Here is a 51,188-nt window from a genome sequence, read left to right as displayed (position 1 = left end):
CCGTTCCCATGCCGAACACGGAAGTTAAGCACTTGAACGCCGAAAGTAGTTGGGGGCTTCCCCCTGTGAGGATAGGACGTTGCCAGGCAAACGGTGGTTCTGGAGCATACGCTCAAGGGCCGCCGCTTTTTTGTGTCTTTTTGTAGAAAGACATGTATCCATTTTAATGAAGGGACTGAACAGGGATATGGCGAAAAAAACGAAACTACGCGTAGCCGTCGAAGAGAACGAGACGATTGGTGCCTGTTTGGATCGTATCGATGCCATGGGATACCGCCCGACGGTCCGACGAGAAGAACCGATCTTTGGATTAGACGCTAATGGCGAACCGTATCCAATTCGTCAGCAAATCGTCTTCGATTGCAAAGTGAAAGAGAACGAATAACTGCCTAGAGCATCCTCCGAATCATGTGGAGGGTGCTTTTTTTAGCGCTTGATTCCATGTGATGCCTTTCAAGAAAATAAACTCCGAATGGACACTAGATGAAATCAGAAAAACTACTTTTAAAACCGAACGATAAATTTTCAGACAATTAAATTGTTCGCCTTTGGTTGACGCCTTGGGATGGACTTGTTAAGATGAAGTCGTGACAGGATGATTGAATATAAACACCTCGTATAATAGCAGGGATATGGCTTGCAAGTTTCTACCCAACGACCCTAAATCGTTGGACTATGGGGTATATGGATGTTCGTCGATATTTCTTTGGCGTACCTTTTTATACCCTAAGCCACCCTTTTAGCCGTGGTTTGGGCTTTTTTTATGCACAAAGGAGGAAACAGCGATGGGAAATGCAGAAGTCGGCGTCATCATGGGAAGTCAATCGGATTGGGAAACGATGAAACATACATGTGATGTGTTGGAGCAACTTGAGATTCCTTACGAAAAGAAAGTCGTTTCCGCACACCGGACACCGGATCTAATGTTTCGTTATGCTGAATCAGCACGTGAACGAGGACTGAAGGTCATCATTGCCGGTGCAGGCGGTGCTGCTCATCTACCGGGCATGGTAGCCGCTAAAACGACATTACCCGTCGTCGGTGTTCCTGTGAAAAGTAGAGCGCTCCAAGGAATTGATTCCTTGCTCTCGATCGTTCAAATGCCAGGTGGTGTACCGGTCGCAACGGTTGCCATCGGAGAAGCAGGCGCAAAAAACGCCGGATTGCTAGCTGTTCAAATTCTTTCGATTCAAGATGAACGACTTGCCCGCAAGCTCGATCATATGCGAGTCGAACTAGAAGGAGACGTCATTGCATCTGGAGGAAACCTGTTATGAAACGAATCGGGATACTAGGTGGCGGTCAACTTGGTCGGATGATGGCACTGTCCGCCCGTGAGATGGGCTTTGAGATTCTGACACTCGATCCAACGGACAACGCACCATGTGCGCAAGTGGCGGATCAACATATTAAAGCTCCCTTTACGGATGTCGAGGCAGCGAAACAGCTCGCAGCTGAATCAGATGTCGTCACCTACGAATTCGAGAACATCTCGACGGAAGTCGCTGAAGCGATCGGGACGAAACTGATTCACGGAACGGATCTCCTCTTTCAAACGCAGCATCGGGTTCGGGAAAAAGAGATGATTGAACGCATTGGGCACTCTGTCGCTCCGTACCATCCGGTGACACATCCTTCTGACTTAGAGGAAGCAAAACAGCGACTCGGACTACCGTTCGTCTTGAAGACAGCACGATTCGGCTATGACGGAAAAGGACAGACCGTCATCCGGACGGAAGAACAGTTCCAAGCGGCAATCGAACGATTCGAACCGACTGAGTATGTCGCAGAACAATGGTTACCGTTTGATCAGGAAATTTCCGTCATCGTCACTCGAAGCGCAACAGAGACTCGTGTTTTCCCGGTCAGTGAGAACATTCATCAAGAGAACATTTTGCATCTATCGATCGTACCGGCACGCATTTCCGAATCACTCGAACAAGAAGCAATTGCGCTCGCTGAATCGATCGCGGATGCCGTCGGGCTGATCGGTACACTAGCCATCGAGTTGTTCGTCGTTGGTTCTCGACTAATCGTCAATGAACTAGCACCCCGACCACACAATTCGGGTCACTATTCGATTGATGCTTGCGAAACATCCCAATTCGAGCAACATATCCGTGCCATCAGTGGTCTCCCACTCGGTGATACCCGTCTGACAACACCGGTCGTCATGGCGAACATCCTGGGTCAGCATGTCACAGCATTATACGAGGAACTACCGAGACTAAACGCTCGGACGAAAGTTCACTTATATGGAAAAGCAGAAGCCAAGACAGGACGCAAGATGGGCCATTTGAACATTCTTGCGGATACCGTCGACGATGCTTTGGCAGAAGTCGAACGCCTGTCGATATGGAAGGAGACAGTTCAATGATCGAACGGTATACACGTCCTGAGATGAAAGCGATCTGGACCGAACAAAACAAATTCGAGGCTTGGTTAAAAGTCGAGATTCTTGCATGTGAAGCATGGAGTGAACTAGGTGTCATCCCGAAAGAGGACGTCCAGTTGCTTTGGGACAATGCCTCATTTGATGTCAACCGCATCCTTGAGATCGAACAAGAGACACGTCATGATGTCATCGCCTTTACGCGTGCCGTCTCTGAAACACTCGGAGAAGAACGCAAGTGGGTGCATTACGGACTCACGTCAACGGACGTCGTCGATACAGCACTCTCGTATCTGTTGAAGCAAGCAAACGACATTCTTGCTGCGGATCTTGATCGGTTCATCGAAATCTTAAAAGTCAAAGCGAACGAACATAAATATACGGTCATGATGGGACGCACACATGGCGTACATGCAGAACCGACGACGTTCGGTCTGAAACTAGCGCTTTGGTATGAAGAGATGAAGCGGAATAAAGTTCGTTTCGAAGCAGCGCGTGAGACGGTCGAATACGGCAAGATGTCGGGTGCCGTCGGAACATTCGCGAACATCGACCCATTCATTGAAAAGTATGTCTGCGAAAAGTTAGGAACAAAACCAGCTCCGGTCTCAACGCAAACGTTACAACGTGATCGTCATGCACACTACATGTCGACGCTTGCTCTAATCGCGACATCGATCGAAAAGATGGCAACGGAAATCCGGGGTCTGCAAAAAACGGAAACACGTGAAGTCGAAGAATTCTTCGCTAAAGGTCAAAAAGGATCATCGGCGATGCCGCACAAGCGAAATCCGATCGGATCAGAGAACATGACAGGTCTTGCCCGAGTCATTCGTGGACACATGGTGACGGCATACGAGAACGTCTCACTCTGGCACGAACGGGATATCTCGCATTCTTCGGCCGAACGCATCATTCTTCCGGATGCGACAGGACTACTCAACTATATGTTGAACCGTTTCGGAAACATCGTGAAGAACTTGACGGTCTTCCCGGACAACATGAAGCGGAACATGGACCGGACGTTCGGCGTCATCTTCTCTGGACATGTCTTACTCGCTTTAATCGAAAAAGGCTGGTCGCGTGAAGCCGCCTATGATTTCGTTCAACCGCGTGCGATGCAGGCGTGGGAAGAACAAATCATGTTCCGTGACTTATTGTGGCAAGAACAGGACATTCAACAGCTTTTCACAGAAGAAGAGCTCGATGCGTGTTTCGATCCGACGTATCATACGAGTCGTGTCGATGAAATCTTTGAACGGTGTGGCTTGAACTAATCAACCTGAGACGGGGCACTTGCCCCGTCTACATCTTAGGATCATGGGGGACGAAAGCGATGCAACCACTTTATGAAGGAAAAGCAAAACGATTGTACACGACGCAGGAGCAGGATGTGCTCCGGATCGTCTATAAAGACGAGGCCACGGCATTCAACGGCGAGAAAAAAGAAGTCTTTGCTGGAAAAGGCGAATTGAACAACCGGTTGACGAGTCATTTCTTTGAAATCCTCGAACAAGCGGGCATTCCGACACATTTCATTGAACGTGTCTCGGAGCGCGAACAGCTCGTACGTCGTGTCACCATCATTCCACTCGAAGTCGTCGTCAGAAACGTCGTCGCGGGAAGCTTGAGTAAACGGCTCGGTATCGAAGAAGGTACGGTGCTCGAAACACCAATCGTTGAGTTCTACTATAAAGATGATACGTTAGGCGATCCACTCGTCACCTCATCACACATCAATTTACTGAAGATTGCGACTTCTGAAGAGTTGAAACAGTTGTCGGACAAGGCACTTCGCGTAAACGAAGTCTTGCAACCTTACTTCCGTCAAAACGGAATCACGTTGATTGATTTTAAACTGGAATACGGAAAGATGGCAGACGGAACGATTCTACTAGCTGATGAGATTTCACCAGATACATGCCGTTTGTGGGATCAAGCAACTGGAGAACATCTCGATAAAGATGTCTTCCGCCGCAACATCGGTTCACTGACAGAGACCTACCAAACACTATTCAATCGCCTAGGAGGAAACACACAATGAAAAAAGTCATCGTATCGATCGCATTACGGGAAAGCATTTTAGATCCACAAGGGGTTGCTGTAAAAGGCGGATTGCAACAGCTTGGTTTTACGGGTGTCGAAAGTGTCCGAATCGGAAAACAGATTGAACTGCTCGTTGAAACGGAAACGACAGAAGCGATGATTCATGAGATGTGTCAAAAACTACTCGTCAACACGGTGATGGAAGATTACCAGATTACGATCGAAGAGGTGACGCCAGCATGAAGTTCGCGGTCATCGTCTTTCCGGGATCGAACTGTGATTTAGATATGTACCATGCGGTCAAGGATGCTCTCGGAGAAGAAGCGGAATACGTCTTCCATACCGAAACATCACTTGAAGGCTACGACGGCGTCCTACTACCGGGCGGATTCTCCTACGGTGATTACCTTCGTTGCGGCGCGATCGCGCGCTTCTCACCGATCATGGAAGAAGTCAAACGTTTTGCGGCAGAAGGGAAAACGGTCCTCGGGGTATGTAACGGATTCCAGATCCTTGTCGAAGCGGGACTCTTACCAGGTGTCTTGCACCGAAACAACGGCTTGAAGTTCATGTGCCGGACGGTTGAACTGAAGGTTGAAAACACGAAGACACGTTTTACATCGGATTACCTGCCAGGCGAGACGATTTCGATTCCGATCGCGCATGGTGAAGGAAACTACTACTGCGACGATGCGACTTACGCGATGCTCCAAACGAACGGACAAATCGCCTTCACATATGTCGACAATCCGAACGGCTCGCGCGGCGATATCGCCGGAATCACGAACAAAGCCGGCAACGTTCTTGGGATGATGCCACACCCGGAACGAGCGGTCGAACTCTTGACCGGCGGAACAGATGGACTAAAACTCTTTACTTCACTCGTCAAACAGGGGGCACACCATGCTAAAACAACAGTCTGAACCAACACCAGAATTGATTCAAGAGCAACGCGTCTATGCCACGATGGGCTTGAGTGATACAGAATACCAGATGGTTGTCGATTTACTCGGACGCCAACCGAATTATACGGAAACAGGATTGTTCTCAGTCATGTGGTCCGAGCATTGTTCATACAAGACATCTAAACCCGTCCTCCGTCAATTCCCGACGACTGGACCACGTGTCTTACAAGGACCAGGGGAAGGGGCAGGTGTCGTTGATATCGGCGATGAGCAGGCAGTCGTCTTTAAGATCGAAAGCCACAACCATCCATCCGCTGTTGAACCGTATCAAGGGGCTGCGACAGGCGTCGGCGGAATCATTCGTGACATCTTCTCGATGGGCGCACGACCGGTCGCACTCATGAACTCGCTCCGTTTCGGTCATCTCGGTACACCACGTGTCAATCAACTGTTCGAACAAGTCGTCGCTGGGATCGCGGGTTATGGCAACTGTGTCGGTATCCCAACGATCGGTGGCGAAATCGGATTTGATCGCTCGTATGAAGGCAATCCACTCGTCAACGCGATGTGTATCGGTTTAATCAACCATGCGGATATTCAAAAAGGTCAGGCAAAAGGTGTCGGCAACTCAGTCATGTACGTCGGTGCAGCTACTGGACGCGACGGAATTCATGGTGCGACGTTTGCCTCGGAGGATCTCGGAGAGGATACGGAAGCAAAACGTCCGGCTGTTCAAGTCGGTGATCCATTCATGGAGAAGTTATTGATTGAAGCTTGTCTTGAAATCGTCGGGCATCCGGCACTCGTCGGGATGCAGGACATGGGTGCTGCTGGACTGACATCGTCTTCAGCAGAGATGGCTTCAAAAGCCGGTATGGGCATCGAGATGCACCTCGATGACGTCCCGCAACGAGAAACAGGGATGACTGCCTACGAAATGATGCTCTCGGAATCACAGGAGCGGATGTTACTCGTCGTCAAGCGTGGTCGCGAAGCAGAGATCGAAGCAATCGTCAGCAAATGGGGACTCCATGCCGTTCACGTTGGAGAAGTTATTGAAGAGAAAGTCTTACGTTTGATCCATCACGGGGATATCGTCGCAGAAGTTCCGGTCGACGCGTTAGCGGAAGAAGCACCAGTCTATGAAAAACCATCTCGCGTCCCTGCGTATTATGAAGAATTCCAAGCGATGGAAGAGACGCTTCCAGTCGTTGAAGACGTCGTTGAGACATGGCGGGCGCTACTTCGTCAGCCGACGATTGCTTCAAAACGTTGGGTCTACGATCAGTACGATCATATGGTCCAGACATCGACCGTCGTCGCACCAGGATCAGATGCAGCCGTCATCCGTGTCCGCGGCACGAACAAAGCGCTCGCGATGACGACCGACTGTAACAGCCGCTTCGTCTACTTGGATCCATATGTCGGTGGACAGATCGCGGTTGCGGAAGCAGCCCGTAATATCGTCGCGAGTGGGGCGACACCACTCGCCATCACGGATTGCCTGAACTTCGGAAATCCGGATAAACCAGAAGGCTTCTGGCAGTTGCAGCAAGCAACAGCCGGTATGGCAGAAGCATGTCGTGTCCTTGAGACACCTGTCATCGGTGGAAACGTCTCACTCTACAACGAGTCAGCCGGTCAAGCGGTTCACCCGACACCGGTCGTCGGAATGGTTGGATTACACGAGCAAACCGAATGGATCACGACACAACACGTCAAACAAGCTGGTGACCAGATTTATCTATTAGGAGAAACAACAGCCGAGTTTGGTGGTAGTGAGCTTCAATATATGCAATTCGGTAAATCATTCGGTCGCGCACCACAGATTGATTTAGCCGTCGAACACGCACGCTTACAATTGTTACAGCAGGCAGTACAAGCAGGTGAAGTCAATGCGATGCATGATGTATCAGAAGGTGGTCTTGCCATCGCTCTCGCTGAGATGACGTTTGGGACGAACCTCGGGTTGACGGTTCAGTTCGACGGACCAACGTTACACCTGTTCAGCGAATCGCAATCACGCTTCATCGTCACTGTGCCACAAGCGCACGTCACAGCATTCGAACAACGGACTGGTGCTCAAGCGATCGGTGTCGTCACGAACGATGAGCTTCTCGTCATCGAAACGGTAGAGACACGGATCGAAGCAGACCGTTCGACCTTACAGGAAGACTGGGAAGGAGCAATCGCGTGTTATATGACATCAAAGGACTAAATGAGGAGTGTGGCGTCTTCGGGATCTTCGGACAACCGAATGCAGCGCAACTCGCCTATTACGGCTTGCATAGCTTGCAACACCGGGGACAGGAAGGGGCAGGCATCGTCACGAGTGACGGTGACGACCTCTTCCCGCACCGCGGGCAAGGACTCGTAACGGAAGTCTTTTCGGAAGAGACACTGACGAATCTGAAAGGACATCACGCGATCGGACATGTCCGGTATTCGACAGCAGGTGGAAACACGCTTGAGAATACTCAACCGCTTCATTTCAAATCGCGGACGGGAGATCTCGCCCTCGCACATAACGGAAACCTCGTCAACGCCGATTCACTGAAGCACCTGTTAGAAGCAGAAGGTGCCATCTTTCAGACGACGAGTGATACGGAAGTCGTCGCCCATCTCGTCAAACGCAGTAAGCTCGACACACTCGAAGACCGGATTGCTGACAGTCTCGCGCGTCTCGTCGGGGCGTTCGCCTTCCTTTTCTTAACGGAAGATACGTTATTCGTAGCGGTTGATCCACACGGACTGCGTCCACTGTCACTCGGGAAGACACCAGACGGCGGCATCGTATTCGCGTCAGAGACATGTGCCTTTGATATCGTCGGCGCGGAGTTCATTCGTGATATCGAGCCAGGGGAGCTCGTAACGATCACAGAACACGGCATGTCGTCTCGTCAATACATGGAACCACGGGAACGGGCAATGTGTTCGATGGAATACATTTACTTCTCACGTCCGGATTCAATCATTGATGGTGTCAACGTCCATACAGCTCGCAAAGCACTCGGGAAAAAGATGTATGAAGAAGCACCGGTCGAAGCAGATGTCGTTACCGGAGTGCCGGATTCAAGTATTTCGGCAGCGATCGGTTACGCGGAAGCGAGTGGGATTCCATATGAAATGGGATTGATCAAGAACCGGTATGTCGGACGGACGTTCATCCAGCCGTCACAGGAGTTACGGGAACGTGGGGTCAAAATGAAGTTGTCCGCGCTACGCGGCGTCGTGCAAGGAAAGCGTGTCATCATGGTCGATGATTCAATCGTCCGGGGAACGACGAGTCGACGCATCGTCGGTTTATTACGTGAAGCGGGTGCGACGGAAGTGCACGTCCGCATCACGGCACCACCGATTACGAATCCATGTTATTACGGGATTGATACTTCATCGAAGGAAGAACTGATCTCTGCTCGGTTGATGCCGGAAGAAATCCGTCAGGAAATCGGGGCGGATTCACTTGAATTCTTGACTGTACCGGGCATGGTCGATGCCATCGATCGCCCGTTCGATGGACCGTTAAAAGGACAATGTACCGCTTGCTTCACAGGAGAGTATCCGACACCGCTCGGTTCGCTCGAGTTAGAAGCTAAACTTTGATAGATGGGGGAAGAACATGAGCAAACATTACGAAGCAGCAGGTGTGAGTCTGACAGCAGGATATGAGTCAGTCACCCGAATGAAAAAACACGTCGCCCGTTCGATGCGCAAAGAAGTATTGACGGGACTCGGTAGCTTTGGTGCGATGTTCGACCTCAGCCAATTGCAGTTGAAAGAACCGGTCCTTGTCAGTGGGACAGATGGTGTCGGTACGAAACTCAAGCTCGCTTTCGCACTGGAACAACACGATACGATCGGGATTGACTGTGTCGCGATGTGTGTGAACGATATCATCGTCCAAGGCGCGGAACCACTTTATTTTCTTGATTATATCGCGCTCGGTCAGGCGATTCCGGCGAAGATCGAACGGATCGTCGCAGGTGTCGCAGAAGGTTGCGTCCAGGCGGGATGTACGTTAATCGGCGGCGAAACAGCGGAAATGCCAGGGATGTATGCGGACGGCGAATATGATATCGCCGGGTTCGCCGTCGGTGCCGTCGAGAAACAAAAATTGATCACAGGTGATAACGTCGCAGCGGGAGATGTCATTCTCGGTCTCGCTTCGTCTGGCGTCCATTCGAACGGGTTCTCACTCGTCCGTAAAATCGTCGCCGACAGCGGTCTCCGCTACGAAGATGAAGTCATGATGCTCGGTCATACGCTCGGAAATGCGCTCCTCATGCCAACACGTATCTACGTCGAAGCGGTCAAAGCAGCCCTTGAGACGGAAAAGATTCAAGCGATGGTCCATATTACGGGTGGTGGATTCTACGAGAACGTACCACGCGTCTTACCGGAAGGGCTCGGCGCATCGTTCGACCCGAAAAAGTGGCCGACGTTACCAGTCTTCGACTGGCTCGAGCAAGCGGGTGATTTGCCACGACATGATATGTATAATGTCTTCAACATGGGGATCGGTTTCATGTTGATCGTCAAACCGCAAGATGTCGCGGAAGTGACAGCACGCCTCGCTCGTGAAAATGAGACGGCGTACGTGATCGGTCAGGTGACCGATCAAGAAGGTGTCCGGATTCAAGGAGTCGACGCATGAAGATCGCCTGTTTTGCATCAGGAAGCGGTAGTAATGTCGAAGCACTTTTTGAAGCAATCGAGGCAGGAACGTTACATGCCTCAATCGAACTGATCGTCTGCGATCAACCGGACGCAGCAGTCATCGAGCGGGCAAAACGACGCGGATGTGACGTCTTCGTCTTTCGGGCGAAGGAGTATCCGGATAAACCGAGCTTTGAGCGGGAGATCATTGCCCGTCTTGAGGCGAAAGGCGTCGAACGGATCATTCTCGCCGGCTACATGCGATTGATTGGGGAAGAGTTGCTCGGACGATACGCAGGACGAATCGTCAACATCCACCCGTCGCTACTTCCGGCCTTCCCAGGAAAAGATGCGATCGGACAAGCATTTCGTGGCGGAGTTAAAATCACAGGTGTTACAATTCATATAGTCGATGAAGGCATGGACACAGGACCGATCATGGCCCAAGAAGCCGTCCGGATTACAGAAGAGATGACGCGTGAAACATTGCAACAAGCGATTCAGCGTGTCGAACATAGACTGTATCCGCAAGTCATCGAAGAGTGGATGAAAGAGGAGGCAAACGTATGAGAGCGTTAATTAGTGTGTCGGATAAAACAGGAATCGTCGAATTAGGACGAGCGTTCCATGAAGCAGGGATCGAGCTCGTCTCGACAGGCGGAACACATCAAGCATTAGAGGAAGCTGGGCTTCCGGTCATTGGTATCAGTGAAGTCACACAATTCCCAGAAATGCTCGATGGGCGTGTCAAGACGCTCCATCCAATGGTTCATGGTGGATTACTCGGTCGTCGTGATCTTGAATCCCATCGTGAGCAGATGGCGGCGCAACAGATCCAACCGATTGATTTCGTCGTCGTCAATCTGTATCCGTTCAAGCAGACAGTCTTACAAGAAGACGTCGCCTATGCCGATGCGATCGAGAACATCGATATCGGTGGACCAAGCATGTTGCGTTCAGCAGCGAAAAACCACGCAGCTGTCACGGTCGTCGTCGACCCAGCTGATTACGAAACGGTCGTTGCTGAGATTCGTGAAGGCGGTACGACGTTTGAGACACGTCAACGTCTTGCGGCGAAAGCCTTCCGGCATACAGCGGCGTACGATGCGTTGATCGCGGATTATTTCTTGACGCAAACAGGTGAGAAGTTCCCCGATCAGTTGACGATCACGCTTGAGAAAGTCCAGGATCTCCGTTACGGAGAAAATCCACACCAAGAAGCAGCCTTCTATAAAACACCGATTTACCGTGGAGCTTCCCTCGCTTCCGCGAAACAATTGCACGGTAAAGAGTTGTCGTATAACAACATTCAAGATGCGAACGCCGCACTTGAAATTCTCGATGAGTTCCGCGAAGCAGCAGCCGTCGTCGTCAAACACATGAACCCATGTGGTGTGGCCGTCGGTCCAACGATCGGAGAGGCATTCCGCCGCGCTCATGCAGCCGATCCAGTGTCGATCTTCGGTGGCATCGTCGCCTTGAACCGTGAAGTCGATTTAGAGACAGCAGAACAATTAAGCGGCATCTTCCTTGAGATCATCATCGCTCCATCCTTCACGGAAGAAGCATTCGCCTTGTTGTCAGCGAAAAAGAACATCCGTCTGCTTGAACTCGACGTCAAGCGTGTCCAAGCGATCCGTTATACGGCAGTCGCTGGCGGCATGCTCGTCCAAGACAGTGACGATGAGACGCTTGATGATGCAGCAGCACGTGTCGTGACAGACCGCAAACCGACAGCGGCGGAATGGGAGGACTTGAAACTCGCATGGCGCGCCGTCAAACACGTCAAGTCGAATGCCATCGTTCTCGCGAAGGACGAAGTGACGGTCGGTGTTGGTGCAGGACAGATGAACCGTGTTGGTTCAGCGAACATCGCGATTACGCAAGCCGGAGAAAAAGCAGTTGGCGCGTCCCTTGCTTCCGATGCTTTCTTCCCAATGGGCGATACGGTCGAAGCGGCAGCAGAAGCTGGCATTACGGCAATTATCCAACCAGGCGGCTCGATTCGCGACCAAGAGTCAATCGATGCGTGTAACAAACATGGCATTACGATGGTCTTTACGAACGTTCGACATTTCAAACACTAAGCGGAGGCGATTTGAATGAAGGTATTGGTGATTGGTAAAGGAGGGCGTGAACACGCGCTCGTCTGGAAGCTGGCACAGGATGAACGGATCGAGACCGTGTATGCTGCGCCTGGGAATGCCGGGATGACACAAGCCACATGTGTTCCGATCGCCGAAGATGCTATCGATGAACTCGTGACGTTCGCACAAGACGAACAGATCGATTGGACGATTGTCGGACCAGAAGGACCACTTGTTCTCGGAGTCGTTAACGCCTTTCAGGCAGCGGGACTGCAAATCTTCGGACCAACACGGGAAGCGGCAGCGATCGAAGGAAGTAAGCAGTTCGCGAAAGAATTGATGGAGCGTGCCGGTATTCCGACCGCTGCTCACGCCGTCTTTACTTCAGCAGCAGAAGCAGAGGCTTATGTTCGCAAAGCGGGTGCACCGATCGTCATCAAAGCCGACGGACTTGCTGCCGGAAAAGGAGTCACGGTCGCAGAAACCGTGGACCAAGCGCTTGTTGCAATCCACGATACGTTTGCCGGAGAATACGGTCAACAAAGCCGCGTCGTCATCGAAGAATGCCTGATCGGGGAAGAGTGTTCGTTGATGGCATTCGTGCACGAAGAGACGGTCATCCCGATGGTATTGTCGCAAGATCATAAACGGGCGTTTGACGGTGACTTAGGTCCGAACACAGGAGGCATGGGCGCGTATTCTCCGCTTCCTCAGTGGGACGAAGCAGCATTGACGACAGAAGCTGTTGATCGCATCATTCAGCCGCTCGTCGATCAGATGGCAAGCGAAGGAATTCCGTTCACCGGCTTCCTCTATGCCGGTCTGATGCTGACGAAACAAGGACCGTTCGTCATCGAGTTCAATGCCCGGTTCGGTGATCCGGAAACAGAAGTCATTCTTCCGCGCTTAGAGACGCCGTTGCTTGATGTCATCATGCCTCTGATGGACGGACAGATACCAGAAGTCGTTTGGACGGATCAAGCAGCTGTCGGTGTCGTCGTCGCAGCAGAAGGATATCCGGAAGCGCCAAAAACGGGACAAGCGATTCCACTTGATCAGATCGGGGACGGTCTTCTCGTCTTTCATGCCGGTACGGCAGAACGAGACGATCAACTTGTCTCAGCTGGTGGACGTGTCCTCGTGTGTGTCAGTCGTGCGGAGACGATCGAGCAGGCTGTCGAACAGGTCTATGCGAACTTACCAGACGTGACGGATCAACCATTCTTTTACCGAACTGATATCGCTCAAAAAGCCTTTCGTGCCTCGCATGAATCATAATATCTGAACCAGACGTGCTCGAAGGAGCGGCGTCTGGTTTTTTGTTTCTTGGCGAAGTGCACGAAAAGATTTGTCTTCCATGGCGAATTTGTGTTATTTTGACCAAATGAATCCGGAACGGGGCAAAACTTCTTGAAACTTACTTAGCAACATTTTAGTATAAGAACTATAAGAAAGCGTTTTCAATAAAACAAAGGAGGTCGAGCTTTCGTGAAAAAAAATTGTGGAAGATCCCCTTGGACGAAATCTGAAGTACGAACACACCAAGCGGTCATCAGCGGAAAGCTTGCACCGACACTTGTCATACAGAATGCCACTTACCTGAATCATGGTGTCAAAGCATGGCGGACGGCGAATATCTGGATTAGTAGCGACCGGATCGTCTATGTCGGTCCAGAGATGCCGGAACAAGCCGATGCGTATCATGATGCGACAGGTCAATATATCGTACCCGGTTACATTGAACCCCATGCCCATCCGTTTCAACTTTACAATCCAGCGAGTCTTGCAAAATTCGCAGCAGAGCGGGGAACATCGACGCTCGTCAACGACAACATGTTGTTATTATTAGAGCCGACGGAGCAAGCGTTTGCTCAAGTCGAGGCGCTAGCAGACTTACCGACCTCAATGTACTGGTGGGCACGACTCGACGCACAAACCGAGCTTGATGCCGACAGTATCTCAATCGATAATCGCCGGATTCAAGCGTGGCTCAAGCATCCACAAGTCATCCAAGCAGGTGAGTTGACGGGATGGCCACGTCTCTCGCAAGGAGATGATGAACTGCTTCACTGGATGCAGGATGCGATCAAACTCGGAAAACCGATCGAAGGTCATTTTCCTGGTGCTTCAGCGAAGACGCTGACGAAGATGGCGCTTTATGGCGTGACGAGTGATCACGAAGCGATGACGGTTGAAGAAGCGATGACACGTCTTGAACTTGGCTACACGACGACGATTCGTTATTCATCGATTCGTCCAGATTTACCGGATATTTTTAAAGGTCTCGTCGAAGCAGGGTTGACGCAGTTTGATAAGGTACTCGTGACGACAGATGGTTCAACGCCGTCCTTTTATAAAGCAGGCATGATGGACGAGACGATTCGATTGATGCTTGAGGCAGGCATCCCGGTCGAAGAAGCGTACCGGATCGCGTCGTACAATGCAGCGCGTCATTTTAATCTCGATCATCTACTCGGGAGTATCGCACCAGGACGAATCGCGCATCTCAATTTCCTTGAGGCAAAAGATGCACCGACACCTGTCGCCGTACTTGCGCGCGGCACATGGGTCCGTCAAGCAGACATCCCCTGTTACCCGGCAGAAGCGCTTGATGCAGTCTATGCGCTCATGCCACGTTCAGAAGTCCAGGTTTCGTTAACGGAACAGGATTTCTCGTTCAGCATGCCGGTTGGTCTTGAGATGGTCAATTCCGTCATCATGAAGCTCTATCAAGTCGAACACGATACAAGTGTGCCTGTGCTACCAGCAGGATGTGATGAATCCTTCCTGATGTTACTCGATCGGGAAGGGAAGTGGCGACTGAATACCGTTCTGAAAAACTTTGCGACACAAGTCGGAGGCCTCGTCAGTTCGTACTCGATTAGCGGTGATATCTTGATGATCGGTAAATCGAAACGAGACATGCAAGTCGCGTTTGATCGCATGAAAGCGTTCGGTGGCGGAATCGTTCTTGTCGAAAACGGAGAAGTCATCGCTGAAGTTCCGTTGACCTTGATGGGGCAGACGTCCGACTTGCCACTCGAAGATTTGATCGTTCAGGAAACCGCTTTACGGGAAGCCTTGTTTGAACGCGGTTATGCGTTTGAAGATCCTGTCTATACGTTGCTATTCCTAGCGTCAACTCACTTGCCATATGTGCGGATCACACCGCAGGGAATATACGAAGTCCTTCGGAAAAAAGTCCTTTTCCCAGCGATTTTGCGATGACGCTTGAATTTTAAAACGTCGCGCTTTAAACTATTAAAGAGCAATTGAATGGGAAAGGGAGTCACAAGATGCAACTCGATAAATTGCGTGGAAAAGAATTGGATCAGTTATTTACAGCCATCATGAAGATGGATTCATTAGAAGATTGTTATACGTTGTTCGAAGACTTAGCGACCGTCAACGAAATCCAGGCGCTCGCCCAACGTCTTGAAGTCGCACGTCAATTACGTGAAGGCAATACGTATCACAAAATCGAAAAGGCGACAGGTGCTTCAACAGCAACGATCTCGCGTGTCAAACGTTGCTTGAACTACGGTTCGGGCGGTTATGATCTGGCGCTTGCCCGCCTAGGTCTTATCGAGCAAGAAGTAGCGGATAACTAATGTTATCCGCTACTTCTATGAAGGGGGCGTGTCACATTGGATTTTGCGTTACAACATAAAATTCAGCATTTCATTCGAAGGCTGACGCCCATCCAGTCGCTCGTCATCATCTACTTCGTTGCGGTCATCATCGGGATCATCATGCTTGGTCTGCCGTGGTCGACCAAGGGAGACTACAACTGGGATTTCACGGACCTCGTCTTCATGGCGGTCAGTTGTGTCAGTGTCACTGGTTTGACGACGGTCTCGGTCTCAGAAACTTTCACGACGTTCGGCTACTTCATGATCATGATTTTAGTGCAAGTCAGCGGAATCGGTTTGATGTCGCTTCATATCGCGATGTGGGTCATTCTCGGAAAACGAATCGGCTTTCGGGAACGCCAACTCGTCGTCCGAGATCAGAACCAGACGACGATGCAAGGGGTCGTCAAATACATTCGGGAAGTCATCTTGATCATCGTCTCGATTGAATTGATCGGGGCATTGATTCTCGGGCTGTACTATACGAAATATTTTCCGACATTAGGTGAAGCGATGCTCCAAGGACTGTTCGGATCGGTCAGTGCGACGACGAATGCTGGTTTTGATATCACGGGTGAATCGTTACTACCGTTTCGCGGTGATTTGTTCGTCGTCTTCATGCAAATTTTGTTACTGACACTTGGTGCGATCGGCTTTCCGGTACTCGTCGAAGTCCGGCGCTACATCTCGTACCGGGCGACACGCCAAGCGACACGTCAACCGTATCATTTTTCACTGTTTACGAAATTGACGGCGTCAACGTTCTTCATTCTCGTCCTATTCGGAACGGTAGCATTGCTGCTATTTGAATGGAACCAATCCTTTAAAGGTTTACCGATCGATGAGAAGCTCGTCGACGCCTTGTTCCAATCCGTCACGACCCGAAATGGGGGATTGACGACGGTCGACATCACCTCCTTCTCACAAGCGTCGATTTTCGTCCTGTCACTCTTGATGTTCATCGGGGCGTCACCGTCTTCCGTTGGTGGGGGGATTCGAACGACGACGTTCGCGGTCGCCATCTTGAGTGTCATCGCCTTCATCCGAGGCGAATACGGCATCAAAATCTTTGGTCGTGAGATTGGTCAGTCGGACATCTGGAAAGCCTTCGTCGTCATCGTCGTCTCGACTGGTGTGACGATGGTCGGATTGATCGTCTTGTTGCTTGTCGAGGATGCCCCGTTCCTCGTGCTGTTTTTTGAAGCCTGTTCGGCGTTCGGAACGACCGGTCTATCGCTCGGCATTACGGATCAACTATCGGATATCGGAAAATGGACGTTGTCCGTGCTGATGTTCATCGGTCGAATCGGTGTCATCTCGTTCGTTCTTCTCTTGAAAGCGAATCAACCGAAACGTAACTATAACTATCCGAAGGAATCCGTCATCATCGGATAAGGAGGCTCTTTTATGAAACGTGCCTTTTGGATCAACTTCGCTTATATCTTTGCTGTTCCTGTCTTACCGTTTTTGGCGCTCGTCAACGGTCGAGCACTCTGTTCACCGGATTCACCGTTACTGGACGTTCCGGTACTCGGCTTCTTTTTGGCAGAGCCGTGGGCGTTCGTGCCGGTATATGCTGTCTTTGCGTTGTTACTGGCATCACTCTTGACGAAACGACGGACACACGTCTGACCATCTCGCCCTGCGCGAGATGGTTTTTTGTTTTATACTGAATGTGGAATGAGAAAGAGAGGATGGGACGAACCGTGTTATTACCTTTTAATGAATGGCGACATGTCTTTAAACTAGATCCAGCAAAACCAATCGATGATGCTAGCCTGCAGGCGATTGCGACGTCTGGAACGGATGCGATTCTTGTCGGTGGAACAGATGATATCACACTCGATGCGACGCTTGATCTCTTGATGCGTTTGCGCCGGTATCCAGTCGCAGTGGCACTCGAGATTTCTGAACTCGAAGCCGCAACGATGGGATTTGATACGTATCTGACACCGACGGTCCTGAATGCGGGAACATTAGAGTACGTCGTTGAAAAACAAGTCGAGGCGTTAGAACAAGTCGGTCATATGCTGGCGCACGCTGATCTTGTCGGGGAAGGGTATATCGTCCTGAATCCTGATGCGAAGGTCGCGCGTGTGACACAAGCAAAACCGCTAACATTAGATGAGACCGTCGCTTATGCGCAGTTAGCGGATAGCGTCTTCCGTCTACCTGTCGTGTATCTTGAATACAGCGGCGTTTACGGAGAACCGGAACGAGTCGCAGCCGTTCGCGATGTCTTGAAACAGGCACGCCTGTTTTACGGTGGAGGAATCGACTCCGAGGAGCGAGCGCGTGAGATGCTGCAGTATGCGGATACGATCGTCGTCGGGAACGTCATTTATGAGGATTTAAAAGCAGCGCTTGCGACTGTCGCAGCGACACGATAAAATATAGGAACAAAAGTTCGGAATATAAGAAATGAGGCTATTGATATGTTTAATTTGAGTGAACAGCTCGTCAGTGGACTAAACCCTGAGCAAGCAAGAGCAGTCAAGCATACGGAAGGTCCACTGCTGATCATGGCAGGAGCCGGTTCCGGGAAGACACGCGTCCTGACACACCGGGTCGCTTATTTGATGGCGGCTAAACAAGTCGCACCGTGGAACATCCTCGCGATTACGTTCACGAACAAAGCGGCGCGGGAAATGCGAGACCGAATCGGTCGTTTGGTCGGTGGTGTCGCGAACGATATTTGGGTCTCGACCTTCCACTCGATGTGTGTCCGGATGTTACGTCGTGACATCGATCAGCTTGGATACGACCGCAACTTCACGATTCTTGATTCAAGTGATCAGCAGTCGGCGATCAAGCTCGTCTTAAAGGAACAAAACTTGGATCCGAAAAAATGGGATCCACGTTCGATGCTGACGATCATCTCGTCACAGAAAAATGAATTACGCAGTGCTGAATTCTACGCCTCGATCGTGACGAGCCCGTATGAGAAGACCGTTGCTGAAATCTATAAAGGATATGAAGCGGTCTTACGCAGGAACAACGCGCTCGACTTTGATGATTTAATCGGAAAAACGACGGAATTGTTCAAGAAGAGTCCGGATGTTCTTGCTTACTATCAAAAGAAATTCCGTTACATTCATGTCGATGAGTACCAAGATACGAACAAAGCCCAGTATGATCTCGTCAACCTGTTAGCGTCAGGACATCAGAATCTCTGTGTCGTCGGGGACTCGGATCAGTCGATCTATCGCTGGCGTGGTGCTGACATCGCGAACATCCTCTCGTTCGAAGAGGACTATCCGAATGCAGCTGTCATCTTACTCGAGCAAAACTACCGTTCTTCGAAACGAATCTTGGAAGCGGCCAACCATGTCATTCAAAACAACTCGACACGCAAGGATAAGAAACTTTGGACGGATAATGATGAAGGCGAGAAGCTCGTCGTCCATACGGCAGAAAATGAGCGGGAAGAAGCCTTCTATATCGTCCAAGAGATTCGGAATTCGCTTCGTTACGGGATGAAACTGAGCGATATCGCGATTCTCTACCGGACGAACGCACAATCGCGTGCGATCGAGGAAACGCTTCTGAAATCGAACGTTCCGTACAAAATGATCGGCGGCACGAAGTTCTATGATCGTAAAGAAATCAAGGATGTGCTCGCTTATCTTCGTTTAATCTCGAACCCGGATGAAGACCTGTCCTTTGCGCGGATCGTCAACGAACCAAAACGCGGCATCGGCGCAACGACGATTGATAAGCTGCGTGATTTTGCCGATTTACAAGGTGTGTCATTGATGGAAGCGATTCGCGATATCGAATTGTCGAGTATCGCACCAAAGACGGCAGCGAAGCTGACGGATTTCCGGACGATGATTCTCGGACTCAGCCAAATGCAAGAATTCATCAGCCTGTCGGAACTGGTCGAAGAAGTACTCGAGAAATCAGGCTACCGCCAAGTGCTGAAAGAAGATAAGACGCTTGAAGCACAAAGTCGTCTCGAGAACATCAACGAGTTCATCACCGTTGCGCAAAACTTTGAGAAGGAGACGGCGAAAGCCGATCCAGAAGATCGGACGATCATCGCCTTCTTGACTGATTTGACACTCGTCGCCGATGTCGATTCACTCGACGAGACGGATCCGGAAGAACAAGTTACGTTGATGACGCTCCACTCGGCAAAAGGGCTCGAGTTCCCGGTCGTCTTCTTGATTGGGATGGAGGAAGGGTTATTCCCACATAGCCGCTCGCTTCAGGATGAAGACGAGATGGAAGAAGAACGTCGCCTCGCGTATGTCGGGATCACACGTGCTGAGAAACGCCTTTACTTGTCACACGCGCGGATGCGCTCCCTGTACGGACGGACGAACGCGAACCAAGAATCACGGTTCTTAGCGGAGCTGCCGGAAGTCGTCATTGAGCGGACCGGTAAAAAAGCGAAGCCACTCCCATGGGAAGACCGCCCTGTCCCGCAAGGCAAAGCCGTCATCGGTCGCTCGATCAGCAAACCGACAGCAATGAAGACGTCAGGTGCGGAAACGCTCGGTTGGTCGGTCGGAGATAAGGCAGAGCACGGGAAATGGGGACTCGGTACAGTCGTCCAGACTCGTGGTGAAGGGGATAATCTTGAAATCGATATCGCATTCCCAGCAGTCGGAATCAAACGACTGCTCGCGAAATTTGCACCGATTAAAAAGGTATGACGGGAGGTCCAAAGATGGACGCAAGCCAGCGTATAGATGAGATTCGTCAAACATTGAACCGATACAGCTACGAATACTACGTACTGGATCAACCAACGGTACCGGATGCGACGTACGATCAATTACTTCGTGAACTGACGGAGTTAGAAACAGAGCATCCAGAACTGATCACACCGGACTCTCCGACGCAACGCGTCGGAGCAGCACCGCTCGAAGCGTTCGAGAAGGTGACGCATGATTTACCGATGCTGTCGCTCGGAAACGTCTTTGATGAGACGGAAATTCGCGAATGGGTCGCTCGGATTGAGCGGTCGCTCGGACGTTCGACGACGTATGTCGCCGAATTGAAGTTCGATGGACTTGCGATTTCACTGAAATATGAAGACGGTCGGTTCGTTCGTGGGGCGACACGTGGCGATGGAACCGTCGGTGAGAACATCACGCAGAATCTACGGACGATCAAAGCGTTACCGCTGCGTTTGCAGGCGGAAGAGACGGTCGAAGTCCGCGGTGAGGCTTACATGCCGAAACAATCGTTCGAACGCTTGAATGAAGACCGGGCAAGCCGGGAAGAGACATTGTTCGCGAATCCGCGTAACGCGGCAGCAGGTAGTTTACGTCAGCTGGATTCGTCGATCACAGCGTCGCGCAATCTGTCGTTATTCGTGTATGGCGTCGGCGTCAATACGTTGACGGCTCGTTCGCATAGCGAAGCGATGGCACAACTCGCTTCACTTGGGTTACCGACCAATCAACATATGCAGACATGTGAGACGGTGGAAGAGATTCTTGCCTACATCGCGCACTGGACAGAAGCACGCGCGAGCCTGCCATATGAGATTGACGGAATCGTCTTGAAAGTCGATCGATACGATGATCAGGAAGAGCTCGGCTTCACAGCAAAAAGTCCCCGCTTCGCGACAGCCTATAAGTTTGCGGCGGAAGAAGTCATGACGACGGTAGAAGACGTTGATTTCAGTGTCGGTCGGACCGGGAAAGTCACACCTCGCGCCCGTTTTGCACCGGTCGTCGTCGCAGGATCGACGGTGACGTATGCGACACTACACAACGCTGACTTCATCGCTGAAAAAGATATCCGCCTTCAGGACTCGGTCATCATTAAAAAAGCAGGCGATGTCATCCCGGCAGTCGTACAAGTCGTCACCGCAGAACGGACCGGGGAAGAAACACCGATTGTTTTCCCAACGCATTGTCCGGCCTGTCAATCGGAACTTGTCCGGCTCGAAGGTGAAGTCGACATCCGCTGTGTCAGTCCGGAATGTCCAGCGCAATTGATGGAAGGCATCATTCACTTCGTTTCGCGTCAGGCGATGAACATCGACGGTCTCGGTGAAAAAGTCGTTCGTCAATTGTATGACCATGAAGCGATTCGGACGATTGCCGATTTATATCGACTTGATCGTGAAGAGTTGTTGACGTTCGACCGGATGGGTGAGACGTCCGTCGATAAATTGCTTGCGGCAATCGAAGCCTCGAAACAGAACTCGGTCGAGCGTCTCTTGTTTGGTCTCGGAATCCGACTCGTTGGTCAAAAAGCGGCGTATCTTCTAGCGGAACGTTTTGATTCGTTAGCAGGGATTGCAGCTGCAAGCTACGATGAGATTGTCGCAATCGATGGCATCGGTGGGAAAATCGCAGATTCAATCGTGAAGTACTTCGAACATCCGGAAGCACAGGCATTGATTCGTGATTTGGAACAACTCGGCGTTAATCAACGTTTCCTTGGTGAACGGGTTGATCAGACGAATGCACCGCTCGGTGGCAAAACGATCGTCTTGACGGGGACGCTCGAGAGCTTAAAACGGTCAGAGGCTGGTAAACGACTCGAAGCACTCGGTGCCGATGTGACAGGAAGCGTCAGTAAAAAGACAGACGTACTCGTCGCAGGGGAAAAGGCAGGTTCTAAGCTGACGAAGGCAGAATCGCTTGGTATCGAAATTTGGGATGAAGCGCGTCTGTTAGAAGAACTTGCTAAACACGAAGCGTGAGAAGAATGAATGAGAACGATCAAATAAAAAGGAAGGCGGAATTCCGCCTTCCTTTATTCGTTTTCATCTTTGTTACGAAGCAATCGTCTCGCTCCGAATCAAAGTACCTTGTTTGATGAGACGATTCGTTGCCGTTTCCGGTGGATCACAGGTGATCAATGTGATGGTTGGGGAAGCGACGGATTGGTCGAGGACGGACAATGTCGTCGGTGTGACAAGACGACTGGACGTGATGCGGTACGTATACCGATGTGTTTTTGTCGTGACGACGACGGTATCGCCTTTTTTGACGTCAGGCAGACGATTGAAGTGAAGCCCTTCCGTGAAACTTCGGTGTCCGGCGAGCGCATAATTGCCTTTTCCGGGTGATCCGGTTTCTGGAATATGACCGATACTACGGTCTAAGACCGCTGTCGTCGAGCCTTCTAAGATGACTTGCTCGAAATCTATGCTTGGAATCGAGAGCAGTCCAACACCTGATTTTGCGAGCGGTTGTTTCGTCTCTTTCGCATCGACGGTCTTCAAACTTTTGGTCCATTGTTCCTTTAAATTGGCTGCCTCTTGTTCACGCTGATAGTCACTGATGAAGGGCCAAGCAATAAGGGCGATGCCTGCCAGTAAAAAAAGCAGACCGATGAATTTACGACGTGTCATGAGAAAAAGTCCTTTCGGATACGCTAAGGCGCATCATCTTTTTTGAAAATCAGGGGAAAACTTGTCCTTCCCCGATGGAAAACGATTCTGTTATGATAAAGAGAACGATTTAAAAACATGGGGTGCAAATAGAGATGAACTATAAAACAGCAGTAGCGTTGACGTTATCGAGCACGTTATTTTTAGGTGCTTGTTCGTTCGACCTTTCGCCAAGTAGCGATACAAAAGAAGTCATTACTGAAAGTGAACAAGGTAAGGAAGTCCAAGCCGTCGTCAGTCCAGCCATTGATACGACGGATTCGTACTATCGGACGGTCTTGCCGTTTCGTCCAAGTGTCGCACGTGGAATGACACAAAAACGTGTCAGTTCACGTCTTGAGCTTGATGAAATCGAAACGGGTTTAATGCGTCATTCGACACAGTTTTTTGATCCGGAAAAATACTATTACCAAGAAGGTCAGTTACTCGAAGCCGACCAAATCGCGAAATGGTTGTTGCGAAAAGGAAAAGCAGGCGATGGCGTCAGCGATCCTGAAGGTCTGAACCCAGCCTATACGTCTGGTAAGTCGTATAAAGAAAAAAACCAAAAGTCACCTATGATTCTATCGCATATCTTAGAGCAAGACTACATGCTTGAAGAAGATAAGAAACTCGAACTCGGTGGCACGTCGATTGCGCTTGTCTTAAATAGTGAGTATGTGTTCCAAGATGAAAACTATGGACCGACCTATACTGTTAAACTTGATGAAAAGAAAGTCGTTGCTGAAGGAAAGCAGATGGCGAACGATTTAGTCAAGAAGATGCGTAAGACACAAGGGATGAAGACGACACCGATTCACGTCGCTCTCTACCTCCAGGAAAAAGAAGGGTCACCGGTTTCCGGTCACTATCTCTCGTCTGCCTTCATCGGTCGCGGGAATCAAATCAGTGCGAACGACTGGAAAAACTACAATGAGCGCTATTACTACTACCCGTCAGCACGCGCGACGAATGACGTGCGGGATGATGCGGCGAAGTTCGATTTATTCAAAGATCGTCTAGAAGACTACTTCCCGAACTACACCGGTATGATGGGGGAAGGCTTCTATCAAGAAGATGAACTGAAAAAGCTTGAGATGAAGATTCCCGTTCAATTTTACGGAAAAGCAGAACTCGTTGCATTCGTTCAATACGTGACGTATCTGCTTGAGAATCGTTGGGAGTATAATCGAAACATTCCAACGACGATCACTGTGACGAACTTGAACGGGGATACGGAAGCGATGCTATTCCTCGATCCGGATACAAAGAAACCAATCGTCAAGATTCGCTGATTTCTCCATTCACTTTATGAAGCGACATTCCTCCAATGGACGGAATGTCGCTTTTTTTGTAGAACGGACGCTGGAAGAGAGAAGCATATGAATAAGAGAGGAAGGGTATGGAAGAAGAATGGTATTTTGTTTCACTTTCCCATTTTTTAGATTTACGAAAGCCAGTAGGAGAGAGCATAATGAAAGAAGAACAGTTCTACACACAGGAACGACGCGGTAAGTGATGAATCGTCAGTTCTTTTAAGAAGAAGAGGATAAAGGAGAGATGTAGATGAAAGGCGGTATCTATTCACAAATCGGTGCAGTTCGAGAGGAACTACCATCGTCCTCACGAAAAGTCGCAGACTATGTCTTGACGCATATGAACCAAATTGCGCGCATGACGATCCACCAACTTGCAGAGGAATCAGATACAAGTGCCGCTGCAGTCGTCCGCTTCTGTCGCGCGCTTGGATTAAAAGGATACCCGGAGTTGCGGATGCGCATTTCTGCCGATACAGCACGGACGGATTTAAAAGGGTATCACGATATCGAAAAGGATGAACGTCCCGTCGACTTGATTGAAAAAACGCTTAGTAACAGCATTCAAGCGTTACAGGATACTGCGAAGCAGTTGAATGATGAACGGATTGCAGATGCGATTGATGTGATTGATCAGGCACGTGCGATTTATTTTTATGGGATTGGGGCATCGCATGTCGTAGCCGAAGACGCTGCTCAAAAATGGACGCGTGTCGGGAAACTAGCGATTCAAGAAACGGACCAGCATCTACTTGCGACGATCTTAGCGAATGCACGTAAAGAAGATGTCTTCTTTGCGATTTCCTACAGCGGAGAAACGGAAGAGGTCGTCGAGTTGATCCGTTTGGCGAAAATCCAAGGACTAAAGGTCATCAGTCTGACACGTTTCGGAGACAACCGGATCAGTCAACTAGCGGATATCGCGCTTTGGACATCACGCGCACCAGAAGCGCCGCTTCGTAGTGCAGCGCTCAGTTCGCGTCTCGCCCAACTATTTGCGATCGATGTCTTGTTCTTATCGTATGCTGCTGGACATTATGAAGACACACTCGAACGTCTCCAATACACACGAGAAAGCGTTAAGACACTGCATCAAAAGAAATAAGGGGGATACATATATGTCAGAACGAACTGCCGGACTAGACGCGTTGTATCCAGAAATGGTCGAGCGCCGTCGTTATTTACATCAGCACCCAGAGTTGTCGTTTCACGAAGTCGAGACACCGCGTTATATCGCGAAACATTTAAAAGCGCTCGGAATCGAAGTCAGGACGGAGGTCGGCGGACGTGGTGTCGTCGGGTATATTCGTGGAGGAAAACCGGGGAAGACCGTCGCGTTACGTGCTGACTTTGATGCCTTACCGATTGCTGACGCCAAAGAGGTCGCGTACCGGTCAACGGTTCCGGGTGTGATGCATGCATGCGGTCACGATGGTCATACGGCAACGCTGTTGGCCGTCGCAGAGACGCTCATGCAACAGAGAGAATCATTACCGGGGAACGTCGTCTTGATTCATCAACATGCGGAAGAAGTCGTTCCGGGCGGTGCACGCGATATGATTGCGGACGGTTGTCTCGAAGGGGTCGATGCCATCTTCGGAACGCATCTTTGGTCAACAATCGATTTAGGACATGTCGGTGTTCGGACCGGTCCGATCATGGCAGCGGCTGATAAGTTCGAGCTGACCTTATATGGAAAAGGCGGACACGGTGCGAAACCACATGAGACGATTGATGCTGTCTTACTCGGGGCAACGATCGTTAAGGAATTACAATCGATCGTCAGTCGTCAACTCAATCCACTGGAGCCGGCAGTCGTGACCGTCGGAACATTACATGCGGGGAATACGTTTAATGTCATCGCAGATCAAGCGACGTTGACAGGAACGGTCCGGACGTTTGATGAAGCGACAGCGGACGATATCATCGAGCGGATGGAGCGAACGATCAAAGGAATCTGTGAAGCAGTCGGAGCAACATATCACTTTGCGTACGAAAAAGGCTACCCAGCTGTCGTCAATCATACGGTACCCACCGCATTGATTGAATCTGCCGCACGAGAAGTTTTAGGAGACGAGCGTGTATTTGAGATTGAACCGACGATGGGTGGCGAGGACTTCGCTTATTACTTGCAACACGTACCTGGTGCGTTCTTCTTTACAGGAGCGGGAGATGCTTCGTATCCACCGCATCACCATCCACAGTTTGATTTTAAGGAGCCAGCGATGCTTGATGCAGCGCGTATTCTTGTCGAAGCGACGTGGCGGTATTTAGAACAAGCGACTAAATCATGAAAAAAATCGCTCGTCTTGACTCCGAAAAGGAATCAGGGCGAGCGATTGCTGTCTTTTTATCCTAAAATTTCTTGAACACGACCGACTTGACCGTCTTCCAAGCGTACTTTAATCCCGTGTGGATGTTGCGGAGATTTCGTGAGAAGGTCTTTGACGATTCCTTCTGTTCGTTTACCTGTTCGTTGATCTTGCTTCAACACGATGCTGACTTTAAGACCAGGCGTAATATTTTTACGTGTTTTACCATCCATCTGTAAATCCTCCCATCGTTCATTTCCTGTTTGGCTATCAGTATAACATGGTTCAGTCGGTGAAACTTGTTTGTCGCAAGGACGTAAAGTGAAAAGAGAACAGAATGTCAGAAAAAAGTTTGACTATATTTGACCAATTAAGATACGACTTTTATAATTAAGGTAATGAAGTATAGGAAAAGGAAGTGAATTCGAATGGCAAAAGACTACTACCAAACACTCGGTGTCGCAAAGGATGCATCGAATCAAGATATTAAGCGCGCGTACCGCAAATTGGCAAAGCAGTATCACCCAGACGTCAATAAAGAGGCGAGTGCGGACCAGCGTTTCAAGGATATCCAAGAAGCCTTCGATGTGCTTGGAGATGAGGAAAAACGAGCGAAGTATGATCGATACGGCAGTAACTTCGATCAGATGGCAGGCGCTGGAGCTGGTGGCGCTGGAGATTACGAAGATCTGTTCCGACAGTTCGGAGGTGGTGGACGGACACGACCTGGACAATCGTTCGGATTTGAAGATATGTTCGGTTCGTTCTTTAGTCAGGAAGAAGTGTCGACCGATGAAGAGCTTGAATTGACGGTCCCACTCAGTCATCTCAGTACGAACGAAAAAGTCACGGTGCGTCTTGCGACGGGTTCGATCCAGCTGACGCTTCCGAAAGACGTCTATGACGGTAAAAAAGTTCGCTTACGTGGAAAAAGTTCAATGCGTAACCGACAAGGTGTCGCGGGAGATGTTTACGTGACGATTCACTTGAAGGATGACGATCAGTTCCGACGGGTCGACCAAGACGTCATTTCAACCGTCCGTGTTCATCCGACGACGCTTGTGCTCGGAGGCGAAGTCGTCGCAGATACGCTTGAAGGGAAACGAATCAAACTGAAAGTCAAACCGGGCACGAAACCAGGAGCACGACTCCGGATTCCAAATCGTGGTCTGAGTCAAGCGAATGGTCATCGTGGGGCGTTACTTGTCCAACTCGAAGTCAAGTTACCTGAGATGGACCGTGCCTTTTATGAAGAGTGGGAACGTCAACTTGCAGTGAAGGAGTGATCAAGGATGGATTTTGAACGTTTAACGGATCGGGCACACGAGGGAATCGTCTCTGCCCAAGCGATCGCGAAACAACGTCGTCATAGTGAAATCACAGAATGGCATTTGTTACTTGCCTTACTTGCTCAAGAAGAAGGGATTGCACGAGTCGTCTTTGAAAAGCTGAATCAACGGATTGAGACATTGAATGGAGCGATTGACGAGGCGATTGGTAAACTTCCTGCTTTGTCCCAGGCGACGACGCCTCGGATCGGTAGCTCGTTGCTGAACGTGTTGACGGAAGCAGAGACGGAAGCACGTCTCATGCAGGATGACTATGTCTCCGTCGAACACTTATTGCTAGCATTGATCAAACAATCAAGTCCAGCAGCTCAATATTTACGTCGTCAAGGCATCACGGAAGAGACACTCCGAGAAGCGATCGTCAGTATGCGAGGCAATCGGAAGGTCACGACGAAAAATCCCGAAGAGACGTTTGATGTGCTGAAAAAATATGGACGTGATCTCGTAGCGGATTTCCGGTCTGGGAAAACAGACCCGGTCATCGGCCGTGATGATGAGATTCGACGTGTCATCCGGATTTTGAGTCGGAAGACAAAGAACAATCCCGTCTTGATTGGAGAACCCGGCGTCGGGAAAACGGCAATCGTTGAAGGACTCGCGCAACGGATCGTCCGAGGAGATGTACCGGAGAGTCTGAAGAACAAGCAGTTGTTCAGTTTAGACATGAGTGCGCTCGTCGCTGGTGCGAAATACCGTGGTGAGTTCGAAGAGCGACTGCAAGCAGTCTTGAATGAAGTCAAGGAAGCCGAAGGACAAATTCTCTTATTCATCGATGAGCTGCATACGATTGTCGGTGCCGGGAAGACGGACGGCGCAATGGATGCCGGAAACATGCTCAAACCGATGCTTGCGCGAGGAGAATTGCACTGTATCGGTGCGACGACGCTGGATGAGTACCGGAAGTATATCGAAAAGGATCCGGCGCTCGAACGTCGCTTCCAACAAGTCCTCGTCGCGGAACCAGATGTCGAGGATACGATCTCCATTCTGCGTGGACTAAAAGAACGGTTTGAGATTCACCACGGTGTACGGATTCATGACAATGCGCTCGTCGCGGCGGCGATGTTATCCGATCGGTATATTACGGATCGGTTCATGCCGGATAAGGCGATCGATCTCGTTGATGAAGCATGTGCGATGATTCGGACCGATATGGAGTCGATGCCAGCTGAGCTCGATTCACTCGTTCGTCGGGTCATGCAGCTCGAAATCGAGGAAGCGGCGTTAAAAAAAGAAACGGATGAAGCATCTCGGAAACGACTTGCCGTCTTACAGCAAGAACTCAGCTCTGTCCGAGAAGACGAGAGTGCGCTTCGGACACGATGGGAACGAGAAAAAGAGAGTTCGCAAAGTGTCCAGCAGTTACGTGCGGATCTTGAGAAGGCAAAACTGGCGTTACAAGAAGCGGAAGGGCGCTATGATTTGAACCGAGCATCGGAAATCAAGTACGGTCAAATTCCGGATCTTGAGGCACGTCTGAAAGTCGCGGAAGAGTCATCTGAACACGTCTCACACGAACTCGTTCGAGAAGCGGTGACGGAAGAAGAGATATCCGACATCGTTTCGAAATGGACCGGCATTCCAGTGACGCGGCTTGCGCAGGGCGAACGGGAAAAATTACTTTATCTTGAAGATACGCTTCATGAGCGTGTCTTCGGTCAAGACGAAGCGGTCCGTCTCGTCGCGGACGCTGTCATTCGAGCGCGAGCAGGCATCAAGGATCCGAACCGCCCGATTGGCTCGTTCTTGTTCCTCGGTCCGACAGGGGTCGGGAAGACAGAACTCGCAAAAGCCTTGGCAGCCGCGATGTTCGATAGTGAAGATCACATCGTCCGCATCGATATGTCGGAGTATATGGAAAAACACAATGTCTCCCGTCTCGTCGGTGCGCCTCCGGGATACGTCGGTTATGAAGAAGGCGGTCAATTGACGGAAGCCGTTCGACGGAGTCCGTATTCGGTTCTGTTGTTCGATGAGATCGAAAAAGCGCACGGCGACGTCTTTAATATTTTGCTTCAGTTGCTCGACGATGGTCGATTGACGGATGCGCAAGGACGGGTCGTCGACTTCAAAAACACGATCGTCATCATGACGTCAAACATCGGAGCACCCATCCTGCTTGAAGCCGCCAAAGATGGTGTCATCGATGCAGCGGAAGAGGAAGCCGTTCGCCAAGAACTGAAGCGCCACTTCCGACCGGAGTTCTTGAACCGGATCGATGATACGATTTTATTCCATCCACTCCACCGGACGGAAATCGAACGAATCATCGACAAAGCGGTCGAGAAAATGAGTTCACGTTTATCTGGACGTGGCATTACGATTGATGTCACGGATGCTGCGAAGACGTTGATTTTCGAAGAAGCCTTCGAACCACAATACGGGGCGCGTCCAATCAATCGTTATATGCAACGAACGATTGAGACGAAACTTGCCCGTGCCTTGATCAGTGGGGCGATTCAAGATGGCGCCCGGATTGCGATTGACGTAGAAGACGGCGAACTAGTCGTCCACGGATGAAGCAGATGCTAGAAAAAGGAGTCGACTCGGCTGAAACGAGTCGACTCCTTGTAGCGTTTACGGAAGAACCATATCCGTATTCGTCAGATGCGTGATAAGCTAGAAAAAAAGAGAAAGAGGGAACGCCATGAATGTTACACAAGCCCAACTCGAGGAGTTGATTGAAGAATGCCGTCCGTATACAGTGCTTGGACAAGTCGCCAGTTATATTCCAGAGCTTGCGAAGGTTGATCCGACACAACTCGGAATCGCCGTCTGTAATGCCGACGGGACGTTCGTTTCGGCAGGTGATGCGGATACGATGTTTACACTACAGAGTGTATCGAAGATCATCACGCTCGCATTCGTTCTCGAGACATTCGGAGAAGATTATGTTTTTTCAAAAGTCGGGATGGAACCGACAGGCGATGCGTTCAATTCGATCGCAAAACTTGAAGAGACGATTCCGACAAAACCGCTCAATCCAATGATCAATGCAGGGGCACTAGCCGTGACGAGTATGCTACCGGGAACGGATGCTGCCGATAAATTACTTCAATTGCGTCAATTCATCGCAAAGCTATTGGATATTGAAGTAGAAATGGTAAAATATGACGCAGATGTCGCTGAATCAGAATTCGAAACGACGGATTTGAATCGGGCGTTGCTCTACTTCATGCGCTATCACGGTGTCATCGAAGGCAATGTCGAAGAAATCATCGACGTCTATACGAAACAATGTGCGATTTTGACGAACTGTAAAGGACTTGCCATGATGGGGAAAATTTTGAGTACATCCGGTAAGACGCCATCAGGACGCCAAGTCATTTCACGTCGGAACGCACGAATCATTCGAGCAATCATGACGACGTGTGGCATGTACGATGCATCTGGAGAATTTTCCGTCCAAGTCGGGCTTCCAGGAAAAAGTGGTGTTTCCGGTGCAGTCGTTGCTTGCGGTCGAAGTGATTTCGATATGGCCGATCTCGGAATCGGTGTCTTTGGACCATCGCTTGATGCCAAAGGGAACTCGATTGCCGGAACAAAGATGCTGGAATTACTCGTTCAACGTCATCCATGAGCGATTTCAATCTGATCAAGCGCAGAACGTAGTTCGTCCTCTAACCGCTTGATCTGACGCAAACGCTCTTCTTGATAAGCAGATGGAACCTCGAAAGAGCGCCATCTTTCTAATCGCTGATACGTGTCATTGATGTGTCCGAGTCGTGTCTGGGTTGCCTTTAGACGATCGACAGCAGACTTCGGTTGATGCGTGTAGGGACGAAGATACTCGACCGTATAACGGTATGCTTTTGTAGCAAGCCGTAATTCATGCATCCGTTCGACACGCTTCGTTCCATCCTTTCGTTGCACTTTTTCAAATTGTTCACGTTTTTTTTCATAGCGTTTCTCAGCGGCCTGAATCAGCTCTTTTTCTGACATCCGTTTGAGGCGCTTTGTCATCGGACCGGCTAAAAAGCGACGAACGGATCGATCCAGTTCATTGGAGATCAAGAGATGCATCGTCTCGATTAAAGTCGAACGTTTCCCTTGAAGTTGCAGAGCGACATGGTTCGCGAATAACTGATCGATTTCTGTTTTGTTTGAGGTTGCTTCGAGTTGTACGTCGAGGTCACGGACTTCGCCGAAAGCATGCATCAGCCGCTTCCAAATCAAATAAACGGGTTCCTCCGTTAAATCGACCAATCGGGCGAAGGTGATTAGTTTCCGTAACCGAATCCGCGCTTGATGGACATCTTCCGGATTTTCAAACGTTTGAGCCTCTTTGGCATAATGATTGAAGGTCGACCATGTCTCAAGCAGTTCGAAAGTCAGCTTTTCAGTATCTCGATGGTTCATGAGATGAATCCCTCCTCGGATTATTTTCGTAAGAGTTCAAGAGTGCTAGGTTTTAAAATTAAGGAGGACACCTCCTGAAATGTGGTGGAAACATGTTAGAAACAGTTACGTTCTCAGGAAAGATGAAGCAATTCATGAAAATTTTCTTTCCGATCCTCGTAACGCAAGTCGCGTTTTACTTAATTAGTTTTTTCGATACGGTCATGGCCGGTCGATATGGTTCTGCTGATTTAGCAGGCGTCGGGGTCGGAGCAAGTCTCTGGGCACCCGTCTACACAGGACTGACCGGTATTCTACTTGCCGTCGCACCGCTCGTTTCCCAAGCGATGGGAGCGAAACGCGAGCGGGAAGTCAAACGAATCGTCATGCAGGCGTTGTACGTTGCTGTCGTGATCATTGGTTTGACTGTCGTCATCGGACTTATTGCTGTCAATCCGATTCTCGAACGGATGGAGTTATCAGCAGAGGCGCGTGAAGTCGCGCGAAATTACCTCGTGATGTTAGCACTCGGAATCGTACCGATGTTCGTTTTCTTCGTGTTACGAACACTCGTCGATTCATTAGGCAAATCAAATATCACGATGGTCTTACTACTAATCTCTTTACCCATTAACGTCCTTTTCAATTATCTATTCATCTTCGGAAGCTTCGGTTTTCCGGAACTTGGTGGAGTGGGCGCGGGAGTTGCGACTGCCATCACGTACTGGATTCTTTGTCTAGCGATCATCGCTGTCGTCTTTAAAGGAGAGTTATTTCAACGCCTTGGGATTCTGCGGCGCTTTTACCGTCCAGACATGAAGCGAATCAAGGAATTGATTCTACTCGGTGCCCCGATTGGTCTTGCGATTTTTTCTGAAGTCAGTATTTTCTCGGCGGTCACGTTGCTGCTCGGAGCGTACGGCGATGTCATCATCGGTGCCTATCAAGCGGCCATTAACTTCGCTTCGTTTGTCTATATGATTCCATTATCTGCTGCGTCCGCTTTGACGATCACAGTCGGTTTTGAGGTCGGTGCCAAACGGATCAAGGACGCTGTCCAGTACGTTGTCATTGGATTGACGATGTGTGTTGCCGTCTCCTTGTTCTCTGGGATCTTATTGTACTTAAAGAATGAAGAACTTGCCGCTTTGTATAGTCGTGATCCTCAAGTCATCGAAGCAGCCGCACACTTCATGATTTTAGCGATTTTCTTTCAACTGTCGGATGCCGTTGCTGCACCGACGCAAGGTGCATTACGTGGATTCAAGGATGTCAATGTCACCTTCTTGTTGACGATTGCTGCCTACTGGGTCATTGGACTACCATTAGGTTTTTATCTCGAACGCTATACGACGCTCGGACCAGATGGTTACTGGTGGGGATTGATCATCGGTCTTGCGGTCGGAGCAACGCTACTACTTGTTCGTCTTATGCACTTAATCCGTAAATCAAGGAGGCTGGCAGCTTGAAATTCTCAAAACAACGCATCATGACGATTGCGAAGATCATCTTGCCGATCGTCTTGATTGGATTCATTTTTTATCAAGGACAAAACGAATTGCGTAGTTTATCGCTACAGGAGTCGATTCAAGCGATTCGTCAAGTCCCATCTTGGCAATTCATCCTGTTGATTCTCGCAGGTCTTGCGGCCGTCTCGACGATGTTCTTTTATGACTTCTTCTTATTACGTTCATTGGAGGCGAAAGCACCGATCGGACTGATTTTCCGAGCATCCTGGATTGCGAACTCCTTTAACGGCATCATCGGATTCGGTGGTCTCGCTGGGATGGCGATCCGCTCCGCTCTTTATCGACCATTCGTTGAAGGCGGTCGTTTGTTGAAGGCGATCGGCTGGATGGCACCGACGTTGATCAGTGGATTGTCCATCTTATCTGCCTTATCGCTTCTACACGTTTTTCCGGCGTTTGAAGTGCTCGATTTAAAAAAATGGCTGTGGCCCGTCATCATTGGTGTCGCATTCTTCTTTCCACTCTATCTGCTGTTCTCGTTTCGACGAGGCAATAGTAGCATCCATCCGAAATCGATTGCGTTATATTCACTCGTTTCACTCGCAGAATGGTTCAGTGCTGGCGTTGTCGTCTATCTGATCTTGGCAGCGCTCGGAACGGATGTTAGTTTCTCAAAAGTCATCGGTGTTTTCATCATCGCTGCGACAGCCGGTTTGATCTCGATGGTACCGGGTGGGTTTGGTTCGTTTGACTTAGTGTTTTTGATCGGCATGCAGCGTGCGGGTGTCGAGGAAGGCATCGTCTTGACAGGATTATTGATCTACCGTCTTGTCTACTACTTGATTCCGTTCCTGATCGGTGTCATTTTCTCAGCTCGGGAGTTCAGCGGTCCGGTCGTCAAGATGATCGAAGACAAACCGATCGTTGGTCCATCGATGGAGGTCGGGGGCGTCATTTGGCGCTTACAACTGCGATTCCTCAGTAAAATTCGTCATTTCACACTCGCATTGATCACACTCGTTGCCGGGATCACGATCTGGGGATTGGCGATTTTACCACCTGTCTCGACGCAATATGAATATTTGGAATCGAAATTACCGCATGAAGCGCTGTTACTCGCGAATAGTTTCTTCTTGATGGGCGGCTTATTGTTCGTCCTCTTATCGACAGCACTGTATCGTCGAACAAAACGGTCGTTATATATGATGTACGGGGCATCTTTTTTCGCCTTGATTGGAATGGCACTTCGTGGTTTTAACTTGATTTCTTTCCTTGCCGTCATCATCGTTCTCGTCTTGCTACTGATGTCGCGAAAAGCATTTCACCGAGAACGAACGCTCATTACGACGACACGGTTCATCCGGGTTGCCTTCGCTGGTCTATTGTACATTGGAGGATTCGTATTTTTTGGATACGCCTTCTATACACTCGGATCAGCAGACGGAACAAAAGTGTATCCGGCACATGAAATTTTCATGTTTGCAGCGAGTGCCTCTATCTTTGCGCTCGTTTATGTTCTCGTCTTCATCCGCTTATTCAATACATTCAATCAACCGGTTCTCGGTGAGCGATTCGATGCTGAAAAGATCGAGTTGGTGTTGCGTGAGCAGGGTGGGAATTATTTAAGCCATCTCGCGTTTCTAGGTGATAAACGTTTCTTCTTCTCCGAAACAGGACGTTCATTCATCCAGTTCAGTCAGACCGGCAATCGGATCATGGTCCTTGGCGACCCTAGTGGAGATCCGAAGGAACATTCACAAGTCATCGCGTCTTTCTTGCGTCGCGTCGAAGATCTTGGATATATTCCGAACATCTATCAAATTCAAGCGCAAAATATGTCTCTCTATCATGATTTTGGCTTCAACTTCTTCAAACTTGGTGAAGAAGCGATCGTTGATATTCCATCTTTCACTGTATCAGGAAAAAAACGAGCTGGACTTCGGTCGATTAAAAATCGCTTTGAACGAGAGGGCATGACGTTCGAAGTAGTCGAGCCACCTATTTCAGGAACTCTATTAGCAGAACTACAAGAGGTCTCCGACGAATGGTTAGGAGGGAAGTCCGAGAAAGGTTTCTCGCTCGGTTACTTCCACGAACCTTATTTAAACCGGGCACCGATCGGCATCATGCGTGAAGCGGAAGGACGATTGATCGGGTTCATGACATTCATGCCTGCTTACCAAGAAGGGGTCCTATCGATTGACTTGATGCGTTTTCGACCAGATGGACCGAATGGAATCATGGATGCGATGTTCATCCGACTATTCGAGTATGCGAAAGATGAAGGCTACCATACGTTCAACATGGGAATGGCTCCGCTTTCGTCCGTCGGAGAGGACGAGACGTCCTTCTGGCAAGAACGTGTGGCAGCGGATGTCTTCAATAATATTCGCTACATGTATAGTTTCACCGGTCTACGACGATACAAAGAAAAGTACGATCCAAAATGGGAAGGACGATATCTTGCTTACCGCAAGCGTCAATCGTTACCGATGGCAATCTTAAAAGCAACGCGTCTGATTTCTCGAAAGAAAGACCGGATTTTATTACCATGATCGACTGACGCATGAAGTCGGCAATCGACGGGTATACAAAGGGCGACCCTATATCTACGGATATGCGGGATCGTCCTTTTATAATTTCTTTTAAATGTACAAAGGTCTATACAACTAGAATTAATCGCGTTATACTAGATACGGAAGCAAGTCATGGAACGGATAGAGAAAGGAAGATGCCAGATGACAGTGATCATCAATGCTCGGATTTACACGGGAGAGCAGACGATTGAAGACGGCTTCATTCGTTTTGACCGAACAATCGAGGCGATTGGACCCATGTCGAAATTCGAGGAAATCGCAGGAGAAGAGATGATCGATGCGCAGTATCAATCACTCATTCCGGGAATGATCGATGTGCATATTCATGGGGGATATGATGTCGATGTCATGGATGGAGATGCCGAGAGGTTGCGTCATTTCAGCCGACAGATGTTACAAGAAGGTGTGACATCATTTTTAGCGACGACGATTACTCAGGACTGGGGAAATATCACACGCGCGCTTGAGACGGTCCGAGAAGTCGTAGCGCAAGACGATACAACGATCGTCGGCGTTCATCTTGAAGGACCATTCATCAATCCGGATTATGCGGGTGCACAGCCTCACGAACATATCGTCGAACCGGATGTCGAGCAGTTCTTGAAATGGCAAAAAGCAGCAGGGAACACGATCAAGCTCGTCACATACGCTCCGGAACGCCCGGGAGCACGGGCGTTCGAAGAAGCGGTGCGCTTGACGGGTGCGATTCCGTCAGCCGGACATACAGACGCGACGTATGCCCAAAACCAAGCCGGTCACGTCACGCATGGTACCCACCTCTACAATCAAATGCGGGCACTTCATCACCGGGAACCAGGCACGGTCGGATATTGCCTCCTGACACCAGACGTCTATGCGGAGATCATTCCGGATGGGATTCACAGTGCGCCAGAAATGGTAGACTTCGCCTACCGAATGAAAGGCGCAGATCGACTGATCGTCATCACGGATGCGATGCGTGCAAAAGGATTAGCTGATGGTGAATATGAGTTAGGTGGTCAGGCTGTATTCGTTCGAGACGGTGCGGCACGTCTTGAAAACGGTAGCTTAGCTGGAAGTGTCTTAACGATGGACGCCGCCTTACGGAATATCATCGCCTATACAGGCTGTTCGCTCGAAGAAGCGGTTCGCATGACATCGGTCAATGCGGCAAAAGAATTTCAATTGACTCAAAAGGGAAGCCTCTCGGTCGGCAAGGATGCGGACATCGTCCTGCTCGACGAAGCGCTACACATTCAAGAAACGATTCATCGTGGTACGCGACACCGGATCACGAACGGAAAGGAGTCTACCTCATGAAATGGATGATCGTAGAAAAAGGAGAAGAATTAGCACAGGTGGCCTATCAATTTTTGAAACAGGAAATTGAGCGTCACCCGGAAGGTTTGACGGTAGGACTGGCAACGGGAAGTTCACCGGTCGGCGTTTATGAAGAATGGCGGAAGAATTCGCTCGATTGTCGACATGTGACGACGGTTAATCTAGACGAATATGTCGGTCTCAGCCCAGAGCATCCACAAAGTTATCATACGTTCATGCAAGAGCATCTATTCAAAGATGTCGCGTTTAAGGAATCATTCGTTCCAATCGGGGACACAGAAGATCCCGTGCGCGAAAGTGAACGATATGAAGCGCTCGTCCGCAATCGAGGAATCGACATTCAATTACTTGGAATCGGAGCGAATGGACACATCGCCTTCAATGAACCAGGTACACCGTTCGATGCTAAGACACACGTAACGGAATTGACAGAGTCGACACGAGAAGCGAACCAACGATTCTTTGATCGATTAGAAGAAGTACCGACGAAGGCGATCACGATGGGAATCGGTACGATCATGGAAGCGAAAAAGATTCTTCTCGTTGCTTCTAGTGAACGAAAGGCAGAAGCGGTTCGCGATATGATGGAAGGTGTCGCAACAACGGATTGTCCAGCAACTGTACTCAAGCGTCATGCTGATGTCATGGTGATCTTGGACGAAGAAGCTGCATCTTTATTGTCAGATGACGCTAAACGTACAGGACGAGCGGCTTATCTGAATTTCATGAAAGTATGACGATGGAAGAGCGATGAATCAAAAGGGATAGAGACAATCATTGGATTGACTCTATTCCTTTTTTTGATTCTGTTGAGCCTAGTCTCAAGCGATTTTTTATTTTGATAGAAAGGCATCAACAGGACATATACCAAGATCATTCAATCTCATGATACAGCGCACTAAGGGTCCATGATTTTTTCAGTGCAACGATTCCATACAATTTCTTTAATCGAAACGTAAATTGACATTTCATTAAATGTCCGGATAATGGAGATTAGCGAACTTTACGGAAAATTTACATGAAAATGAGGGTTTACATGATGGAAACGCGATCCGCACGAAAGAGACAGCCAAGTGCTGGCAAGATGTTCATGAAAGTCATCGCTGCACTCGTCCTGCTTGTCACAATCATCGGTTCTGGATATGCTGGAGCTGTTTTTATTAAAACGCAAGAAACATTGGCAAAGACGCAGATTAACATTCCCGGCTCGAAGGTGAGCTCTAAATATGATGATGTTCCGTCTGAATCGTTCTTGATTCTTGGAACGGATGAAACGAAAAAAAGTAAAGAACGAAATGAACCGGCGCGATCAGATGTCATGATCGTCGGGATCTTAAATAAAAAAACGGAACAATTAGTGTTGACGAGTATTCCGCGTGATTCACTCGTGAACATCGATTATTCGAAATACGATGTACCTTATGGTAAGACAGGTGTTGAGCAAGATAAAATCACCCATGCCCATTACTTCGGTTCGATGGATAAATCGAATTCCTATAATGGGATTAAATTAGCGCGTGAAACGACAGAAAACCTGCTCGGTATTCAAATCGATCACGTCGTTAAAGTTAATTTCCAAGGATTCGTTCAATTGATTGATGCATTGGACGGCGTAGACATCGATGTACGATATGCGTTCAAAGAGCAAGATTCAAAACGTAAAGCCGGTACTGTCACTGTTGATAAAGGTATGCAACATTTAACAGGAGAGCAAGCACTTGCTTACGTCCGGAACCGTCATGATGATCCGCTCGGTGATATCGGACGCGGTCAAAAACAGATGCAAGTCATTCAAGCGGTCGCCAAAGAAGCGGCAAGTTTCCGTTCCCTCAGTGCATACCGTGATATTTTGGATGCTGTCGGTGATAACGTCGAAACGAATTTAGGTCCGAACGATTATACACGCTTAGCAGATTTCACAGCAGCGTTACGTAACACGACGGAGTACCAACTCGCTGGAGAAGGTTATATTGGTATCAGCGGGAAATGGGAGTATCACCTCGATCCGAATCAATTGGAGCAAGTGAAAAGTAACTTAGCAAAAGCGATGCAAGGTCAAGAAGTCGAACCGATCAAGGAAGAGACAGACCCGGCACAAAGCACGACAGAAGAACCAGTGACGGAAACAGAAGCCGTTCCTGCTCAATAATATACGCTAAAAATCCCCTTGTATCATTGTCACTATACGACGATACAAGGGGATTTTTAGCGTTGTCGTTCCATTTCGACGGTGAAGGTATAGCGGTCTCCTCGGTAAGCAGAGATGACATATTCAAACGGTTGCTCCGTTGTAAGATACGTCAGTTGCTCGACAGATAAGACAGGCGAAGCGGTCGATAGACCAAGATGGCCCGCCTCTTCCTTCGTTGCCAGGCGTGATTCGAACGTTTGACTCGCACGCCCAAGATTTAATCCGCTCGCTTCTGCAAATGCATAGAGCGATGCGGTCGCGACGTCTTGATCGAGTCCAGGTAAGAGCTGTTCCGGGATATAGACGGTCTCAAGGGCAAGCGCTTGCTCATCAGCAATTCGTAAACGTTTCAGTTCATACACCGATGCCCCTTCGCGAATCCGTAGCTTATTGGCAATCGTCATCGAGGCGTCGATGATTTGATAGGAAAGTAGCGCACTCGTCGGTTCTAAACCTAAGTGCTCCATCTCTTCCGAGAAACTCGTCAATCCAGACAGTTGCATGACGATTTTTTTATTCGCGACGAATGTTCCACGTCCTTTTTGACGAATCAAGTAACCGGCGTTGACCAAGTTTGAAATGGCTTGTCGGACCGTCATTCGGCTGATTTGGTGCGCTTCCGCAAATTCGCGCTCGGACGGGATCAGATCGCCAGGTTGAAGAACACCGCTTTCGATTTGTTGTTTTAAGGCAGCTTCGATTTGATAGTAGATGGGGAGTGGTGAATTTTTATTGATATGCTGAATCACGGCATTTCGTCCCTTCGCGATCGGTAGTCTTTCGTCTAGTGTACTAGGAAAAAGGCAAGCCGACAAACGATTCTGGATGAAATATGGCATAATACAGAGTGAAACTGACAGAGAAAGGTGGTCGAGGTATGCGCCCCGAACAAATAGAATCCGATGTCCGAACCTTTCAGACATCCATTCGTGCAACAAAACAAGTAGATGGTTATTGGGTTGCTTTAGAGAAAAGTTACTTCTATCCGGAGAGCGGTGGACAGCCGGCGGATCGTGGAACATTGAACGACCAACCGGTCCTTGACGTTCAAATCGAAGACGGTGTCGTCTGGCACCAACTGGCGACGCCGCTCACAGGTGACGTCACCGGTATCGTAGATGACGCAGTCCGAATCGATCATGCGGCGCAGCATACGGCACAACATGTCATCTCTGCAATCCTACAAGATGAATCAAATATCAAGACACTCAGTTTTCGGACGGGAAGTGAGGTCTCGACGCTTGATATCGAGACACCTGAATGGACAACTATGCAACAAGAACAGCTGGATCGACGATTACGACATGTGATTGAACAAGGATTACCGATCACGGCGACAGAGTATGACGAGGCGGAAGCTCTACGCTTACCATTACGAAAAACACCACAAGTTGAAGGACGAATTCGTGTCGTTCAAATCGGCACACTCGATTATAGTGCCTGTGGTGGGACGCATCTTGATTCAACGGCACAGCTCGAGTCGATTCTCTTTACCGGAGTCGAGCGGGTTCGTGGAAATATTCGTCTGTCCTATGTCGCGAAGGAACGGGCATACCAACTCGTTCAGGCAGAACGACGAGCCTTACGGGAAGCGGCGCAAGCCTTGTCGGTCAAACCAGTTCAAATGCTAGAAGCCGTCCAAGCGTTACAAGAAGAGCAGAAACGCTTAACGAAACAGATCGAACACGCCCAGGAACAACTCGCAACGTTTACACTCGCTCATGCTCTAGAACAACAAGAAGGCATTCTTGTGTTCGAACATCTGGATGAAGAAATCAAAATATCCGAGCAGCTTGCTAAAGCGATTCAAGAAGCGGGACGCGTCGGCGTCGTCTGGAATGCGACGACGAACAAGTTACTGATGAGTAGTCCAGGTGAACCCCATCTCGGGAAGTTCGCTAAAGCACATGTCCAAACATTTAACGGGCGAGGCGGAGGAAGTGCGGTTCAGGCACAGGCACAATTTACGAATCGGGATGATGCGATGGCATATGTCGATCGATTACGGGAGGAATATCAGTCATGACAGTCATTCAAGTACGTACAGCAGAACAACATCAAGCCGTCCGGATGATCCGGGAGCGTGTCTTCGTCGAGGAGCAAGGCGTACCACGTCATCTTGAATACGATACACACGATGAGACAGCGATTCATCTGCTTGTCCTCGATGAGCAGAGTCGACCGGTCGCAACGGGTCGTACCCGTCCATATGACGACCAACGGATGAAGGTAGAGCGTGTCGCGACGCTAGCGACAGCGCGAGGAAAAGGATACGGTGGCGAGTTGATGCAGGCGATGGAACGAGTCGCACGTCGCGAAGGGAAGCAATTGCTAACACTCGGCGCACAAGTTCAAGCGATCCCGTTTTATCAAGGACTCGGGTATACGATCGTCTCCGATGAATTCGATGATGCGGGCATCCCGCACCGAACGATGGAGAAAAAAATGTAAGTCATTTTGAAAGAAATCCTGCAAAAAGGGTTTCTTTTTTTTGTTTTCTATGTATATATATAATTCATAATGAATTTTTATACAGACAGATGAATTTAAAACCAGGAGGGAATTATACATGTCGAAACAAAAATTGATCTTAGCGTACTCTGGGGGACTTGATACATCGGTAGCCATTAAATGGTTGAGCAAGGACTATGACGTCATTGCCTTATGCATGGATGTCGGAGAAGGAAAAGATTTATCCGTCATTAAAGAAAAAGCACTCCTCGTCGGTGCGATCGAATCGATCGTCCTCGATGTAAAAGAAGAATTCGCACAAGACTTCGTATTACCGGCACTTCAATATGGCGCGCATTACGAAAATGCCTATCCGTTGATTTCAGCGCTTTCGCGTCCGTTGATCGCAGAAAAGCTCGTCGAAGTCGCGCATCAACATGGTGCAACAGCGGTTGCTCACGGATGTACCGGAAAAGGGAACGACCAAGTCCGGTTCGAAGTTTCGGTCGCAGCACTTGATCCATCACTCGAAGTCATCGCACCGGTTCGGGAATGGAAATGGTCACGGGAAGAAGAGATCGCCTATGCGAAAGAAAACAACGTGCCGATCCCGATCAACCTCGACAGCCCATACTCAATCGACATGAACCTCTGGGGACGGAGTAACGAGTGTGGCGTCCTAGAAAACCCTTGGACAGAGCCACCACAAGACGCTTACGCGTTAACAGTAGCGCCAGAAGACGCACCGGATCAGGCAGAAGAAGTCATCATTGGCTTTGAAGCAGGTGTTCCGGTCTCGATCAACGGAACGACATATCCACTGGCGAAACTGATCACGGAACTGAACATCATCGCTGGTGCACATGGGGTCGGACGGATCGACCACGTCGAGAACCGTCTCGTCGGTATCAAATCGCGGGAAGTCTATGAGTGCCCAGGAGCAACGGTTTTACTCAAAGCTCACGCTGCACTCGAGACGATTACATTGACGAAGGACGTCGCGCATTTCAAACCACTACTCAGCAAACAATACGCAGAAACGATCTATAACGGTCTCTTCCATGCACCATTGACAAAAGGCTTGAAAGCATTCCTGACGGCGACACAACAGGACGTCACAGGAGAAGTTCGCGTTAAACTGTTCAAAGGAAACGCAACCGTGACAGGTCGTCAGTCCGCTGTCTCACTCTACGATGAGAAACTTGCGACGTATACGAAAGAAGACGCGTTCGATCATGAAGCAGCAAAAGGCTTCATCAAATTACACGGACTTGCCGTTTCGACTCATGCGAGCGTACATCGTCAGGCGGGTGTAACGAAATGACCAAACTCTGGGGTGGACGTTTTACGGAAAGTGCTTCCGCTCAAGCGGAAGCCTTCGGAGCATCGATCACGTTCGATCAAAAATTAGCGAGCGTCGATTTAAAAGGCAGTCTCGCACACGCGCAGATGCTATTTGAACAAGGGATCCTCGCTCAAGACGAGTGGACACAAATCGAGCAAGGACTGAAGCAACTGGAAACGACGTTAGCGGATCATGTGTATACGCTAGCAGATGAAGACATTCACATGAATCTCGAGCGTCTATTGACGGAACAGATTGGTCCGGTTGCAGGAAAACTGCATACGGCACGGAGCCGAAATGACCAGGTCGCAACGGATTTACATCTATGGATGGAACAACATGTTGAAGCGTTGACGACGGCATTACGCGAGCTCCAATCGGTTATCACGGAACAAGCTGAGCAACATATCGAGACGGTCATGCCAGGTTATACGCATTTGCAACGGGCACAACCGATCTCGCTTGCGCATCACTTGCTCGCTTATTTCTGGATGTTCGAACGTGATGTCGAACGGTTGACGGATAATCAAAAGCGGATCCGGAAATCACCGCTCGGGGCAGGCGCGCTCGCGGGGACGACATTCCCAATCGATCGTTTCCGTTCTGCCGAGTTGCTCGGTTTTGAGTCAATCTATCCGAACAGTCTCGACGCTGTCTCCGACCGCGATTTCGTCATCGAATACCTCGGGATCGCCTCGACCGTCATGATGCATCTCTCGCGTTTTTGTGAAGAAATCATCATCTGGGCATCGCAAGAATTTGGCTTCATCGAGTTGTCTGATGCTTTCTCGACAGGGTCGAGCATGATGCCACAGAAGAAAAATCCTGATTTCGCTGAATTGATTCGTGGGAAAACGGGGCGCGTCTACGGCAATCTGATGGGCTTCTTGACGACGATGAAGGCATTACCACTCGCTTACAACAAAGACATGCAAGAGGATAAGGAAGGGGTCTTCGATACAGCAGATACCGTTCTCCAATCCGTTCAAATCTTCACCGGAATGATTGAATCTGCGACGTTTAAGACCGAAGCGCTCAAGAAGGCGACAATGCAAGACTTCTCGAATGCAACGGAACTCGCTGACTACCTTGTAACGAAAGGCATACCGTTCCGGGAAGCGCATGAAATCGTCGGCAAAGCCGTCCTTTACTGTGTGCAGAACGGTTGTTTCCTGAAGGATTTGAACCTCGAGACGTATCAAACGTTCCATCCTGATATCACAGAAGACGTCTATCCGCTCCTCGATCCGGTTCAAGCAGTAGCACGCCGGACTAGCTACGGCGGGACAGGGTTTGCTGCCGTGTCGGAGCAACTCGAACTCACGAAACAGCATCTTGCGAATTGACGAATTTTGAAAAAAAACAGTCAAATGACTGGATTTAACAAAAGATGTCTGCTATAACTGTAACTAACAACCGACAGATAGAGGCGCGGATGACATGAGTAGCATCATTCTTGAAGGCAAGCATGCCGAATGATGTGAAAGGGGAAGTCCGCCGAAGTGAACGAGAAGATGCTTCTTCTTGTTTGCTGGTACAACGGTTAAGATCCGTTGTACTGCCGAAACCGATGTTTCGGAGCGCTATCTTACGTAAAAGAACGAATGACTTTGTCTTCGTTTGTCCGATCGTGATAACGACGGGCCGTAGGAACGCTCCTACCGGCCCGTCGTTTTTTTTCTGTATCGGGACAAAGGAGATAGGATTGTGACAACTGTACTTAAATTTGGTGGAAGCTCGGTTGCGACTGTCGAACAGATTCAGTCTATTGCGAATTATTTGAAGAGTCGCGCAGCCGAAGGTGAAAAACTCGTCGTCGTCGTTTCGGCGATGGGCAAGATGACAGATTCTTTGATCGCTCAGGCGCAAGCCATCACGGATCGCCCCGAGCGAAGAGAACTCGATCGACTGCTTGCCATCGGAGAAGAACAGACGATTTCATTACTCAGCATCGCCCTCAACTCGCTCGGTGTCAAAGCGTTATCGCAAACAGGCGCTCAAGCAGGAATCAGCACGATGGGCGTGCATACGAAAAGTAAGATCAAACAGATCGATGGAGATCTGTTACGACAAAAACTCGAAACGTACGATGTCGTCATCGTCGCCGGATTCCAAGGTGTCAACGAACTCGGTGATGTCACGACGCTTGGACGGGGTGGGTCGGATACAACGGCAGTTGCCCTTGCGGCAGTCCTTGATAAACGGTGCGAAATCTATACCGATGTCGACGGTGTCTATACAGCTGATCCACGAATCCACGCCGCCGCTCAACCGATTCCACATATCTCGTATGATGAGATGATGGAAATGAGCGCCCTCGGGTCGAAGGTCATGGAAATGCGAAGTGTCGAACTAGGAAAAAAATACGGCGTACACATCTTCGTCGGGAAAACACTTGAATCGAAAAGGGGAACATGGATCATGGAAGCGACGGAAACAATGGAACAAAAAGCGGTGACGAGTGTCAGTGTGACGAAGAACGTCTTGACGGTATCAATCAAACACGTACCGCAAACGAATGCAGCAGTAGCCGATATCTTCGAACTGTTATCCAATCGCCACGTCAACATCGACATGATCAGTCAAACGACGTTCGACAGTGACATCTTCTTATCGTTCTCATGTCCACTCGATGAGGAAGAGTTCCTCGATGAAGCATTGAAAGACATCATGGATCGCTTCACGACAGTCAAGGTCGATCGCCATAATCAGCACGCGAAGTTATCTGTCGTCGGCATCGGGATGCGGGATGCAACAGGTGTCGCTTCGAAGTTGTTCGCAATCTTCCGAGCGGAGAACATTCCGTTCTATCAAGTTACGACTTCAGAAATCAGCATCTCATACACGATTGCACAAGCAGATATTGAACGGACGGTTGCAGCGATTGCAAACGCGTTCGAGTTATAAGGAGGAAAACAGGATGTATCATGTAGCAGTCATTGGAGCAACCGGCGCCGTCGGTCAAAAAATGTTACAAGTACTAGCCGAACTGGACTTCCCGGTCAGCCGCCTGTCCGCTTACGCTTCTGCTCGTTCAGCAGGGAACACGGTACAGTTCAAGGAAGAAGCCATTACGATCCAAGCACTGACACCAAGTATCACGGAAGACGAGATTGACGTCGCGTTGTTCGCGGCGGGCGGAACGATCAGTGAACAATATGCCCCGTTACTAGCTGAAAACGGAACACTCGTCGTTGATAATTCAAGTGCTTTCCGGATGCAGGAGACGATTCCGCTTGTCGTGCCAGAAGTCAATCCACAAGCGATTCAAGTGACGGACCGCTTGATCGCAAATCCGAACTGTTCGACGATTCAATCCGTCGTCGCCTTAGCACCGCTCCAGTCACTGGGATTCGAGCGTGTCAACTATACGACGTATCAGGCCGTATCCGGTTCTGGTCAAAAAGGAATCGAGGATCTGGCACGTGGAGCACGCGGAGAAGAGCCCGTCAATTATCCGCATCCGATTCACGATAACATCTTGCCACATATCGATGTGTTCCTTGAGAACGGCTATACGAAAGAAGAGCAGAAGATGATTGACGAAACACGGAAAATCTTCAATCTTCCAGCACTACCAGTCAGTGCGACATGTGTGCGTGTTCCAGTCACGAATTCTCACTCGGTTGCGATCAACGTCACGTTTACGCAGCCGACGACGGTTGCAGCGATCCGTGAAGCACTTGAAGGCGCACCGGGCGTCGTCCTCATCGATGATGTCGCGAATACGCGTTATCCGATGCCACTCGATGCAAGTGGTACGGACGACGTCTACGTCGGTCGGATTCGACAAGATGATAGTCTCGCGAACACGTTCCATCTCTGGTGTGTAGCCGACAACATTCGAAAAGGTGCCGCCTCAAATGCCGTACAAGTCGCACGCCAAGCAATCGAACAGTCGATTCATTCATAAAAAAGGAGGAGTTCTTCATGTTCAAAGGAGCAGGTACAGCGCTCGTCACACCATTTAATGAAGCAGGCGAGTTGGATCTACACGTATTCGAACGCTTGATCGAGCAACAACTCGCAGCAGGAATTCAGGCGCTTGTCGTCGGAGGAACGACAGGAGAAGGATCGACACTGACGAACACGGAATTCGAACAACTACTGACGACTGCCGTTCAAATCACGGCAGGACGAGTACCAGTCATTGCCGGAACGGGTTCGAACAACACGGCAGCAACAATCGAGAAGACGTTACTCGCAGAGCGCCTCGGTGCGGACGCAGCGATGCTCGTCACACCGTACTACAATAAAACATCGCAAGCGGGTCTCGTCGCACATTTCACGGCGGTCGCTGATGCAACCGAATTACCAATCATGCTGTACAACGTTCCATCGCGGACAGGAGTTGCGATCGCAGTCGAAACAGCAGTGACGTTAGCACGTCATCCACGAATCCAAGCGTTTAAGGAGGCGAGTGGAGACGTCAGCTTCATGGGTGAACTGATGGCGGCGATTCCGGAAGATTTCGCGGTCTTCTGTGGAAATGATGATCAAATCCTGCCGTACATGGCATGGGGGGCACAAGGCGTCATCTCAGTTCTTTCGAACCCGTACCCAGCAGAGACACAAGCACTTGCTGAGGCGTTACTCGCACAAGATCTCGTCACAGCTCGCCGGATTCAGGCAGACTTGTTACCGGTCATCGGTGCCTTGTTCAGTGACGTTAATCCGATTCCAGTCAAAGCATCGCTTGAAGAACTTGGCTTTGCTGTCGGTGCGCCGCGCTTGCCGCTCGTCCGTCAATCGGAAGCGGGACATGCCCACTTACTCGAAACGATGCGGGCTTACAAAGGAGTGGTTCGATGAAACTCGCGTTACACGGTTATGGGGCGACAGGACAATACGTCGTCGAACTCGCACCACAAAGTGTCGTGGCGATCGTTGACCGGACGAAGTCATCCGATACGATCGCTTCATATGCCGAGCTAACAGAGATGTCAGAAACGGTCGATGCGATCATCGACTTCTCGCATCCGAGTTTGCTACCTGATCTGCTCGCATACGGGCTGGCGACAAAAACACCACTCGTTATCGCAACGACTGGTTTTTCTGAGGCGGAACTGGCATCGATTAAGGACGCCGCAAAAGAAATTCCGATCTTCCAGTCGTACAACATGTCGTACGGTATCGCGATGGTACAGCAACTGCTGAAGACACTTGTGCCACTAGCAGGAGCGTATGACATCGAATTGCTCGAGAAACATCATAACCAAAAAGTCGATGCGCCAAGCGGAACGGCTGAGTTGTTATTGCAAACGATTCAGACGGCACGTGACGTCACACCGGTATATGACCGGTCACAGACGCGGCAAAAGCGGGAGACGAACGAGATCGGGATGCACGCGATGCGCGGTGGAACGATCTTCGGAGAACACGAAGTCTTATTCGCAGGTGTCGACGAATTGATTGAAATCAAACATACAGCGCTATCGAAAAAAGTATTTGCTTCTGGTGCGATCAAAGCAGCTGAGGCACTCATTCAAAAAACAGCGGGACTCTATACATTAGAGACGCTCTACACACAGGAGGATTCACATGTTACTCACTGATGCTTACGAAATTGCTAAATTCATTAAAGATGCTAAAAAACAAACACCGGTAAAACTTTACGTCAACGGCGATTTGGCGGGCTTGACGATCGAAGGCGCTACAGCATTCGGATCAGATGAATCAAAGATTTTCTTCGCGGATGCAGGACTTGCGGCTACTTTCTTAGAAAAGTATTCAGATCGCATCACGGATGTTCACGTGGAGTATGACCGTCGCAACAGTGCGGTACCAATGCTTGATACACGTCACTTGAATGCGCGCATCGAACCAGGTTCATGGATTCGTGATCATGTCGTCATCGGTGACAACGCAGTCGTCATGATGGGTGCCATCATCAATATCGGTGCATCAATCGGAGATGGTACAATGATTGATATGAACGCTGTCGTCGGTGCACGTGGGACGATCGGGAAAAACGTTCATGTCGGCGCAGGTGCCGTGGTCGCGGGTGTCCTCGAACCACCTTCAAAAACACCTGTCATCATTGAAGACGGTGTCTTGATTGGTGCAAATGCAGTCATTCTTGAAGGCGTCAAAGTCGGCAAAGATGCCGTCGTCGCTGCTGGTAGTGTCGTCACAGAAGACGTACCTGCTGGAAGCGTCGTTGCTGGAACACCTGCACGTGTCATCAAACAGAAAGATGCGAAAACAGAAGAGAAGACGCAATTGGTGGATGATTTACGTTCACTCTGATTGACGTCGAAGAGGAGGAAAACACATGGCAGTGGATACACAGTATGGAGAAGCAATTTGGTTAGATGGAGTCTTTCATGATCCGAAAGATGCGAACACGAGCGTCATGTCACATGCGATTCACTACGGTAGTGGATTCTTTGAAGGAATTCGTGCATACGCGACACCGGACGGACCGGCGATTTTCCAATTGAAGGAACATATCGAGCGTCTCTTCCGCAGTTGTGCGTACTACCACGTCACGATTCCGTATACTGTCGACGAACTTGTTCAAGCAACGATCGATTTAGTTGCGAAAAACGGATTTGAATCGTGTTATATCCGTCCATTCGTGTTCCTCGGTACGCCATGGCAAGCATTGATGGCGAAAGATACGACGGTTCATGTCGGCATCTCTTGCTGGGAGCTTGGGGAATACTTCGATAAAGGTGCTGGCATCCGTGCCAAAGTCGCATCATACCGCCGCGTCTCATCAACGATGATGCCGATGCAAGCGAAAGCGGCTGCGAACTATATGAACTCACAACTCTTAAAAGGTGAAGCGATCCGTGATGGATTTGATGAAGCAATCGCGCTCGACATGAACGGAAACGTTAGTGAAGCGAGTGTTGCGAATCTTTTCCTTCTTAAAAACGGAACGATTCATACACCGTCACTTGATTGTTCAGTACTCGACGGTATCACACGCCAAGTCATCATCCGTTTGGCACAAGATCAAGGCTATCCTGTCGTCGAACGTCATATCGGACGCGATGAGCTGTATGTCGCAGATGAGATCTTCTTAACAGGAACAGCTGCTGAAATCACGAGTGTCGGTGAAATCGATCATATCTCGATCAACGGCGGAACACGGAACGTCGCAGATGAGTTGCTCGATCTTTATCGTCAAGCCGTCACAGGTCAATTACCGCAATACGCGGATTGGTTGACGTACGTGACACCTGCTGTCGCAGAATGACGACGCGTACACTCGTCACGATCGATCGGAAGGCGGTGCGACAGAATGTCGCATCGGTCTTCGCTCGGTCACGTAAACGTATTTTTGCCGTGGTCAAGAACAATGCGTATAACTTAGGTATGCTCGAGATGGTCGAGACGCTGATGGCATCTGATGTGCATCACTTTGCTGTCGCTGAGTTGTATGAAGCCATTGAAATCAAAACGAATTTTCCAGACAGTTATGTACTGGTG

The 51,188-nt window shown here is 49.6% G+C and carries 46 protein-coding genes, 1 rRNA gene and 2 riboswitches (1 of these 49 only partly in view); of the genes, 43 read left to right on the top strand and 4 right to left on the bottom strand.

The features are described from left to right. The 21 genes from rrf to ligA all read left to right on the top strand — a co-directional run. Window positions 1–88 (top strand): 5S ribosomal RNA (gene rrf / locus KNQ06_RS15565); the annotation flags it as partial. Window positions 89–187: 99 nt separating this feature from the next. Next, the gene (locus KNQ06_RS15560; RefSeq protein ID WP_023467064.1) at window positions 188–385 is read left to right on the top strand and encodes an NETI motif-containing protein; all 198 of its coding nucleotides are present in this window, start codon (window positions 188–190) and stop codon (window positions 383–385) included. 209 nt (window positions 386–594) lie between these two features. Then, a riboswitch (purine riboswitch) is annotated at window positions 595–696 on the top strand. 89 nt (window positions 697–785) lie between these two features. Continuing rightward, complete coding sequence (gene purE / locus KNQ06_RS15555) at window positions 786–1,277, top strand: 5-(carboxyamino)imidazole ribonucleotide mutase (RefSeq protein WP_215148742.1); 492 nt, start codon at window positions 786–788, stop codon at window positions 1,275–1,277. Continuing rightward, window positions 1,274–2,377, top strand: a complete 1,104-nt coding sequence (purK, locus tag KNQ06_RS15550; RefSeq protein ID WP_215148740.1) for a 5-(carboxyamino)imidazole ribonucleotide synthase — start codon at window positions 1,274–1,276, stop codon at window positions 2,375–2,377. The genes purE and purK overlap by 4 nt, the downstream gene beginning before the upstream one ends. Then, window positions 2,374–3,669, top strand: coding sequence for an adenylosuccinate lyase (gene purB / locus KNQ06_RS15545; protein ID WP_023467067.1), 1,296 nt, complete (start codon window positions 2,374–2,376; stop codon window positions 3,667–3,669). The genes purK and purB overlap by 4 nt, the downstream gene beginning before the upstream one ends. A gap of 59 nt (window positions 3,670–3,728) precedes the next feature. Continuing rightward, on the top strand, window positions 3,729–4,436 hold the full coding sequence (gene purC / locus KNQ06_RS15540) for a phosphoribosylaminoimidazolesuccinocarboxamide synthase (RefSeq protein ID WP_023467068.1): 708 nt from the start codon (window positions 3,729–3,731) through the stop codon (window positions 4,434–4,436). Continuing rightward, the gene (purS, locus tag KNQ06_RS15535) at window positions 4,433–4,681 is read left to right on the top strand and encodes a phosphoribosylformylglycinamidine synthase subunit PurS (RefSeq protein ID WP_023467069.1); all 249 of its coding nucleotides are present in this window, start codon (window positions 4,433–4,435) and stop codon (window positions 4,679–4,681) included. Before purC ends, purS begins: the two co-directional genes overlap by 4 nt. Then, window positions 4,678–5,361 carry a phosphoribosylformylglycinamidine synthase subunit PurQ gene (purQ, locus tag KNQ06_RS15530; RefSeq protein ID WP_050678983.1) on the top strand — a complete coding sequence of 228 codons (684 nt, stop codon included), beginning with the start codon at window positions 4,678–4,680 and terminating at the stop codon, window positions 5,359–5,361. Before purS ends, purQ begins: the two co-directional genes overlap by 4 nt. Then, the gene (gene purL / locus KNQ06_RS15525; RefSeq protein WP_215148738.1) at window positions 5,342–7,561 is read left to right on the top strand and encodes a phosphoribosylformylglycinamidine synthase subunit PurL; all 2,220 of its coding nucleotides are present in this window, start codon (window positions 5,342–5,344) and stop codon (window positions 7,559–7,561) included. Before purQ ends, purL begins: the two co-directional genes overlap by 20 nt. Continuing rightward, window positions 7,537–8,946, top strand: coding sequence for an amidophosphoribosyltransferase (purF, locus tag KNQ06_RS15520; protein WP_035398966.1), 1,410 nt, complete (start codon window positions 7,537–7,539; stop codon window positions 8,944–8,946). The genes purL and purF overlap by 25 nt, the downstream gene beginning before the upstream one ends. A 16-nt stretch (window positions 8,947–8,962) precedes the next feature. Next, window positions 8,963–9,997 (top strand): phosphoribosylformylglycinamidine cyclo-ligase, encoded by a 1,035-nt coding sequence (purM, locus tag KNQ06_RS15515; protein WP_215148736.1) that lies wholly within the window; start codon window positions 8,963–8,965, stop codon window positions 9,995–9,997. Continuing rightward, complete coding sequence (gene purN / locus KNQ06_RS15510) at window positions 9,994–10,569, top strand: phosphoribosylglycinamide formyltransferase (RefSeq protein ID WP_215148734.1); 576 nt, start codon at window positions 9,994–9,996, stop codon at window positions 10,567–10,569. Before purM ends, purN begins: the two co-directional genes overlap by 4 nt. After that, window positions 10,566–12,086 (top strand): bifunctional phosphoribosylaminoimidazolecarboxamide formyltransferase/IMP cyclohydrolase, encoded by a 1,521-nt coding sequence (gene purH, locus KNQ06_RS15505; RefSeq protein ID WP_149426795.1) that lies wholly within the window; start codon window positions 10,566–10,568, stop codon window positions 12,084–12,086. Before purN ends, purH begins: the two co-directional genes overlap by 4 nt. Window positions 12,087–12,101: 15 nt before the next feature. Then, on the top strand, window positions 12,102–13,364 hold the full coding sequence (purD, locus tag KNQ06_RS15500; RefSeq protein ID WP_149426796.1) for a phosphoribosylamine--glycine ligase: 1,263 nt from the start codon (window positions 12,102–12,104) through the stop codon (window positions 13,362–13,364). Between the two features lie 210 nt (window positions 13,365–13,574). Further along, window positions 13,575–15,314 carry an adenine deaminase C-terminal domain-containing protein gene (locus KNQ06_RS15495; protein WP_149426797.1) on the top strand — a complete coding sequence of 580 codons (1,740 nt, stop codon included), beginning with the start codon at window positions 13,575–13,577 and terminating at the stop codon, window positions 15,312–15,314. Between the two features lie 68 nt (window positions 15,315–15,382). After that, entirely contained in the window at window positions 15,383–15,697 is a 315-nt protein-coding gene (locus tag KNQ06_RS15490; RefSeq protein ID WP_023467078.1) for a YerC/YecD family TrpR-related protein, read from the top strand. Window positions 15,698–15,733: 36 nt separating this feature from the next. Then, a complete protein-coding gene (locus tag KNQ06_RS15485; protein ID WP_149426798.1) occupies window positions 15,734–17,113 on the top strand; it encodes a TrkH family potassium uptake protein in 1,380 nt (459 codons plus the stop codon). A 12-nt stretch (window positions 17,114–17,125) separates the two neighbouring features. Further along, the gene (locus KNQ06_RS15480) at window positions 17,126–17,350 is read left to right on the top strand and encodes a hypothetical protein (protein WP_035398958.1); all 225 of its coding nucleotides are present in this window, start codon (window positions 17,126–17,128) and stop codon (window positions 17,348–17,350) included. A 62-nt stretch (window positions 17,351–17,412) separates the two neighbouring features. Then, window positions 17,413–18,108, top strand: a complete 696-nt coding sequence (gene pcrB / locus KNQ06_RS15475; RefSeq protein WP_023467081.1) for a heptaprenylglyceryl phosphate synthase — start codon at window positions 17,413–17,415, stop codon at window positions 18,106–18,108. Window positions 18,109–18,153: 45 nt separating this feature from the next. Then, complete coding sequence (pcrA, locus tag KNQ06_RS15470; RefSeq protein WP_050678990.1) at window positions 18,154–20,379, top strand: DNA helicase PcrA; 2,226 nt, start codon at window positions 18,154–18,156, stop codon at window positions 20,377–20,379. Window positions 20,380–20,393: 14 nt separating this feature from the next. Further along, the gene (ligA, locus tag KNQ06_RS15465) at window positions 20,394–22,388 is read left to right on the top strand and encodes an NAD-dependent DNA ligase LigA (protein ID WP_047394971.1); all 1,995 of its coding nucleotides are present in this window, start codon (window positions 20,394–20,396) and stop codon (window positions 22,386–22,388) included. Between the two features lie 72 nt (window positions 22,389–22,460). Here the strand turns inward: ligA and KNQ06_RS15460 are convergent, their stop codons facing one another. Continuing rightward, window positions 22,461–23,042: a class D sortase gene (locus KNQ06_RS15460; RefSeq protein WP_023467085.1), complete on the bottom strand. Its 582-nt coding sequence runs from the start codon at window positions 23,040–23,042 to the stop codon at window positions 22,461–22,463. A gap of 134 nt (window positions 23,043–23,176) precedes the next feature. On the opposite strand from KNQ06_RS15460, the gene KNQ06_RS15455 reads away from it, so the two are divergent. The 3 genes from KNQ06_RS15455 to KNQ06_RS15445 all read left to right on the top strand — a co-directional run bounded on the left by KNQ06_RS15455 (window position 23,177) and on the right by KNQ06_RS15445 (window position 26,670). Then, entirely contained in the window at window positions 23,177–24,355 is a 1,179-nt protein-coding gene (locus KNQ06_RS15455) for a CamS family sex pheromone protein (RefSeq protein ID WP_215148732.1), read from the top strand. A gap of 271 nt (window positions 24,356–24,626) precedes the next feature. Then, window positions 24,627–25,481 carry a MurR/RpiR family transcriptional regulator gene (locus tag KNQ06_RS15450; protein ID WP_050678993.1) on the top strand — a complete coding sequence of 285 codons (855 nt, stop codon included), beginning with the start codon at window positions 24,627–24,629 and terminating at the stop codon, window positions 25,479–25,481. A 13-nt stretch (window positions 25,482–25,494) separates the two neighbouring features. Next, window positions 25,495–26,670 (top strand): M20 metallopeptidase family protein, encoded by a 1,176-nt coding sequence (locus KNQ06_RS15445; protein WP_215148730.1) that lies wholly within the window; start codon window positions 25,495–25,497, stop codon window positions 26,668–26,670. 56 nt (window positions 26,671–26,726) lie between these two features. Here the strand turns inward: KNQ06_RS15445 and KNQ06_RS15440 are convergent, their stop codons facing one another. Next, window positions 26,727–26,921, bottom strand: a complete 195-nt coding sequence (locus tag KNQ06_RS15440; protein WP_023467094.1) for a YwbE family protein — start codon at window positions 26,919–26,921, stop codon at window positions 26,727–26,729. Window positions 26,922–27,116: 195 nt separating this feature from the next. Here KNQ06_RS15440 and KNQ06_RS15435 point away from each other — a divergent pair, with 195 nt between their 5' ends. The 3 genes from KNQ06_RS15435 (at window position 27,117) to glsA (ending at window position 31,617) form a co-directional block, all read left to right on the top strand. Next, on the top strand, window positions 27,117–27,974 hold the full coding sequence (locus KNQ06_RS15435) for a DnaJ C-terminal domain-containing protein (protein WP_050678995.1): 858 nt from the start codon (window positions 27,117–27,119) through the stop codon (window positions 27,972–27,974). Between the two features lie 6 nt (window positions 27,975–27,980). Then, a complete protein-coding gene (gene clpB / locus KNQ06_RS15430) occupies window positions 27,981–30,557 on the top strand; it encodes an ATP-dependent chaperone ClpB (RefSeq protein WP_214806208.1) in 2,577 nt (858 codons plus the stop codon). A gap of 127 nt (window positions 30,558–30,684) precedes the next feature. Next, the gene (gene glsA, locus KNQ06_RS15425; RefSeq protein ID WP_023467099.1) at window positions 30,685–31,617 is read left to right on the top strand and encodes a glutaminase A; all 933 of its coding nucleotides are present in this window, start codon (window positions 30,685–30,687) and stop codon (window positions 31,615–31,617) included. Here glsA and KNQ06_RS15420 read toward each other — a convergent pair. After that, a complete protein-coding gene (locus KNQ06_RS15420; protein ID WP_149426803.1) occupies window positions 31,608–32,396 on the bottom strand; it encodes a CHAD domain-containing protein in 789 nt (262 codons plus the stop codon). The two genes, glsA and KNQ06_RS15420, sit on opposite strands and share 10 nt — an antisense overlap. Window positions 32,397–32,488: 92 nt before the next feature. Between KNQ06_RS15420 and KNQ06_RS15415 the strand changes: the two genes are divergently transcribed. The 5 genes from KNQ06_RS15415 (at window position 32,489) to KNQ06_RS15395 (ending at window position 39,910) form a co-directional block, all read left to right on the top strand. Beyond that, window positions 32,489–33,844 (top strand): MATE family efflux transporter, encoded by a 1,356-nt coding sequence (locus KNQ06_RS15415; protein ID WP_058265717.1) that lies wholly within the window; start codon window positions 32,489–32,491, stop codon window positions 33,842–33,844. Further along, window positions 33,841–36,399 (top strand): bifunctional lysylphosphatidylglycerol flippase/synthetase MprF, encoded by a 2,559-nt coding sequence (gene mprF / locus KNQ06_RS15410; protein WP_133208502.1) that lies wholly within the window; start codon window positions 33,841–33,843, stop codon window positions 36,397–36,399. Before KNQ06_RS15415 ends, mprF begins: the two co-directional genes overlap by 4 nt. A gap of 183 nt (window positions 36,400–36,582) precedes the next feature. Beyond that, window positions 36,583–37,740, top strand: a complete 1,158-nt coding sequence (gene nagA / locus KNQ06_RS15405) for an N-acetylglucosamine-6-phosphate deacetylase (protein WP_215148728.1) — start codon at window positions 36,583–36,585, stop codon at window positions 37,738–37,740. After that, window positions 37,737–38,498: a glucosamine-6-phosphate deaminase gene (gene nagB, locus KNQ06_RS15400; protein ID WP_215148726.1), complete on the top strand. Its 762-nt coding sequence runs from the start codon at window positions 37,737–37,739 to the stop codon at window positions 38,496–38,498. Before nagA ends, nagB begins: the two co-directional genes overlap by 4 nt. A 299-nt stretch (window positions 38,499–38,797) precedes the next feature. Further along, entirely contained in the window at window positions 38,798–39,910 is a 1,113-nt protein-coding gene (locus tag KNQ06_RS15395; RefSeq protein ID WP_231681811.1) for an LCP family protein, read from the top strand. A 56-nt stretch (window positions 39,911–39,966) separates the two neighbouring features. On the opposite strand, the gene phnF is transcribed toward KNQ06_RS15395, so the two are convergent. Continuing rightward, complete coding sequence (phnF, locus tag KNQ06_RS15390) at window positions 39,967–40,701, bottom strand: phosphonate metabolism transcriptional regulator PhnF (protein ID WP_029340766.1); 735 nt, start codon at window positions 40,699–40,701, stop codon at window positions 39,967–39,969. Window positions 40,702–40,829: 128 nt separating this feature from the next. Here phnF and KNQ06_RS15385 point away from each other — a divergent pair, with 128 nt between their 5' ends. The 11 genes from KNQ06_RS15385 to alr form a co-directional block, all read left to right on the top strand. Beyond that, window positions 40,830–41,978 carry an alanyl-tRNA editing protein gene (locus KNQ06_RS15385; protein WP_215148724.1) on the top strand — a complete coding sequence of 383 codons (1,149 nt, stop codon included), beginning with the start codon at window positions 40,830–40,832 and terminating at the stop codon, window positions 41,976–41,978. Next, on the top strand, window positions 41,975–42,403 hold the full coding sequence (locus tag KNQ06_RS15380) for a GNAT family N-acetyltransferase (RefSeq protein WP_023467111.1): 429 nt from the start codon (window positions 41,975–41,977) through the stop codon (window positions 42,401–42,403). The genes KNQ06_RS15385 and KNQ06_RS15380 overlap by 4 nt, the downstream gene beginning before the upstream one ends. 118 nt (window positions 42,404–42,521) lie before the next feature. Continuing rightward, the gene (locus KNQ06_RS15375) at window positions 42,522–43,727 is read left to right on the top strand and encodes an argininosuccinate synthase (protein ID WP_050678063.1); all 1,206 of its coding nucleotides are present in this window, start codon (window positions 42,522–42,524) and stop codon (window positions 43,725–43,727) included. Then, window positions 43,724–45,094: an argininosuccinate lyase gene (gene argH, locus KNQ06_RS15370; protein ID WP_215148722.1), complete on the top strand. Its 1,371-nt coding sequence runs from the start codon at window positions 43,724–43,726 to the stop codon at window positions 45,092–45,094. Before KNQ06_RS15375 ends, argH begins: the two co-directional genes overlap by 4 nt. A 70-nt stretch (window positions 45,095–45,164) precedes the next feature. Further along, a riboswitch (Lysine riboswitch) is annotated at window positions 45,165–45,342 on the top strand. Window positions 45,343–45,455: 113 nt separating this feature from the next. After that, window positions 45,456–46,655, top strand: coding sequence for an aspartate kinase (locus KNQ06_RS15365; protein ID WP_047395005.1), 1,200 nt, complete (start codon window positions 45,456–45,458; stop codon window positions 46,653–46,655). 13 nt (window positions 46,656–46,668) lie between these two features. Then, a complete protein-coding gene (locus tag KNQ06_RS15360) occupies window positions 46,669–47,661 on the top strand; it encodes an aspartate-semialdehyde dehydrogenase (RefSeq protein ID WP_214772465.1) in 993 nt (330 codons plus the stop codon). A gap of 17 nt (window positions 47,662–47,678) precedes the next feature. Then, on the top strand, window positions 47,679–48,560 hold the full coding sequence (dapA, locus tag KNQ06_RS15355; protein WP_023467119.1) for a 4-hydroxy-tetrahydrodipicolinate synthase: 882 nt from the start codon (window positions 47,679–47,681) through the stop codon (window positions 48,558–48,560). Then, window positions 48,557–49,303: a 4-hydroxy-tetrahydrodipicolinate reductase gene (dapB, locus tag KNQ06_RS15350; RefSeq protein WP_023467121.1), complete on the top strand. Its 747-nt coding sequence runs from the start codon at window positions 48,557–48,559 to the stop codon at window positions 49,301–49,303. Before dapA ends, dapB begins: the two co-directional genes overlap by 4 nt. Beyond that, on the top strand, window positions 49,290–49,997 hold the full coding sequence (gene dapD / locus KNQ06_RS15345; protein ID WP_029340774.1) for a 2,3,4,5-tetrahydropyridine-2,6-dicarboxylate N-acetyltransferase: 708 nt from the start codon (window positions 49,290–49,292) through the stop codon (window positions 49,995–49,997). The genes dapB and dapD overlap by 14 nt, the downstream gene beginning before the upstream one ends. A 25-nt stretch (window positions 49,998–50,022) precedes the next feature. Continuing rightward, complete coding sequence (locus tag KNQ06_RS15340; protein WP_023467124.1) at window positions 50,023–50,955, top strand: branched-chain amino acid transaminase; 933 nt, start codon at window positions 50,023–50,025, stop codon at window positions 50,953–50,955. After that, window positions 50,952–51,188, top strand: the 5' end (the start) of a protein-coding gene (gene alr / locus KNQ06_RS15335; RefSeq protein ID WP_215148720.1) for an alanine racemase. 822 nt of this gene lie beyond the right edge of the window; the window shows 237 of its 1,059 coding nt (coding positions 1–237); the start codon lies at window positions 50,952–50,954; its stop codon lies off the right edge, out of view. Before KNQ06_RS15340 ends, alr begins: the two co-directional genes overlap by 4 nt.

It is taken from the genome of Exiguobacterium sp. s91 (assembly GCF_018618915.1).
Classification (GTDB): domain Bacteria; phylum Bacillota; class Bacilli; order Exiguobacteriales; family Exiguobacteriaceae; genus Exiguobacterium_A; species Exiguobacterium_A abrahamii.
The sequence above is the reverse complement of the archived record's forward strand: the minus strand, read 5'-3'. Positions and strand labels throughout refer to the sequence as shown.

Bases quoted from the DNA above. Each gene is read 5' to 3' on its own strand.
- clpB (WP_214806208.1), top strand. From the start codon at position 27,981: ATGGATTTTGAACGTTTAACGGATCGGGCACACGAGGGAATCGTCTCT.
- ligA (WP_047394971.1), top strand. From the start codon at position 20,394: ATGGACGCAAGCCAGCGTATAGATGAGATTCGTCAAACATTGAACCGA.
- purH (WP_149426795.1), top strand. From the start codon at position 10,566: ATGAGAGCGTTAATTAGTGTGTCGGATAAAACAGGAATCGTCGAATTA.
- dapB (WP_023467121.1), top strand. From the start codon at position 48,557: ATGAAACTCGCGTTACACGGTTATGGGGCGACAGGACAATACGTCGTC.
- KNQ06_RS15380 (WP_023467111.1), top strand. From the start codon at position 41,975: ATGACAGTCATTCAAGTACGTACAGCAGAACAACATCAAGCCGTCCGG.
- pcrB (WP_023467081.1), top strand. From the start codon at position 17,413: ATGGGACGAACCGTGTTATTACCTTTTAATGAATGGCGACATGTCTTT.
- nagA (WP_215148728.1), top strand. From the start codon at position 36,583: ATGACAGTGATCATCAATGCTCGGATTTACACGGGAGAGCAGACGATT.
- KNQ06_RS15480 (WP_035398958.1), top strand. From the start codon at position 17,126: ATGAAACGTGCCTTTTGGATCAACTTCGCTTATATCTTTGCTGTTCCT.
- KNQ06_RS15360 (WP_214772465.1), top strand. From the start codon at position 46,669: ATGTATCATGTAGCAGTCATTGGAGCAACCGGCGCCGTCGGTCAAAAA.
- purB (WP_023467067.1), top strand. From the start codon at position 2,374: ATGATCGAACGGTATACACGTCCTGAGATGAAAGCGATCTGGACCGAA.
- purM (WP_215148736.1), top strand. From the start codon at position 8,963: ATGAGCAAACATTACGAAGCAGCAGGTGTGAGTCTGACAGCAGGATAT.
- KNQ06_RS15375 (WP_050678063.1), top strand. From the start codon at position 42,522: ATGTCGAAACAAAAATTGATCTTAGCGTACTCTGGGGGACTTGATACA.
- purL (WP_215148738.1), top strand. From the start codon at position 5,342: ATGCTAAAACAACAGTCTGAACCAACACCAGAATTGATTCAAGAGCAA.
- purE (WP_215148742.1), top strand. From the start codon at position 786: ATGGGAAATGCAGAAGTCGGCGTCATCATGGGAAGTCAATCGGATTGG.
- nagB (WP_215148726.1), top strand. From the start codon at position 37,737: ATGAAATGGATGATCGTAGAAAAAGGAGAAGAATTAGCACAGGTGGCC.
- KNQ06_RS15415 (WP_058265717.1), top strand. From the start codon at position 32,489: ATGTTAGAAACAGTTACGTTCTCAGGAAAGATGAAGCAATTCATGAAA.
- KNQ06_RS15460 (WP_023467085.1), bottom strand. From the start codon at position 23,042: ATGACACGTCGTAAATTCATCGGTCTGCTTTTTTTACTGGCAGGCATC.
- purS (WP_023467069.1), top strand. From the start codon at position 4,433: ATGAAAAAAGTCATCGTATCGATCGCATTACGGGAAAGCATTTTAGAT.
- dapD (WP_029340774.1), top strand. From the start codon at position 49,290: ATGTTACTCACTGATGCTTACGAAATTGCTAAATTCATTAAAGATGCT.
- KNQ06_RS15385 (WP_215148724.1), top strand. From the start codon at position 40,830: ATGCGCCCCGAACAAATAGAATCCGATGTCCGAACCTTTCAGACATCC.
- purD (WP_149426796.1), top strand. From the start codon at position 12,102: ATGAAGGTATTGGTGATTGGTAAAGGAGGGCGTGAACACGCGCTCGTC.
- KNQ06_RS15560 (WP_023467064.1), top strand. From the start codon at position 188: ATGGCGAAAAAAACGAAACTACGCGTAGCCGTCGAAGAGAACGAGACG.
- KNQ06_RS15445 (WP_215148730.1), top strand. From the start codon at position 25,495: ATGTCAGAACGAACTGCCGGACTAGACGCGTTGTATCCAGAAATGGTC.
- glsA (WP_023467099.1), top strand. From the start codon at position 30,685: ATGAATGTTACACAAGCCCAACTCGAGGAGTTGATTGAAGAATGCCGT.
- purK (WP_215148740.1), top strand. From the start codon at position 1,274: ATGAAACGAATCGGGATACTAGGTGGCGGTCAACTTGGTCGGATGATG.
- purC (WP_023467068.1), top strand. From the start codon at position 3,729: ATGCAACCACTTTATGAAGGAAAAGCAAAACGATTGTACACGACGCAG.
- KNQ06_RS15420 (WP_149426803.1), bottom strand. From the start codon at position 32,396: ATGAACCATCGAGATACTGAAAAGCTGACTTTCGAACTGCTTGAGACA.
- KNQ06_RS15435 (WP_050678995.1), top strand. From the start codon at position 27,117: ATGGCAAAAGACTACTACCAAACACTCGGTGTCGCAAAGGATGCATCG.
- KNQ06_RS15490 (WP_023467078.1), top strand. From the start codon at position 15,383: ATGCAACTCGATAAATTGCGTGGAAAAGAATTGGATCAGTTATTTACA.
- KNQ06_RS15440 (WP_023467094.1), bottom strand. From the start codon at position 26,921: ATGGATGGTAAAACACGTAAAAATATTACGCCTGGTCTTAAAGTCAGC.
- KNQ06_RS15450 (WP_050678993.1), top strand. From the start codon at position 24,627: ATGAAAGGCGGTATCTATTCACAAATCGGTGCAGTTCGAGAGGAACTA.
- argH (WP_215148722.1), top strand. From the start codon at position 43,724: ATGACCAAACTCTGGGGTGGACGTTTTACGGAAAGTGCTTCCGCTCAA.
- dapA (WP_023467119.1), top strand. From the start codon at position 47,679: ATGTTCAAAGGAGCAGGTACAGCGCTCGTCACACCATTTAATGAAGCA.
- purQ (WP_050678983.1), top strand. From the start codon at position 4,678: ATGAAGTTCGCGGTCATCGTCTTTCCGGGATCGAACTGTGATTTAGAT.
- pcrA (WP_050678990.1), top strand. From the start codon at position 18,154: ATGTTTAATTTGAGTGAACAGCTCGTCAGTGGACTAAACCCTGAGCAA.
- KNQ06_RS15340 (WP_023467124.1), top strand. From the start codon at position 50,023: ATGGCAGTGGATACACAGTATGGAGAAGCAATTTGGTTAGATGGAGTC.
- KNQ06_RS15395 (WP_231681811.1), top strand. From the start codon at position 38,798: ATGATGGAAACGCGATCCGCACGAAAGAGACAGCCAAGTGCTGGCAAG.
- purN (WP_215148734.1), top strand. From the start codon at position 9,994: ATGAAGATCGCCTGTTTTGCATCAGGAAGCGGTAGTAATGTCGAAGCA.
- KNQ06_RS15455 (WP_215148732.1), top strand. From the start codon at position 23,177: ATGAACTATAAAACAGCAGTAGCGTTGACGTTATCGAGCACGTTATTT.